This is a genomic window from Novosphingobium sp. 9, assembly GCF_025340265.1.
Lineage (GTDB): Bacteria > Pseudomonadota > Alphaproteobacteria > Sphingomonadales > Sphingomonadaceae > Novosphingobium.
This window is the reverse complement of record NZ_CP022707.1, coordinates 623,499-675,000: the sequence shown is the minus strand read 5'-3', so window position 1 is coordinate 675,000 and position 51,502 is coordinate 623,499. Positions and strand designations below refer to the sequence as shown.

Sequence of the window (51,502 nt, the reverse complement as noted above, 5' to 3'; positions counted from 1 at the left end):
TGCTGGTTGTTGTAGAACGAGTGGATGAGATCGCGCGTGACGACGCCGTGCGGCAGCGGATCGCCCGCAGGGGTCTTCAGAGCGAACGGGGCATTGGGCAACGTCGGCAGATCGTCCGGCCCGATCTGATACTCGGTGTGCTGCACGACCTGCTTGTCCGGAACGAGGCCTTCCCAGATCTTGGGCAGATGCGGCAGCAACGAACCATCGCGATCGCGCTGGGCGGTGCGCTCGGCCGGAACATTGGCCAGCGGTTCGGCAAGCCCCGGAAAGTCGGCGAACAGATTGTTGAAGCTGCGGTTCTCGGCATAGATCACGACAACCGTATCGATCGCCGCAGCGAGCTGGGCGTCCGTGACTGGCCGTGAGGAGCCCTTGGGGCTGGCGACGCGTGCTTCGGCAGATGTACTGCCACTGGCAACGCTGGCCGCGCCCAGAGCCGCCAATCCTCCAAGGAACACACGCCGGTCGGTGCTGAGGGGCTTGCGGTCTTCGGAATCGTTCTGGCTCATCGGGGGCATACTCCTGTCTGGCGCGGCTGCTACGCCCCCTTTGTGACCACACGGCGACGATCGTCAATTGCAACGGCAACGATTCTCGCCAGCGCGTCCGTCTATTTCGCGCCCTCAATCCAGCGCTCCTCAATCCACCGGCACGAGCCGCATCGCCGCACCGCCACCCGGCGCCAGCCAGAGCGGATAGGTATCGCCTTTCGCGATCGTCACGGTGTCATAGGCGATGCGGTGACGTGCATCGGTGAGGTAGGTCGCGCCCGCGCCATCCTTCCACACCGACATGCGGTAACGCTTGCCTGCCGGCAGGAAGTCGAACGTCAAGGTCAGATCGCGCGCGGATGCATCGTTGACGCCGCCGACGAACCATTCCTCGCTATTGCGGTCCTTGCGCGCGAAGATCGCATAGTCGCCCACCTCGCCGGCAATCAGATGGCTCTCCGCCCAGTCGGTCGGCACATGCTCGATAAAGGCCATTTCGCGCGGGTGCGCCTTGAGGTTCTCGATGAAGTCGGCCGCCATCTCGATCGGCGAGTAGATCGCAAGGTAGAGCCCGAGCTGCTTGGCCAGCGTGGACGCGAGCGGCGCATGATCGGCGCCTTCCAGGCTCAGCACGCCGGGCGTGAAGTCCATCGGGCCGGACAGCATCCGGGTATAGACCAGCGTCGGCTCATGATCCGGCCCGTTCGCAAAGGCGCCCCAGGCGTTGTATTCCATACCCCGCGCCCCTTCGCGCGAGACCCAGTTGGGATACGTGCGGCGAAGGCCGGTGTCCTTCACCGGCTCGTGCGCATCGATCGCGATGTGGTGCCGGGCTGCGGCCTCCACCACGGCGAGGTGATGTTCCACCTGACGCTGGCCGTCATGCCATTCCATCCGCAGCGGTCCCGCCGGATCGCCGGCCCTGTCGCTGTCGGCGATGATGCCGCCGCCATCGGCGACATAGCCGGTCTTCACCACTTCGACGCCGTGCTGCTGGTAAAGCGCCATGGCCTCTTCAAGGTGACGTTCGTAGTTGGCGATATTCCCGCCGGTCTCGTGATGACCGATCAGATGGACGCCCTTCTTCGCGCCGTACTTCGTCACGGCATCGAGATCGAAATCGGGTGTGGCCTGGGTGAAGCTGAACTCGTCGCCATGGCCGAACCAGTCGCCATTCCAGCCCCTGTTCCAGCCCTCGACCAGCACCCCACGAAAACCGTGGGCAGCGGCGAAGTCCATGTACTGCTTGGTGCGCGCCGTCGTGGCACCGTGACGCGGGCCTTCGGCCCAGGTCCAGTCGCCGCGGATCATGCCCCACCAGATACCGATATAGCGCACCGGGTGAACCCAGCTGACATCGCCCAGCTTGTTGGGCTCGTTGAGGTTGAGTTCGAGATCGTTCTCGACCAGCCCGGCGGCACTGTCAGCGATGCGGATCGTGCGCCATGGCGTATCGAACGGCAGGTCGCGCACCACCCGTGCGCCGCCCGAACCCGGCGAAAGCGTGGTGCGGAACAGCTGACCATCGGCGCGCTTGAACCAGTATCCCGAATAGTCGACCAGCGCCGCCTCGTGGAAAGCCAGATGCGTGCCGTCATCGAGCCGCATGGTGATCGGGGTGTGTGCGGTGGAGACGGCATCGATCGGGGTCTTCTGATAGACCTGCTCGTAGCGGTTCCACTCGCCCCCCGGAATCCACCACGCCGTGCCCTTGGGCGCGATCGAGAACTCGGTCGTCTCATCGGCGATATGCATGGTCTTCAGGCCGGATTGCTGCGGCATCTCGTAGCGAAAGCCGATACCGTCATCGAACAGGCGGAAGCGAATATTCATCAGCCGTCCGCCCTGCTGCGGCGACTGTTGCAGGCGCACCAGCACTTCGTTGTGATGATCACGCACGAAGCGACGCTCGCCCCAGGGCTGTTCCCAGGTGCTGTCGGCGCTGGCGGTCTGGCTGCCCAGAATCGTGAAGCCGCGAACGAGATTGAGCCCGTCGGTCAGGATGAAGCCCAGCTTCGAGGGCGCGATCAGCAGCTTGCCCTTGCGCGACAGCGACCAGACCGGGCGACTGTCGTTGTCGATCGCGACGGTAAGCACCAGCGAACCATCGGGCGAGGTCGCCGTCACGCTCTTGGCCGGAACAGCACTGGGCGTACCGACTTGCGCCAGAGCAGGCACCGTCGGCACGAATGTCGCCAGCGCAAGGCTGGCGGCGGCCATCAGACCAAACGGCTTCATGTCGGTTCTCCTTCGCGTATCCAGATTGCGCCGAAACGCGGCAGAACGCCGGGTTTCGCGCCGTTGACGGCGGCGAGCACCTGCCCGGCGGTGGTGATAATGTCGGGCCAACCGCTATCGTGACCTGCCAGCTCGAAAACGGTGATCACGCTTTGCCCGGCTTCGCGACGACGCAGGACAAGGCGGCTTTCATCGGCCAGCAGCACCTCGCAGGTTCCGCGACGCAAGGCGGGGGACGCGCTGCGGACGGACAGCAGATCGCGCGTGAGGTTCAGTTGCGATGTGGCATCTACCTCCTGCCCATCGACAGCGCGCGCCAGATTCTGTGCCGAGAGCGGCAACCACGGTGCCCCGGCGCTGAAACCGCCGTTGCGCGCCTCGCCCTGCCACGGCAGCGGCGTGCGTACACCGTCGCGGGACAGCGTTAGCGGCCAGTTCGCAATGGCTTCGGGGTCCTGCAGTTGCTCGAACGGCACCTCGTCCTGCAGAAGGCCCAGCTCCTCGCCCTGAAAGAGGATGGGATTGCCGCGCAGCGACAGCAACAGCATCGCCTTCATCCGCGCGAAAGCCTCGCGATCCTCAGGCATACACCAGCGCGACAGGGCGCGGGGCGCATCGTGGTTCTCGAAGGCCCAGCTCGGCCAGCCAGCCCCCGGCTCGTCACTCCATGCCGCCAGCGCTGCAGCGACCAGAGCCGGTGTCAGCGCCTCTGCATAGAGGAAGTCGAAGCCATAGGCGCTGTCCAGCCGGGCGCGGCCCTTCGTGAAGTGCTGCATCTCGCGCCGGGCATCGCGCCCGCCGACCTCGGCCAGCGAGAACGTATCGGGATAGCTGGCGATCAGCGCCTGCAACCGCTCGATGAAACGGACGATGTCCGGGTGCGACTGATTGTAGGTCTGCAACTGGAAATCGAACGGCCGCGTCCGCACGCTGCCGTCATCGGGGGCAGGCGGATTATCGCGCAGCAGCGGATCGTGCATCGTGAAGTTCAGCGCATCGATGCGAAACCCGGAAACGCCGCGATCCAGCCAGAACCGCGCGACGTTCAGCAGCGCCTCCTGCACCTCGGGCAAATGACAGTTGAGCTGCGGCTGCGCGCTGAGGAAGTTATGCAGGTAATACTGCCCGCGCCGCGCATCCCAGCACCACGAAGGCCCACCGAACACGGATTGCCAGTTGTTCGGCGGCGAGCCATCAGGCTTGGGATCGGCCCAGACGTACCAATCCGCCTTGGCGTTGGTGCGACCGCTGCGGCTTTCCGCGAACCAGGGATGCCGGTCGGAAGTATGGGCATAGACCTGATCGACGATCACTTTCAGGCCAAGATCACGTGCCCGCGCCATCAGCGCATCGAAATCGGCCAGCGTTCCGAAAATCGGATCAACGTCGCAGTAATCGGCGATGTCATAGCCGAAATCGACCATCGGCGAGGTGTAGAACGGCGAAACCCAGATGGCATCCACGCCCAGCCGGGCCACGTGATCGAGGCGATCGGCGATCCCGGCGAGGTCACCGATCCCGTCGCCATTCGCGTCCATGAAGCTGCGAGGATAGATCTGGTAGATCGCCGCGCCACACCACCATTCGCTATTGGTATCTGTCATTGCGAACCTTTCGGGCCGTCCGTTTTCTCAGGGCTTCGCCGCGCAAACCGCGAAGCCGAAGGGCGCTAGCGTCACCTCCAGCGAGCCTGGCGCCGCCACAGTCGTCGCACAGCCTTCTCCCGCCAGAACATCGAACCGGCTCGATCCCGCCTCGACCTGCACCGGTGCCGACAGCGGTTGCGCCGACGTGTTGAAGGCCAGCAGCACTTCGCGTCCTGTCACCGGATCGAAGCGGGAAACGGCGAACAGCCCCGGCGTGTCCGAGGATGCCCGCAGCACTGTGCGGCCATCAGTCAGTGCCGGGGTTGCCCGGCGCAGTCTCGCCAGGCTGGCGATGAAACGATACAGCGGCTGCTGCGGATCGAAATTCGAGGCCGCCGTGCTCGCGGAACTGCCGACCAGCGCTTCTGCATTGTAGAGCGCGACGTGCGAGGGAAACATGTCCTGCCGCGCGCGCTGATCTCCGTCAGTCCCGGCAAAGCCCTGCTCATCGCCATAGTAGATCGTCGGCACACCGCGCAGGGTCAGCAGCATGGCATGCGCCAGCCGATCCCGTGCGAGGATTTCCGCAGGCGAGGCTTTCGGGTTCGCCTTTTCCAGAAACATCGCGATCCGCCCGGCATCGTGATTGCCCAGGAAGGTCGGCAGTTGCATCGCCGCTGCCTTGCCGCCTTCGTAAAGAGCATCGTCTTCGACCATACGGGCGAGATCCTGCGAGCCTGCGCTGCCATCGGTCGCCGAAATCACCGCGTGCATGAAGGCAAAGTCCAGCACGGCAGGCAGTCCGGAATTGCGCGTCCACGAGGCCAGCAGCGCGGGATCGTACCCGTCCGTGGTCACTTCCCCGAAGATATGGAAGTTGGGAATGCCCTTCGCCTTTGCACGGGCCTGCATCGCGGGCACGAACTGGCGCCAGAACGCGGGATTGACGTGCTTGGCGGTGTCGATGCGGAAGCCGTCGATGCCGAAGCGGTCGATCCAGTCTCCATAGATGTCGATCATCCCCGACACCACGCGCGGATTCTCGGTCGCCAGATCGTCGAGACCGACGAAATCGCCGTATTGCGCGCTTTCGCCCTTCCAGTCCGTATTGCCGCGATTGTGATACCAGATCGGGTCGTTCAGCCAGGCGGGCACCTTTACGTGCGCTTCGTCCTTGGGAACGACAGGCGTGTAAGCAAAGGCCGGATCGACGAGTTTCGTCCAGTTTGCCGGATCGGGATTGTCATCTCCTGCGAACCCCGCGTTGATCGGCGCGCCCGAAACGCCGCCCTTGCGGGAGAACGGATAGGCCGCTTTCGAGCGATAGGGATAGCCCTGCGCCGCGCCCTCGCGATACTGGATCACGTCCGCCGTATGGTTGACGATGATGTCCATGTAGACCTTCATGCCCCGCGCGTGGGCAGCATCGACCAGCGCCTTGAAATCGGCATCGGTGCCGAGATGCGGGTCGACATGGGTGAAGTCGGTGATCCAGTAGCCGTGATACCCGGCACTTTCCTGCCCCTTCGGCCCCTGCACCGGCTTGTTCTTGAACACCGGCCCGACCCAGATCGCGCTGGCGCCAAGGTTCTGGATGTAATCCAGCCGCCTGGTCAGGCCCTTGAGATCGCCACCGTGGTAGAAGGCCTTGTCCGAAGGATCGAACCCGGTGTGCAGCCGATCGCCCTTCAGCCCGCCGTGATCGTTCGCGGGATCGCCGTTCTCGAAACGGTCGGGCAGGACGAAGTAGATCACCTCCTGCTCGGGCTTGCGGGCGCGCATGTCCTCGACCGGCCCCGCCTGAGCCGTGCCGACCGCGAGGGACGAGAATGCGGCGGCGAGCAGGAATTGGGCGGGGCGTGAACGATGAAACACGAAATATGTCCTCTGCATCAAGTCTGCGAAGCGGGAGGGCGGCGTGCCGAAAACATGCCCGGCACGCCGCCGCTTTTGCACATCCGGACGGGGAGGATTGATCCGCCCGGTCGTGCCCGTCCGCTCAGGGGAAGCGGACGATCGGGTTCACTCAGAACTTGTAGGTGAAGCCGGCCAGGAACCGGCGGCCATAGCGCTGGTAGTCGATGACCTGACGCGTATCGCCGGGGTTGCTGGTGATGAACGGCGCATCGGTAAGATTCTGGCCCTGAATGTAGAGCGAGAGCCCCTCCAGCGCACTGCCGGGCTGGAAATCGTAGCCGATCTGCGCATCGACGATGGTCTCTGCCGCCGCCCGGCGCCGCACGCGGTTGGCGCCGAAGCCGGAAACCTCGCCGATGAAGGTCGAGCGATAGCGCACCGATCCGCGGGCATTGAAGCCCCACTTCTCGAAGTAGGCGGTGCCGTTGATGACCCATTTCGAATAACCCGGAAGTGCGCTTGACGGTTCACCCGGCTCCGGCGCGATCTTTGACTTGGTGTATGATCCCGAGCCAGTGAAACCGAAGCCCGAAAGCGCGGGCACGAGTTCTTCCAGCGGCAACGTGGCCGCCAGTTCCACGCCGTAGAGCTTGCCGCCGTTGCCGTTGATCGGCACGTTGATCTGCGCCGTCGGCGAAACGCTGATGCCGTCACCCGGGCTGGCGAGCGCCAGCTGGCTGGTCGGGATGGTGATATCCTGATTGTAGACGTAGGTCTTCAGATCCTTCCAGAAGAACTGGGCCGCCAGATACCCCTTTGCGCCGAAGTACTTTTCAAAGGTCAGATCGAGCGCATTGGCGCGCCATGGGCGAAGGTCCGGATTGCCGGAATCGCCCGTCACCTGCGCCACGTCGCCGGTGATGGTGTAGCCGACGCTCAGCGAAGCGCGCATGTCGTCCAAGCGCGGACGAACGATCTCACGGGCCGCACCGAAGCGCACCACAAAGTCGTTGGGGAAGCGCAGAGACAGGTTGAGACTGGGCAGAACGTCCCAGTAATCGGTGCTGGCGTTGCGCTGCTCGGACCCGACGTTGGGCGAACCGTTGGCATTGGTGCCCAGCAGCACGGCGGTGGCCCCGCGCGACTTCTGCTCGGTCCAGTTCGCCTGCACACCGACATTGCCGGTGAACTTCGCCGAGCCCATGTCGGCATCGAAATTCGCCTGCAGGTAGCCCGTCATCACGCGTTCGTTGATGGCGTAGCTTTTGACCACGACATCGCCGTAGGGGTTGGCGACAAGGTTGTAGATGCCCGAATTGATCAGCGCGACCGGATCGTAGCTGATGACCGGGCCAAGGCCGAGGTAGGAAAGCTCGGTCGTACCCTGACGGAACTCGTCCGGCACCGGGACGCTGGTGGTTCCATCGGTGTTCGCCTTGAGCCCCAGGAAATACTCCTGCGGCACCAGAGACTTGGAGCGGTTCGTATAATTCCACCCCGCCTGGATCGAGCTTAGTACGCCGTCCATCTTCTTCTCGACGCCCAACCGGTATTGCCACAGCCGATCGCGGATCATGCGGTTGTTGTAATAGCCGTCCTGCCCGCCAAGGATCGTGGTGCCATCGGTGCCGATCTGGGTGCCGCCCCACCCCTGCGGACTGGTGAGCAGGATCGTGTCGTAATCGCCGTAATCGAGCAGGTGCGTGAAGCTCGCCCCGTCGGACGCGCTGTGGAAGCCGATCGAATCGGTTGCGCCCGAACCCAGACGCCCGGTGCCCGCGTATGTCTCGGCCACCAGTTCGCTGCGGTCTGTGCGCGAATAGCTGATGTCCGCCGTGGCATTCCAGCCGTCATCGCCTTCCCACGCGCCGTTCAGGCCGAAGGAATAGAGCTTGGCGTGGCGCCGGAAGGCATCGTTGCGCACGATGCCCTTCACCTCGTCAAAGGTGCCGTCGGTGATGAGGCCGTCCGAAGCGGTGTAGCCATCGCGCAAGGGGCCGGGCCCCAGTAGAGCGGCAGTTCGATGCCGCGCTTGATCTGGTCGTCCTTGAAGTCCGAATAGAACCCGTCGAGCGTGAAGGTCAGCTGCGGTTCGGGTCGCCACTGCACCGTGCCGTTGACGCCAAGGCGCTTCAACGTGGTGGACGTGACATAGGACTTCGAGCCGCCGATCACCTTGTTGGTCGCATCGACATCGGCATAGCCCCAGGAGTTGAACTCCTGAATCTGGTAGGGCTCGTTCGTATAGCTGGCGCCCAGCGCGACGCCGATGGTGTCGTTTGCGAACTGGTCGACGTACATCGCGTTGACGCGGTAGCCCTTGTCGCGCGAACCGGCATTCAGCTTGCCAAGATCGGCATAGGAGCCGCGCGCGCCCACCGAGACGATGCGCTTGCCCGCATCCAGCGGCCGGATCGTGCGCATGTCCACAGTGCCCGAAAGCCCCTGCCCGATCAGGCTGGCCATCGGCGTCTTGTAGACGTTGACGGCGCTGATCATTTCCGAGGGATACTGGTCGTACTCCACCGCGCGGTTGTCGCCGGTCGAGGTCTGCTCACGCCCGTTTAGCAGCGTGGTCGAGAAATCGGGCGCGAAACCGCGGATCGAAATGGCGTTGGAGCGGCCCGAAACACGCTGCGAGGTCAGACCCGGCAGACGCGCGATCGATTCGGCGATCGAGGCGTCGGGCAGCTTGCCGATATCCTCTGCCGAAACCGATTCGACGATCTGCTGCGCCTGCTTCTTGCGGTTGACCGCGCTTTCCAGACTGGCGCGAAAGCCGGTGACGATGATCGTTCCTTCGGCCGGAGCCTCGTTCTCGACCGGATCGGTCGCGTCCTGCGCCAGAACCGGCGTGGCGAAACCACCCAGCCCTGCGGCGAGAAACGCCGTGGCGATTGCCGTCAACGACGACCCGCGACGCGCGGGCGAATACATGCGAAGCGACATCTCAATCCTCCTCCTCAAGTCCGGTGCCCGGAAGATGCCCTTCCCGAGTCCCGTGGCCTGCCCGGCGATTGTTCGCCGTGGCGTGGTCCTTGCCCTGCGTTTAGACCGCGACGAGGCAATGCATAATATGGCATACGTATGCGCAACATTGGTGCAAACTGGATGCAACATAAAAGCCACGGCGATACGCCCGTTCGGTCCCGTGGCCAGAATGCCATGACCGGCAGTGCGTGACGATCCGGCGAACTGCGTGCAATCTCGTCAACGAACGGCATCGAGGCAACGGGGGGAGAGACAGAAGACACATGGGACGAAAGCCCACCAACCGGCCGACCAGTTTCGATATCGCCTATCGTGCGGGCGTCTCGCAGCCCACCGTCAGCCGGGCGCTGCGCGGCCATCGCTCGGTCAGCGCCGAGACCCGCGCCCGGATCGAGACGATCGCGCGCGAACTGAACTACTCGGTCGACAAGAACGCCTCGTCGCTGCGCTCGCAACGCTCGAACAGCATCGCCCTGCTGTTCTTCGAGGAGCAGACACCCGGCGATTCCAAGATCAACCCGTTCTTCCTCGCCATGCTCTCCTCGATCACCCGGCGCTGCGCCGATCACGGGCTGGACCTGCTGATCTCGTTCCAGAAGATGGAGGACGACTGGCACGTGCGCTATCAGGACAGCCACCGGGCCGACGGGCTGATCCTGCTGGGCTATGGTGACTACACGCTCTATCGCAGCCGCCTGCGCCAGCTGGTCGCACAGGGCACGCAGTTCGTGCGCTGGGGCGCGCTTGGCGAGCAGGCCATCGGCACCACCATCGGCTCGGACAACCATGGCGCAGGGATGCTTGCCGGGCACCACCTGATTGCCAATGGCGCGCGCCGGATCGCCTTCATCGGCCAGGCGGACGAGCACTATCCCGAATTTGCCGAACGCTATCGCGGGCTCTGCGCCGCCATGGTCGAAGCGGGGCTTGAAGCCGACCCGGCGCTGGTCCGTGCGGCGATCAGCCACGAAGACCTCGGCCATGCCGCAACGCGCGACCTGCTGGAGAGCGACGCGCGATTCGACGCGGTGTTCGCCGCCAGCGACCTGATCGCCATCGGCGTGCTGCGCGCGCTGGGGGAAGCCGGGCTTTCCGTCCCCGCCGACGTCCAGCTGATCGGTTTCGACGATCTGCCCGCCGCCTCGATGGCCCGCCCGCCGCTGACCACCGTGATGCAGGACCTGCGAGGCGCAGGCGAGCGGCTCGTCGATGCGCTGGTCGCCCGGATCGAGGGGCGCGAGCCGCCCCCCGTCGCGCTGGAAACGCGACTGGTGGTGCGCGGCTCGACCGGGCGATAGGCCCTAGGCGAGGCCATGCATTCGTATGCGTAAGGCCCCTCGCTTGTGAGAGGCCCGCGTGCATGCGATGCGGGCGGATCGGCCGACGCGGCACAAGTCTTGCGCGGCCTGTGAGAGGATCGTTGCCGCATGCATGACACCCGCCCCGACGACGCGCTGCGCCCGGACCACTGGCGCAAACCCCGGCAAGGCTGGGTAGGGCTGTTCAACATCAGCTTCGGCTTCTTCGGCATCCAGATCGGCTTCGCCTTGCAGAACGCGAACATGAGCCGGGTCTTCCAGTCGCTCGGCTCCTCGATCGAGGATCTGCCCGCACTGTGGATCGCCGCGCCGCTGACGGGGCTGCTGGTGCAACCGATCGTCGGCCACCTCTCGGACCGGACATGGCTGGGCCGCCTCGGGCGGCGGCGTCCCTATTTTCTGGCAGGTGCGCTGCTGGCCGCTGTGGCGCTCGTCGCCATGCCGATGAGTTCCTCGCTGCTGATGGCAGCCACGCTGCTGTGGATGCTGGACGCCAGCCTCAACATATCGATGGAGCCGTTCCGCGCCTTCGTGGGCGATATGCTCGACAGGCGCCAGCACACGGCAGGCTTCGCGGTGCAGACCGCCTTCATCGGCGCGGGCGCCGTGATCGGCTCGCTGTTTCCCTATCTGCTGGATCACTGGGGCATCAGCAATGTGGCGGCGCATGGCACACTGCCCGAAACCGTGCGGCTGAGCTTCCGCGTCGGCGGCGTGGCGCTGCTGGCCGCCGTGCTCTGGACGGTCCTGACCACGCGAGAATATGCCCCGGATGAAATGGCAAGGTTCGGTGAAGCCAGCGGCGCTTCGGACGGATCGGAAACCACCGCCGCCCTCGCCCGGCGTCATCCGCTGGCGGGGCTGACGTGGATCGCCGCAGGCGTGGTGGTGGCGCTGGGCGTGAGGGCATGGGCGCTGGAGAAGGAAGTCTATCTCCTGGCCGCGCTGTTGGCGGGATACGGGCTGTGCGTGACCGTTGCGATCCTGATGGCCCGTGCGGGACGACCTGCCGGAATGCTCGGCTCGATCGTCGGTGACTTTTCCGGCATGCCGCCGATCATGAAGCGGCTGGCGGTGGTGCAGTTCTTCAGCTGGTCTGCGCTGTTCATCATGTGGATCAACACGACGCCGGTGGTCGCAATGATCCAGTTCGGCACCGACGATCCGGCCAGTCCTGTGTATCAGCAGGCAGCCAACTGGGTAGGCGTGCTGTTCTCGGTCTACAACGGCGTCGCCGCGCTGGCAGCACTGGTGCTGCTGCCCTGGCTCTCTGCCCGGATCGGCAAGGCGCGCACCCATGCGCTGTGCCTCACGCTGGGTGCAGCCGGATTCGCCGGGTTCATGCTGGTGCGCGATCCCCATGCGCTGATCGCTTGCGAGATCGGCATCGGCATCGCCTGGGCCTCGATACTCGCCATGCCCTATGCGATGCTGGCCAGCGCCCTGCCGCAGGCGAAGCTGGGCATCTACATGGGGCTGTTCAACGTCTTCGTCGTGCTGCCGCAACTGCTGGTGGCGACCGTGATGGGCTCGATCATGAAGGCACTGTTCCCGGGCCAGCCGGTCTGGACGATGGCCTTTGCGGGCGGGACTCTACTGATCGCCGCGCTGGTCTCGCTACGGGTGCGCGAGAACGCCTGAGAGTCCGTTTGAAAATTCGCGAAAGGCGAATTTTGCGGCACCGGCCCTCTCCCCCACCCTACCACCCGCAGGATACTACCGTTGGGTGGTAGGGTGGGGGAGAGGGCCGGTGCCGCCTCAAAAATGCCCCCGCAGGCATTTTTCAAACAGACTCTGACCTCAGACGCCGAGCAGTCCTGCCACGCGCGCCGCCGCCGGGCGCCAGTCCACACCGCGCCCTTCGAGCCATGCCTCGTCATAGTAGGTACAGCCGTAGCGCTCGCCGCCATCGCACAGCAGCGTCACGATGGAACCGCCCTGCCCGGCCACCGCCATTTCCTCGATCACCTGCGCACAGGCCCACAGGTTCGTGCCGGTCGAGCCGCCGACATGGCGCCCGAGGCGGTCCGACAGCGCCCGCATCGCGCCGATGCTCTGGGCATCCTCCACCGCGATCATGCGATCGACCACGCCCTGCACGAAGCTGGGCTCCACGCGCGGGCGACCGATCCCTCGATGCACGAGGCCTGACCTTCAGGTAGCGCCACTTGTGAACGGTCGGCATAGTGGCGGTGGAAGATAGATTGAACCGGATCGGCCACGCACAGCTGCGTCGCGTGGCGCTGGTAGCGGATGAAGCGCCCGATGGTGGCCGAGGTGCCGCCGGTGCCCGCCCCGCAGACGATCCAGGCCGGCACCGGATGCTCTTCGCGCGCCATCTGCGCGAAGATACTCTCGGCGATATTGTTGTTGCCGCGCCAGTCGGTCGCGCGCTCGGCATAGGTGAACTGGTCGATGTAGTGCCCGCCCGTCTCCGCCGCGAGCCGATGCGCGGTCTCGTAGACGGTGCGCGGATCGGCAACGGTGTGGATCTCGCCACCCTGGAAGCGGATCGCATCGAGCTTGGGCTGCGCGGTCGAGGCTGGCACCACTGCGATGAAGCGCAGGCCGAGCATCCGCGCAAAGTATGCCTCGCTCACCGCCGTCGAGCCCGAAGAGGCCTCGATCACGCAGGTATCGGGGCCGATCCACTCGTTGCACAGGGCATAGAGAAACAGCGAGCGGGCCAGGCGATGCTTGAGGCTGCCGGTCGGGTGCGAGCTTTCGTCCTTCAAGTACAGCGTGATCCCCGGATGGCGCGGCAGGTCCAGCCGGATCAGGTGGGTGTCCGCCGACCGGTTGTAGTCCGCCTCGATCCGCCGCACCGCCTCGGCCAGCCACGCCCGGTGAGAGGCAAGCGGGGTCGAAGCGGCGGCGGTGGTGACGGTCATGAGGTGGCGTATCCCGAAGCGGATGAAAGCGAAGCGGCGCTACTAGCGGGTAAAGTCCATCTTGTCAGGCCTGCAAGATACCGCGCGGCGCCATCGCCGCCGGACCGGGATCGGGTCGTCCATGCAGCAGGTTGCGCCGCAGCCCCACCAGCGCCACCACCGCGCGGCGGCGCTGCTCCACGCCTTCCCAGCGCGAGGCATGGCGCAGGCACGCATCTATGGCGCGCACCACGGCCTGCGGATCGGCCGTTTTGCCCTGCTCCACGAAAGCCCCGATCCGTGCCATCAGCACATCGATGGCACGCTGCGATCCCGGCCTCAGGCCCTGTGCGGTCTCGCGCAGTTCGGCCATGCAGATGCCGGTGCGGATATCGCGCAGAAGCGCCGTCACCACCGGTTCGGGGTCCATCCGCAGGAACGAGAGGCGCGGTGCGAGCACGGCGATGCGATCCAGCATCAGGTATGTCCAGGCCGAAAGCATCTTCGGTTTCGGTGCGCGGGCCCGCTGGGCCAGTTCGCGCCGTCCGGTGCGCAACATCACCTTCACGCTGCGCCTGAGGCCCGGAACGCGGGTCAGGCTCATCGCCAGCAGGCTGACCGCCGTGCCGAAACCCTGCGCCATCGCCGTGTTCAGCACTTGCGGCACGGTCCCGCCGAAATTGTTCGCCAGCATCAGGAAGCCGGGAAAGCTGTTGAACATGCCGATCGCGAACAGCCCCGTGCTGCGACGTGGCGTCAGGGCGCCCATGACCAGAAAGGTCGGTGCCAGCACGCCCGCCAGCGTCACGAAATCGGTCACACGCGGCAGGATCGCACCGACATAGATCACCGCGAGCACCCCGCCCGTGAAGGTGCCGAGCAGAACCTGCCGCATGACAGGGCGCGCATCGTCGAGACTGGAGAACAGCGCGGTCCATACACCTGCGAAGATCACCGCCATCGCCCCATCGGGCCACTCGGTCAGAATCCAGATCGCCGATGTGGTGAGCACCGCCAGAACCGTACCGATCGCACCGCGCAGCGCGATGCCGTGATCGCGATGGGTCAGAACGCGGCCTCCCTCGCTCTGGCCCTCGCCCCGCAGCGACAACCGGCGCCGGCGGTCATACGCGCCATGGTCGAGCGCACCGGCCAGCGTGGTGCAGCGGTGCCAGCCGTCGATCATGATCTCCAGACGGCCGAGAAAGTTCGCCAGCACCGCATCTTCCCAAAGCAGCGGATGCGCGAGCGTGGGCATCAGCGCGCGGGTCCGGCGCCGCAGGGCATCCCAGTCCGCCGGGCTGGTCTGGTGGTCGCCAACCGCCCGCGCCACATCCTGCCGCAGCACATCCACGCTTTCCGGAACCGCTGCGCCCAGCTGGCGCAGTCGGTCCTCCACACCGCCGATGAACGGCAGCAGGCGCGAAAGCTCCAGTTGCAACGCCCTTGTTGCGCGGGCGGTGGGCGAGCGAAAACCACTCTCGAACGAGAGGTGGACGATCAACTGGTGCAGGTCGTGCAGGTCGGTCGCCAGCTTGCGCCGCTCCGCCTCGCTGGCGTTGGAAGCCAGCAGCAGCGCGTCATGAAGCCAGCGGCGCACGTCACCCAGAATCGAATGAACCCGACGCCGGGTATGCGCCAGCGTCGATGTCGGCAGCACGACGATATGGACCAGCGTGCTACAACTGATGCCGAGCAGGATTTCCTGCAGGCGCAGCGCCGCGATCGTGAAGATGTGGCCGGGATCGGCAACCGAAGGAAAGCCGATGATCGCTGCGGTATATCCCGCCAGCGCGAAGGAATAGGATCGCGGGCTGCGGTCGAGCAGGCTGAGATAGCTGCACAGCCCCAGCCACCCGGCCAGCCCCAGACAGAGCAGTTCGGGCGCATTGACCAGTACCGGCACCATCAGCACCGCCACGATCGCGCCGGTGATCGTGCCCACGATACGGAACGCGCTTTTGGACAGCACCGCGCCCGCCAGCGGCTGCGCGGTGATATAGGACGTGATGACCGCCCAATAGGGCCGATCCAGCCCGATCCGCATGGCGATCCACAGCGCCGCCATCGCCGCGACGAAGGCCTTCAGCGCAAAGACCGCCTCGAACAGGTCGGTCCCTTGCGCGAGCGCGGTGATCCTACGATAGATGCGGCTGTCCAATGGTCGAACTCGAATCCAGTCATGTCGACGAGCTGTCGGCGCTGCTTGCCATCGCCGATGCGGGGTCTTTCGTCGCGGCAGGACGCCTGCTGGAGCGGCATCCGACCGTGGTGTCCAAGCGCGTCGCCGCGCTGGAGCGGCGTCTCGGCGTCCGGCTGATCGAGCGTACCACGCGCCGCATCCGCCTGACCGAAGCCGCCTTGCGTCTGGTCGACAAGCTACGGTCCGCCCGCAGGCTGATCGCCGAGGCCCAGCAGGAGGCCAGCGAAGGCGCCGTGCAGCTGCGCGGCAAGCTGCGGCTCGCGTTTCCCGCCGCGATGGGCCGCATGTGGCTGGCTGCGATGCTGCCCGATTTCCTCGCGCGCTATCCCGATCTGGAGGTCGAGGTCGACTATGCCGAGCGTTTCGTCGATCTGGTGGCCGAGGGCTATGATGCGGCGGTGCGGGTCGGCGTGCTGGCCGACAACCGGCTGATCGCACGGCGGCTTTGCGACCACCGCCGTATCCTCTGCGCCTCGCCCGGCTACCTCGAACGCCGGGGCATACCACAGGCGCCCGCCGAAATCGCCGCCCATGCCTGCCTCGGTTTCACGGGCTATGCCTCGTATCCGGAATGGCGCCTGTCTGACGGGAAGCGGCGCGAAACCGTGGAAGTGCGCGGCGCCCTGCGTGCCAACGATACCGCCGCGCTGCTCGAAGCGGCGCGTGCGGATGTCGGCATTCTGGGGGTCGGCGAATGTATCGTCGCCCGCGATCTGGCGGCAGGAACGCTTGTGCGTGTGCTGCCCGAATGGAGCTTCGACACAGAGGCCGGCATCCATATCGTGCGCCCCTCGGCCCGTCTGGCTCCGGCACGAACCACGGCTTTCGCCGAATGGATCATCGAACGGTTCACGCCCGCGCCGCCGTGGGATGCCCGACTTTCCGGCGAAGGCTGAGGACGCGGGGCAAAGGAAGAGAGGCGCAAGGGGGGGCATCGCGACTTTCCAGGGAAAAGCGGGAAAGTCCGCGCCCTTGCGCCCGAATTGCGCCTACGGCAATGCAAACAATTGCAGGACAATCCTGCATCTGTTGCAGCAATGGGGCGTTTTTCTACCCTTCTGCGTCGAGTCCGCTCCAGCGATAGACCGCATAACTGACCAGCCAGCAGACCACGAACACCGCGATAATGACGAAGCCCAGCGTGTTGAACTGGCCCGACAGCGCCGAAGCCCCGGACCAGACACCACCCGTCAGCCCGAACTTTTCCGACAGCAGCGCCGCCGTCTCGATCGAGCCGATCACCAGCGCGATCAGTGCCGAGATCGAGGTAATGACGATATTGTAGTAGAGCTTGCGGATCGGCTTCACGAAGGCCCACTCGTAAGCGCCCAGCATGATGACGCCATCGGCGGTGTCGACCAGCGCCATGCCCACCGCGAACAGCACCGGGAAAACCAGCACCGTACCCAGCGAAATCCCGTCCGCCGCATGCGCGCCGGACAGTCCCAGGATCGCCACTTCGGTTGCAGTGTCGAAGCCGAGGCCGAACAGGAAGCCCAGCGGCGCCATGTGCCAGGCATGGTTCACCAGCCGGAACACCGGGCGCAGGATACGCGCGATCAGCCCGCGTCCCGCAAGCAACATGTCGAGGTCGTCCTCTTCATAGCTGCCGCCGCGTCGCACCTGCTGGAAACGCTGCCAGACGCCGCGCAGGATCGCCAGATTCATGATCGCGATCACGAACAGGAACGTCGCTGAAACGATCGTGGCGATCACCCCGCCCGATTGCCCGACAGCCTTGAAATCCTCGATGGAACTGGCTGCCAATGCGATCGTGGTCGCCGCGATCAGGACGATGGCGGAATGCCCGATCGCGAACCACAGCCCCACCGTGACCGGGCGCTGGGCGTCCTGCATGAGCTTGCGGGTAACGTTGTCGATCGCCGCGATATGATCGGCATCGACGGCGTGGCGCAGGCCCAGACTCCAGGCGAGCAGCGCCGTGCCGAGCATGACCGGGCTGTGATGGAACACGCTGAAAGCCCAGCCCCAGACCAACAGATTGACGCCTGCCAGCACGGCGAACAGCAGCGTGATACGCCCTCGCAGCGAAACGGAAGGAGGATAGGAACTTGCGACCATGGCGAAACGGGAACCTCTGTCGGCGTCAGCGAACCTGACAGGGGCCTGCCGCAAGCGGTCGACGCGAGACATGCCGGACGGACGCCAGCCTGCGTCCGGCCCTGCCCGGCCGATGCGGCCCCTGCCGCACGTTGCGTCGCTCAGACGGAAGCGTTCCGTGCCTTGGCCATCCCCTGGACCCGGGCAAGAGCGACCGGACGCCGGCAGGTCTCCTGGCTCACGGGTCAAGGCTCGATGCAAGGCCTTCCCGAGCCTCGCACGATTTAGCGTCCGACCCAGTGGCTGGCGGCTCGGGGGGTTCTCGCCCGTCCGCGCATATGCATCTCGCTCACCGCTTACAGTTGCAGGGACAGCTGCGGAATGGGGCACGCGAAAGGCGCCCGCACCGCATTCCCTATTAAGCCTCTTGTCGAAGCACCGGCGCGATCCTGTCCAATGCTGACGTTACCGCCAATATCGAACCTGATCGTACCTATGGTGCCGTATCAATCCGTGCAAGCACCTTGCAGCGAAACCGAAAGGTCGCGCGTCACAAAACTGATATTGACTTGCAGAAGCTATTTCACATAGCGGGCCAACGCGCGGGCGTATAAAAACTGTTTGCAAGGGAATGTACGAATGAAGAGGGTTCTGACCGCCTTGGCCACCGGCGTCGCGACGTGCGCGCTGACCGTCACGGCCCATGCCGATGATGCTGCGGCAACAAGCGACACCGCCAAGAAATCCGAAGAATCGATCGTCGTGACGGCTCCTGCCACCCAGGACATCTCTTCGGCCACCGGCCTCCCCCTCACGATCGCCGAAACACCGCAGGCGGTGACGATCGTAAACCAGCAGCAGATCAAGGACTTCTCGCTGCGCAACGTAAACGACCTGCTCGACCAGGTGCCGGGCGTCAATGTGGAGCGGGCAGAAACGGACCGCACGCAATACGATTCGCGCGGCTTCACCATCACCAACTTCCAGGTCGATGGTGTCGGCATGCCTCTGCTCTCGGGCGGCATCGCCTACGGCAGCCTCGACACCGCGCTGTACGATCGCGTCGAAGTGGTACGCGGCGCCAATGGCATGATGACCGGCGTCGGCAACCCCTCCGCCACCGTGAACTATGTGCGCAAGCGCCCTACCGACACCTTCCAGGCCTCCGTCACCGGCTATCTCGGCTCGTTCGACGATCATCGTGTCGAGGCCGACATTTCCGGCCCGCTCAACTCTTCGGGCACACTGCGCGCCCGTGTGGTCGGCGCGCATGAAGACAGCGATTCCTACCTCGATTACTACCACGTAAACCGCAACGTGATCGGCGCCGTAGTCGCGTGGGACGTGACACCGGATCTCACCGCCACTGCCGGTTACAGCCGCCAGCAGAATAACGCCGATGGCGTGATGTGGGGCACATTGCCGATGACTTATTCGGACGGCAGCCAGATCAGCTACAAGCGCTCGGCCTCCACCGCCGCGCCATGGACCTACTGGAACACCCGCAACCAGAGCGCATTCGCCGAACTGAAGTACAATCTCGGCAACGACTGGTCGGTGAAAGGCACCTACACTTTCAACCGCATCCAGTACAAATCCAAGCTGCTCTACGCCTACGGCTACCCCGATCCGGATACCGGCCTCGGCATCTCGGGCATGACCGGGATCTACCCAACGGACTACAAGCAGGACATTTACAACCTAGACGCATCGGGACCGTTCCAGCTGTTCGGACGCCAGCACCAGTTGGCCTTCGGCGTTTCGACCGGTCGCAACAGCGGGCATGAATACGAAGGCTTTTCGGATACCTATCCCGATTATCCGGCGGTATCCGAAATCGGCAACGTCACCATTCCGGAACCGGACGACTATCCTACGCCCGTCCTTCAGGCCCGCACGATCGACCGCATCACCCGCGTCTATGGCGCCATCCACTGGAATATCACGGATCGCCTGACCGCCATCACCGGGGCTTCGGCCACCTGGCTCAAGTCCACCGGCGACAGCTATGGCGTGGATGAAGCGCGCAAGAACAGCAAGGTCACACCTTATGTCGGCGCGCTCTACGACATCACGCACAATGTGAAACTCTATGCCAGCTACACGGGTATCTTCAATCCGCAGAGCGAGGTCAACGCTGGCAACCAGCGCCTTGCGCCTGCGACCGGCAGCAGCATCGAGGCCGGTGTGAAGAGCGAGTGGTTCGGCGGCAAGCTCTATGCCACGGCCGCCCTGTTCCGTGCGCACCAGAAGAATCTGGCCGAAGCAGCCGGCACCTTTGGCGACGATGATGTCGGCCCGGCCGGCGGCACATACTACGTCGGCCAAACCACCACGTCGAAGGGCTTCGAGGTCGAAATCGCCGGCAAGATCACACCGAACTGGACTGTGGGCGGCGGCTATACCGGGTTCACTCTCAAGACTCCCGACGGCGAGCGCGCGTTCACCTATATCCCGAACCGCACGCTCAAGCTCAACACCACCTACACCATCCCGCAGTTGAACGACCTCAAGTTCGGCGCGAACCTGCGCTGGCAGGACGCGACCCACATTGATGACAGCACCGTGCAGGATGCAGAAGGGAACGACGCCGTTGTCCGCCAGGGCCACTATGCCGTACTCGATCTGATGGCCGGGATGACCGTGACCAAGGGCATCAAGGCCCAGATCGTCGTCGATAACGTGACTGACAAGAAGTACCTGAACAGCCTTGCCTGGGGACAGGCCTATTACGCCGCACCGCGCACCGTGATGGGCTCGATCACCTTCAGCTACTGATCCTTCAGTTCTGAAAAATGCGAAAAGGCGGCCCTCCCTAAAGGAAGGCCGCCTTTTTCCATATCTTCTTCAAGCTGTGCTCATGACATGATCGACCGGAACCATCCTCATCCCAAGGAAGTTTCGACAATCACATTACTGAAGGAGATGGCGCACCCGACAGGATTCGAACCTGTGGCCTCTGCCTTCGGAGGGCAGCGCTCTATCCAGCTGAGCTACGGGTGCAGTGCAAGGGCGACTAGCAGAGCCTTTTCAGACTGACCAGAGCCAATCGACTCTTGCACAGAACACATAATTTACACCTTTACCTCTTTTACGGTTGAGCAAGCACCGAGGCGCATCTTCAGCGTCATGAACGCTCCTTCCTTTGGCACCGCGGGCACAACCGGAACCGGCCAGCACCTTCCCCGCCCCTGGCCAGGGCAATTCGGACAAGGAGGTGGTGACTCGCTGACGATGAAATGGTCGGCATTGCACACGGCCGGGCGCGCCGTCGCAAGCATCGCAGGAATCGCCCAGCCCGTGATGACCGCCCACCTTAAACAGGTTCCCGGTCTGCTGCGAGACCTCCAGGGCCCTCGCCGCGAAATCGCGGAGCAGGGTATCTCCGACCTTTGCGCTATCATGGAGCCGGGACTGGCGGCGCTTCTGGCAGCTGTCGCGCGGGGCACGCATCCTGCCGGCGCAGCGCGGTGCCTGTGGCAGGAGTTCTGCACGGCGCGCGACGCCATTGCCGCGCTGGTTCCGAAATCCTCGCTGCGTTGAACGCTGGCAACTCCCAGCATCACACCATCTTGATTGTTCGTCATTTGTTCTAAATAATGGCGACATGGCTGATCGCGATTCGCTTTTCTCTCTTCCCGCCCCCGCTGAAGCGCTGACAGCAGGCGATGTCGCACGGGGAATAGCGCGCCTTTTCGCGCGCAACGACATCTGGTGCCTGCCGGAGATGATGCTGCGCAATGGCCGCCGGGCCGACCTTATGGGCATAGACAGCCGAGGCCAGATCGTGATCGTCGAGATCAAGGTCAGCCGCGCGGACCTGCTGGGTGACGGCAAGTGGACCGACTATCTGGACTTCTGCGACCGGTTCTACTGGGGCCTGCCCCCTTCGCTCGATCGTGCGCCGCTAGACGGTGAGGGTTTTCTGCCCGATCGCTGCGGCGTGATCGTCGCTGATGGCTACGATGCGGAGATCGTCCGTCCCGCTCCGCTGCACCAGCTTGCCGCCACGCGGCGCAAGGTCGAGATGGAGCGCCTCGCGCGGGCCTCGATGCGCCGCATGACCACGCTGCTCGATCCCGAAACCGCTGCATGGGTGCGCGATCAGGGGTAGGCGATCACCCTTCGCGTTCGGCCTCGCCGGAAAACTGCCCGAGTGGCTCGTAGCGACGACGCCCGGTATGCGGGTCGAACCAGACCTCGACGATCTCTCCAGTCTCGCTGTCGACTTCCCGCTCCCCCGTACGCTGCCATGGGCCGGATGCCTCGATCACGTCGCGCGCGGGGCCGCGATAGCGCCCCTCGACCAGCACGCTCAGCGCCAGCACCAGCCCGATCGCGATCAGCGGCCATCCGCCACCGCCCAGCGTGACGCTCATCGCCACGCCGACCAGCGCGATCACCGCCGCAACAGCAAGGATGAACGTGCGCGCAGCGGTGCTCATGACGCGCCTTTCACGCCCGCACGATCTTCACGGCGGTGCCATAGGCAACCACCTCGTTCATCGTCTGGCCGATCGAGCCGGAATCGAAGCGCATCATCACGACAGCATCGGCCCCCATGAGACGCGCGTTCATCACCAGCCGGTCGATGGCATGGCGGCGGGTATCCTCGACCAGCGCGGTATATTCCTTGATTTCGCCGCCGATCACCGAGCGCAGGCCCGCCATGATGTTGCCGCCGAGACCCCTGCTGCGCACGACAACGCCGAAGACCTGCCCGAGGCTCTCCGTGACGACATGGCCCGCGACGGATTCGGTGGTGGTGACGATCATGACGATTTCCTCTCCTGCGTTTGACGGCGCATCATAGCCGGCTCGACGATCCCGCCAAGAGTCCACCGCTTCAACGCCTTATCTCTACCAGAGCAATTATCTTGCGCTGACGGGCAAGTGCGACTATATCGCGCCCTGCGTCTTTGGCGAGCGGATCGTTGTCCGCCGCAGTCCGTGAGCGGCGTGAGGTCCAGCGCGAAGATTTCGCGAAGACCGGCCCGGACGAACATTGACGAGCCAACTGGCTTCCTTCTTCACGCAGGGTCGCATCGTACGAACCCTTGCGACGCGCAGCGCACAGACCCTGCGCCTTGCATCATATCGAAGGCATCTGATGTCCTATTTCTCCGAACTTGGCCTTGCCGAGCCTATTCTCCGTGCGCTCGAAGCCAAGGGCTACACCGATCCCTCGCCGATCCAGCGCAAGTCGATCCCCTCGCTGCTCGAAGGCCGCGACCTGCTGGGCATCGCGCAGACCGGCACCGGCAAGACCGCCGCGTTCTCGCTCCCCTCGCTGCACCGCCTCGCGCAGGATCCCAAGCCCCGCCAGAACGCGGGCTGCCGCATGCTGGTGCTCAGCCCCACGCGTGAGCTGGCGGCGCAGATCGCCGAGAACATGCGCGGCTACGCGAAGTTCCTCAACCTCTCGATCCAGTGCATCTTCGGCGGCGTTCCGGCAGGCAAGCAAGCACGCGCGCTGGAGCGCGGCTGCGATATTCTCGTCGCGACCCCCGGCCGCCTGCTCGACCTGATCGACAGCCGCGCGCTGACGCTGCGCCATGTCGAGATCTTCGTGCTCGACGAAGCCGACCAGATGATGGACCTGGGCTTCATCGTCCCGCTCAAGCGCGTTGCCGCGCTGCTGCCCAAGAACCGCCAGAGCCTGTTCTTCTCGGCCACCATGCCGCAGGCGATCGCCGAGCTGGGCCGTCAGTTCATCAACGATCCGGTCAAGGTCGAAGTCGCGCCGCAGTCGACCACGGCAGAGCGCGTCGAGCAGTATGTCACGCATATCAACCAGGCCGAAAAGCAGGCGCTGCTGACCATTCACCTGCGTGAAGGTCTGGCTCCTGACGCTGCCGAAAAGGCCGCCCATGGCGCCATCGACCGCGCGCTGGTGTTCACCCGCACCAAGCACGGCGCCGACCGCGTCGTGCGCCACCTGACCGCCGCCGGCATCCCCGCCGCCGCGATCCACGGCAACAAGAGCCAGGCCCAGCGCACGGCCGCGCTCGGCGGCTTCCGCCAGGGCACCGTGCGCATCCTCGTCGCGACCGATATCGCCGCGCGCGGCATCGACGTCAGCGGCGTCAGCCACGTCTACAACTTCGAAATCCCGAACGTGCCCGAGCAGTACGTCCACCGCATCGGCCGCACCGCGCGTGCGGGTGCCGACGGCGTGGCCGTCAGCTTCGTCGCGCCGGACGAGAAGCCGTTCCTGCGCGACATCGAGCGTCTGACCCGCGTCAAGCTGGCCCCGCTCGACCTGCCCGAAGACTTCACCGCCAAGGCCTCGCGTCTGCCCGCGCCTTCGCGCAAGGCGCCCGAGCAGCAGCAGGGCAACGGTCGCGGCCACGGCACGCGTTCGGGCGGCGGAAACCGCAGTGACGGTCGCGGGGGCGGCGATCGTCGCAAGTCGGACGGCAACCGCTCGTCGTCGGGCCGCAGCGGTGAAGGTCGCGGCGAAGGTCGTGGAGAGGGCCGCAACGAGCGTCGTGGCGGCGAAGGTCGCAGCCACGAAGGCCGCAGCGACAATCGCCAGCCGCGCCGCGAAGGCGGTGAAGGTGGCGAGCAGAAGCGCAGCTTCCGTCCGCGCGGCGGCAAGACCGTCGGCACGCACAAGGGCTCGGTCCGCCGCGCGAGCTGAGCCTTTCGCGAACATTCGCAACCACGCGCGGGGTGGAATTCCCCGCTGGATCAAGGGGCACGAGGCGCGCATAAGCATGCGCCATGCCTGACAGCCTCGGCCCCGGTCCTCTTGCGGTATTGGCCTCGGTGATCGCCATGACGGCGATCGTCGGGGTTCGGTATCTGCTGACCTCCGGCCTCTTCGCGTGGATCACCGCCCGTGCACGGCCGGGGCTCTATGCCGGGCAGAACCGGCAGATCCGCCGCGAGATCGGCTGGTCACTGCTTTCCGCGCTGATATTCGGCCTGCCCGCAGGCATCGTGGCGTGGGGTTGGCGCCAGCACGGCTGGACGCTGATCTATACCGATCTGCACGACCGGCCCTTGTGGTATCTCCCGCTTTCGCTGGCGATCTACCTGTTTCTCCACGATACCTGGTTCTACTGGACGCACCGCTGGCTGCACCGCCCCAGGGTGTTCCGTCGTGCCCATGCCGTCCACCATGCCAGCCGCCCGCCGACCGCGTGGGCGGCGATGAGCTTTCACCCCATCGAAGCGGCAATCAACGCGGTGATCATCCCCGCGCTGGTCTTCCTCGTGCCGATCCATGTCGCGGTGCTGGGCATGGTCCTGCTGATCATGACGGTGATGGGCATCACCAACCACATGGGTTGGGAGATATTCCCCCAAGCCCTTGTACAATCACGCCTTGGCAAGGGGCTTATCACTGCCAGCCACCACCATCGCCATCACGAGCTCTACCGATGCAACTACGGCCTCTACTTCCGGTTCTGGGATCACCTGTGCGGCACCGACCGGGGGCTTTCGGCGCCCTGATCCTGCTTTCGGGCGCGAGTGCCGCGCTGGCGGTGCCAGTGGTTCCGGCATCGAGCGACGTCACCGTCGCCGTCACTGATCTGCGTTCCGACAAGGGGCACGTACTCGCCTGCCTGACCGCGAAACCGGCGGATTTTCCCGATTGTCGGCACGATCCGCAGGCGCGCAAGCTCACCGTTGCGGCCAGCGAACCGCTGGAGCTGGACTTTGGCGCCGTGCCCGACGGGCTTTATGCCATCTCCCTGATTCACGACGAGAACAGCAACGGCAAGCTCGACACCGCGCTGATGATCCCGCGCGAGGGCTTCGGCTTTTCCCGCGATGCGCCGGTGCGCATGGGCCCACCCCGATTCGCCCGTGCGGCCTTTGAAACGCAAGGAAAAGACACCCGCCTCACCATCCGCATGCGCTATATGCTGTAACGGACAGAGCCGGGGGAGAGCGGGCTTGAGGCGCATTTAAGCGTTATTTTACCCCGCTGCGGCAAGGTGCCTCGCGACTTTCAGTGCCGAGGCCCCTTCGATGGATATTTTGCGCGACCCGTACGACAGCCCGGAGGCGCAAACCCGCTCGCCCGAAACCGGCGAGGACGCATTCACATCGCCGCCTGCCCGTCCGCGTGACGAGCGGCGCATGCAGGTGCGCGCCTACAACCTGTGGGCCAGCCTGCTGAACGGTCGCCAGTTCCCCGCGATCGACGCACTGAACCCGGAAGGCGACCATGGCTTCGGCCCGCGCTCGGTGCTGCTGCGCCTCGATACTGACAGCGCGTCGGACCTGCCGCAGGCCCGCGTCGTGCGAATCGGTGAGGATCTGGCGCGCGAGGCCGGGCTTGCTTCGGGCGCCGTCGATGTAGAGGCGATCCCGCCCCGCTCGCTGCTCTCGCGCATCACCGACCATTACCTGCAGATTCTGGCGAACCGCGCGCCGATCGGCTTCGAGGCCGAGTTCGTCAACGCCGCCGAGGCGACGATCCTCTATCGCGGCATCCTGCTGCCGTTCGCTGCCGGCGATTCGCGGATCGACCATATCTTCGGCGTCATCAACTGGAAGGAGCAGAGCGCAACCGCGAGCACCCCGGACGCAGCGGCCTCACCCGCTCGCACGCAAACGCATGCGCCGCAGCCGCGCCTGCCCGCCGCCTTCGCCGATGCCCTGCCGCTCACCGGCTTTGCGCTGACCGACTGGGCAGACGGCCCCGAAGCGGATGCCGCAGGCGACTTCGCGATGCCCAGCGTCGGCTTCGGCTTCGCGGCGCTGGCCGGCAGCGATCCGGCGGCCGAGCCCTACCCGCTGCCCACCGCCGAGCCGATGGGGCTGGCCGACTGCCTGGCCTCCGCCCGCGATCTGGCCCGCGTCGCCATCGAGGGAGAGCAGCGCTCGCACCGTGCGCTCTACGAGGCACTGGGACAGGCACATGACTTCGCGCTCGCCAGCGAGGATGCGCCTAACGACTATGCCGAACTCCTCGCCGATGCCGGAATTTCCGTGCAGGCCCGTGCGCCGCTGACCGCGCTGGTCAAGCTGGTGTTCGGCGCCGAGTACGACAAGACCCGCGTGACCGAGTTCGCCGCCGTACTCGCCTATGCCCGCCGCCTTGGCCTGACACAGGGTTCGCTCGCCTGCTACCTTGCGCTACAGGCGGGCGGCATCAAGGCGGTGGTACAGGCCGAACGCGCCGCGCGCCGGGCCGACAGCGGTGCGGCGGCAGAGGCGAAGGCAGCGGCGAAAGCGGATGCCGACACGCAGCTTCGCGAAACCCTGAGCGGCGTGGCCGCGCGGCCCCTTTCCACCGCGCTCGACGACCATGCGGGCGAGTTCGCCGTACTGCTCACCCGCCGCCTCGAAAGCGGCGAGATCGTCGTGATGGGTGAGGCAAGCCGCGACGAAGATCTGCTGCGCCGCGCCGCGAAACTGCTGACGCGGTGAAGCGGGCGGCTCAGGGTTGAAGCACTGGTCGAGGAATGCTTAGGCAACAGCCCATGTCCAAGATGGGTGGATTGCGGTCATACGACCGATTCACTTCAACTTTCGTCATTCCCGCGAAGGCGGGAATCCAGTCGGCGCAACGCGTCGAAACCGAGATCGCTGGCGAGATCGCACCACGGCGGATTTCCCTTTTCGATCAGGTGCGGTGCTTGCGCAGGAGGTAATGTTTTGTGCCAGGGCGAGAATGGAGGGATCAGGTCGGCAGGCATCCCTTATCGCAAGGTCGCTACTGGCTTCCCGCCTTCGCGGGAATGACGAGGAAAGGGGCGTTTGCAGAAACGCTCACTTTCCCGCCATCGCACAATTCCTGCCTGCGCCCGTCCCCCTTGCCCCTTGGCAATCCGCCACTTAAGTCCCGGTTCAGGGCTCCGGCGGTTCAAAGGGAGCCCCTGAGGGAGCCCATGCCGAACTTGCTGCCAAACCTGCACCGATCCACGACCCTGCCTCGTCGCCCTGCCCTGTCGGGTGGCTGGAAGCGGGCAGGTGCCGCGCTGGCGGTGCTTTGCGCCTTTGCCGGGAGTGCCGTGCCGGTCGCCGCGCAGACGGTGCTGCGCGATGCCGAGACCGAGGCGTTCCTGCACGATCTCTCCGCGCCGCTGATCAAGGCTTCGGGCCTCGATCCCAATAATGTCGACGTGGTGCTGGTCAACGATCCCGAAGTGAACGCCTTCGTGGCGGGCGGTCAGGTGGTCTATGTCAACTCCGGCCTCGTCAACATGGCGGACAGCGCCGCCGAGGTGCAGGGCGTGATCGCACATGAACTCGGCCACGTCGCAGGCGGCCATGCGATCTATAATCCGGGGGCGAGCGATGCGACGCGCATCTCGATCCTCTCGCTGCTGCTGGGCGCGGCAGCGGCAGCGGCGGGCAGTCCGGCAGCAGGCATGGGCGTGTTCGCGGCGGGCCAGCAGGCAGCGGCGGGCACGTTCCTGTCCTACACCCGCTCGCAGGAGGCTTCTGCGGACGCGGCAGGCGCCAGCTATCTGTCGAAGGCCGGGATCAGCGGGCGCGGTTCGCTGGCGTTCTTCAACAAGCTGCTGAACATGGAATACCGCTACGGCTACAGCCAGAAGGACCAGAGCTCGTTCTGGTCCACCCACCCGCTGACCGCCGACCGTATCCAGACGCTTTCGGACACCTACGAGCACGATCCGGCATGGACCAAGCCCGACGATCCGGCGATGCAGACGCGCTTCCTGCGCATCAAGGCCAAGCTGTTCGGCTATCTGGCGACGCCTGCCGATACGCTGAAGGTCTATCCCGAGACCGACAACTCGATCCCCGCGCTCTATGCCAGAGCCTATGCCTATCACAAGGAATCGCTACTCGACCGGGCGCTGGCCGACGCCGATGCGCTGCTGACGACCGACCCGAAAGATCCCTATTTCCTCGAACTGAAAGGCCAGATCCTGCTGGAGGCCGGGCACCCTGCCGAGGCCATCGATCCGCTGCGACAGGCAACGCAGCTCAGCAACAACCAGCCGCTGATCGCCACGCTGTTCGGCCACGCGATGCTCTCCACCGAAGATCCCGCGCACTATGCGGAAGCACAGCAGGTCTTGAAGGATGCCGTCGCGCGCGACCGCGAGAACCCCTTCGCGTGGTATCAGCTGGGGGTGATCTATGCCCGCAACGGCGACATTCCCCGTGCCCGGCTTGCCAGTGCCGAGCAGCAGTCGCTCACCGGCGAAATGGGCGAGGCGCTGATCAACGCGCAGGCCGCCGAGGCAGGGTTACCGACCGGCTCGCCCGACTGGCTGCACGCGCAGGACATCGAGTTCCAGGCCCGCGCCGAACTGGGCGGAGACAGGAAGAAATAGGGAGGGGAGTTTTTATTCCCCCCGGCGGTGCGCGGCGACGAGCTTGTTGAGCTCCTCCAGCGCGGCGCGGTCCTCGTTGCTGACGAATTCGCAGGCGAGCAGCGTCTTGCCGTTCAGCGCCGGCCCCTGCCGCGCCACCAGCGAGACGAGGCCGAACTCCTTCATCTGCTGCTGATCGTCGGGCAGCACGCGCGAAAAGCCCAGCGAGGAGGCGCCGAGCATGTGCCCTTCCTCCTGCGTCAGGTGATAGCGCTCTGCGAGCTTCGCGGCGACCTCACCATCGATCAGCACGCCGACGGCAGACCCTGCGAAAACCGCGTCCTGCGTGGTGAAGCCATCGCGCGTGACCGGCTTGGGCAGGCGATAGATCGCCGCGCCCATCGTCGAGGTGTCCGGCTTGGCGAACGTCTCGGCAGCATCGTAGAGATCGGTGGCCGATTGCACCGAATAGGGCGGCTGGCACACCGCTGCGGCGAAGAAATCCTCCAGCGCAGGCGCCGCGAGAGCCGGGGCACCTACGCCCGATGCAGCGGCAAATGCCAGAACGGCGAGCGGGAAACGGCGGAAATACATCGACATGACAGAGACTATAGCGCCGGAGCACTGAGGCTCCATGGCTAAATCAGTCTGGCGCAAATCGGCTGGTCGCATGGCCGCGATCCCGTGCTACACACGCCGCGAAGGATGCGCCCCGTTGCGGGCGCCCGATGGATTACGACAAGGGTTTTTCACGTCTCATGGGTACTGCCACCAAGCTCACCGCCGTTTTCGGCTGCCTCGTCCTCGTCGGGATCGGCGGCTGGTCGGCCCGGCATTACGGGCGCGTCGCGGTGGAAGGCGTGGTGCATGACTATATCCTCGATCACCCCGAAATCCTGCCCGAAGCGATGGAGCGCCTGCAGGCCAAGCAGGCCAGCCAGCAGCTGGCAGGCGTGCGCCAGATGGTGGAAACGCCCTTCCCCGGTGCCGTGCTCGGCAACCCGAACGGCAAGGTCACGCTGGTCGAATTCTCCGACTATGCCTGTGGCTACTGCCGCCGCAGCCTGCCCGATCTCGAAGCGCTGATCGCCAAGAACCCGGACCTGAAAGTGGTGATCCGCGAATTGCCGATCATCAGCCCGGCCAGCCCCGATGCCGCCAAGATGGCGCTCGCCGCCGCCGCACAGGGCAAGTTCCGCGCCTTCCACGATGCGATGTTCGCGGCAGGCCAGCTCGATGCCAACACCATCGCCGCCGCCGCGCAGAAGGCCGGGCTCGACATGGACCGCGCCAAGGCCTTCGTCGCCAACCCGGCGCTCCAGCAGGAATTTGCGGCGAACATGGAGATCGCCAACCGCCTTGGCTTCCAGGGTACGCCCAGCTGGATCGCGGGCGACCAGCTGATCGCAGGCGCGGTGCCGATCGACCAGCTGGCACAGGCCGTCGATACCGCGCGCAAGGGTGGCTCGAGCGATGGCGCCAACTTCCAGAGCACGCCCGGCAGCACGCCAGTCGAAAGCACACCCGGCAACAGCGCAAACAGCTGATCACCGCACCTCTGACCCTGTTTGCCCCGCTCACGCCTCTGAAATTTCGGCTTTCGCCGCTTTTCGTCTAGAAATGGCCCCATGAACGTCCTGCCGATCCAGCCCATTCCGTTCTTCGCCGACAAGGACAAGGCGTTCTGGCGCCTTCAGGCGGTCGGCTGGGGCGGAGCGATGCTGCTGCGCGCGCTTTCGCAGATCGCCAACAACCCGCAGCTCTCCATTCTGGTGCTGCTGCTGATCGCGACGATCACCGGGTTCTCGATCTCGCTGGTGCTCTCGGTGATCTACCGCGCGCTGATCGCAAGGCGCCCGGTCGTCACCTGGGGCCTGACCGCGCTGGTGCTGCCCTGTGCCGTGGGCCTGCATGCCTTCATCGACGGCTGGGTGATGTCGCTCTACCGCGCCGACAGCGACGCGTCCTCGACCCAGTTGTTTCTCGGCTACTTCTACCTCGACGCGACACTGCTGGGCGCATGGTCCGCGCTCTATTACGCGATCAACTATTATCTGCGCATCGAGGAGCAGAACGACCAGCTGATCCAGCTGGAGAATCAGGCGACGCAGGCGCAGCTGGCGATGCTGCGCTATCAGCTGAACCCGCACTTCCTGTTCAACACGCTGAACTCGATCTCGACGCTGGTGCTGCTCAAGCAGACCGAGCCCGCCAATGCGATGCTCAGCCGCCTGTCCTCGTTCCTGCGCTACACGCTGGTGAACAAGCCCTCTGCCACCAACACCGTCGCGCAGGAGGTGGAGACGCTCAAGCTCTACCTCGATATCGAGCGCATGCGCTTCGAGGAACGGCTGCGCACTACCTTCACCATCGAGCCCGACACCGAAACGGTGCTGATCCCCTCGCTGCTGCTCCAGCCGCTGGTCGAGAACTCGATCAAGTACGCCGTCTCGCAGCTGGAGATGGGCGCCGAAATCACGATCGCCACGCAGCTGATCGGCAGCACCATGCTGCGCGTGACCGTCTCCGACACCGGGCCGGGATTGCAGACGCCGACCACCGACAACCGGCTCTACGGCATGGGCTACGACGGCAGCGATCCGGTCTCCACCGGCGTCGGCCTTGCCAATATCCGCGATCGCCTGTCGCAGGCCTATGGCGAGAACCACCGTTTCGATACCGTGGAGCCGCCCGAGGGTGGTTTCGCGGTCGTCATCGAGCTTCCGGCCGAGCGCCGGGAAGCAGAGAACGGCGCTTCGGCGACAGCTTCGGGCGATTCATCGCCCGGCGAGCGTCAACCGGCCCTCGCCGCCCGGTGATCAACCTGCCGTTCAGACAAGGGGCAACACAAAAGGCCCTCACCAGCGAGATCGCAAACCATAAAGATCACGAGCCAGTCAGCGCAATTCAGTCAGCACGAAAAATATCGGCAGGGCGGTGCAACATAATCCGCTCCCATACGTTGCTGGCGCCGGAGACCTAACTGAATGACCATCCGCACCATCCTCGTCGACGATGAAAAACTGGCGATCCAGGGGCTGCAGCTCCGTCTGGAAAAGTACCCCGACCTTGAGATCATCGACACCTGTTCGAATGGTCGCGAGGCGATCCGCAAGATCAAGACCGAGAAGCCCGACCTCGTGTTCCTCGATATCCAGATGCCCGGTTTCGACGGCTTTTCCGTCGTGAAAGGCGTGATGGAGATCGAGCCGCCGCTGTTCGTCTTCGTCACCGCCTATCAGGAACACGCCGTGCGCGCCTTCGAGGCGAACGCGGTGAACTACCTGATGAAGCCGGTGGAAGAGGACAAGCTGGACGATACGCTCGCCCGCGTGCGCCAGCGTCTGGCAGAAAAGCGTTCGGCAGACGAGGCCGAGAAGCTCAAGACCGTGCTCGCCGAAGTCGCTCCCGATGCCATCGAGGCGCTGCCCGAGGAAATCGAGGCCGGCGCCGACCGTTACGAGAAGCTCATCAACATCAAGGATCGCGGCCAGATCTTCCGCATCGACGTCGATTCGATCGAGCATATCGAGGCCGCCGGTGACTACATGTGCATCCGCACCGCCGACAATTCGCTGATCCTGCGCGAGACGATGAAGGATCTGGAGCGTCGCCTCGACCCGCGCATGTTCCAGCGCGTCCACCGCTCGACCATCGTCAACCTCAACCAGGTCCGCCAGGTCAAGCCGCACACCAACGGCGAATGCTTCCTGGTGCTCGGCTCGGGCGCGCAGGTGAAAGTCTCGCGCTCCTACCGCGACGTGATCGCCCGCTTCGTCCACTGATACGGGCGGCAATCTGCCGGAATTTCCAGAAAGCCGGGCCTCGCGAGAGGTCCGGCTTTTTTCGTGGCGCCGAAATAACACCCACAATTTCCGAAGCGCCGATGGCCGGCCGAGCAGCGTAATCGCCCAGCTTATGTGACTCCAGAATGTCTTTGCCACTACCCCCTTTCGTCATCCCCGCGAAGGCGGGGATCCAGTGACAGGCTACGACCAGATGAACAAGAAAGCTGGATCCCCGCCTTCGCGGGGATGACGAGGGAATATTCATAGGGATGACAAAGGAATAAGGCGTAAATTCAAACCCGCCTTTCCTTTCCTACCGTCGCGGCAGTGTCAGAAAGAACGTCGCTATCGCCTCGCTCGCGTCGATCTGGCGGCTGGGCGCGCCGGTGATCCTCGGGAAGGCAGGCATCGACGAACCGGGCCAGACGTGGCCGCCACCCTCCACCGTCAGCACCGTTACCCGCGTCCCCGCCATGCAGGCGGTGTAGCGCATCCGTATGACCCGCGTCGGATCGAGCGGCGCGCGCACCGGCAGCGGCTCCGGCGCACCGGGCGCACCGCAACCGTTATGCCGCGCCCAGAACGCAGCCGTATCGGCCACCGATGTCACCAGCCCGCCTTCGCCCCGGCCGCCGAAATCCTTCACCGCGCCGCCGCCATAGGGCATGATCGGGTCGGCATTGCCGTCGATCTGAAGCACGGCGAGCGGCTTTACGGGATGGCAGGCGGCTATGGTCTCCACAGGTAGCGTGCCTGCAACTGCCGCGATTCCAGCGATCCGGCCTGAGAGTTCACACCCCACGCGCTCGGCGAACAACGCCCCGTTGGACGCGCCGGTGGCGTAGACCCTACCCGGATCGATACGATAGTCGCGCTGGAGCCGATCAAGCAGGTCCGAAACGAAGCGAACGTCGTCCTGCGGGTTCTTGATCGTCGAGCGGCCATCGTTCCAGTGGCGATCGATGCCTTCGGGGTAGACGACGATGAAGCGGCGCGCGTCGGCCACAGCTTCAAGCCCGGTCATCTGCTTCATCCTGTCCACGGACATGCCGCCACCGTGGAAGACCAACACCAGCGGAAAGCCGCCCGGCGGTACCGGCCCTTGCGGCACATGGACGGAATAGCTGCGCGCCTGTCCGGCGACCTCGATGGTGCCATCCGGGTCGGCGGCGGATGCGCTCCCGGCCAGCAGGGTGCCACCGGCTAGCGCGGCCAGAGTCAGGGTCAGCGTCAGTCTCTTGCGCATGGGCACGCTCCTCTTTCCTTACGGTAACGCCCGAGAATAGCGGGGATGGCGCATCAGAGATCGCGGGCTTTGTAACGGTTTATGACCGGACAAGTTATGACAGGACCTGCGCCGCGCCTTACGGCCTTCCCCGCACTGCCAGCTTGCGCGCCCGCTCCGCCAACCGATCGAGCGCCTCGGCGTGGATCGCGGGCGCGGCGGCGAGCACGCCGAAGGCGCGCGGATCGCGCTGGTTGAAGTCCAGCTTGCCGCCGAAGGCATCGGTGACGGTCGCGCCCGCCTCGCGCGCAATCAGCGTTGCGGCGGCGATGTCCCATTCGTAGCCCCAGCGCAGGCTGGCGAGCAGGTCCGCCTCGTCGGCCGCCACCATGGCGATGCGCAGCGCAATCGAGTTGGGCGGCTCGATCCGCACGAGGTCGGACTCCTCGGCCATCAGGTCACGCGCCGGAAAGCGCGCGCCGGTGATCTCGCCGCGCGTGCTGGCCCGCAAGGGGGCGCCATTGCGGAAGGCGCCGTGCCCGGCCTCGGCCACCCACATCTCGCCGCCCGACTCGCGGGCCCGGACCGGGGCGTAGAGATAGCCCAGCAACGGGCGGCTCGCGCTCACCAGCGCTACCGAGACCGACCAGCCCGGCCGTCCGGCGATGAAATCGCGCGTTCCGTCGATCGGATCGACCAGCCAGACGAGGCCATTCCCGAGTCGCTCCACCGAGTCGATGGTTTCCTCGGAAAGCCAGCCCGCAGAAGGCAGCAATTGCGTCAATTCGCGCTTGAGGAAGGCGTCCACCGCAAGGTCGGCGCTGCACACCGGACTGCCCGGTGTCTTTTCCCAGGCTTCGAGCGCATGACCGTCGCCCGGCCAGGCGCCCAGCGCGATTCGTCCGGCCTCGCGCACGATGGCATCCAGTCGCTGACGGTCGATCATCGCGTTTTTCCGTTCATTATTGATATTGCGTCTTCATATCAAAACAATCGGGCCGAAATCATGCCCGACTCCCGATTTGCGCAGGAAGCGGGACTTTTCAAGCGCGCCGCGATGTGCTTATGCGGCAGCCAAGACGGGCGCACCATGCACCCGCGCGGGAGCATCGTCACCGACCCGGGCGCCTCCCGTCCGATAACATTTTGGTAGAGTCGAACTTCAGAAGGAAGGCGATCCAGCGATGAACATCCACGAATATCAGGCGAAAGAACTGCTCGCGAAGTACGGCGCACCGATCGCGGCCGGTCACGCAGCGTTCACGGTCGAGGAAGCGGTCGAGGCCGCCAAGAAGCTCCCCGGACCGCTCTATGTCGTGAAGTCGCAGATCCACGCCGGTGGCCGCGGCAAGGGCAAGTTCAAGGAACTCGCTCCCGAAGCCAAGGGCGGTGTCCGCCTGGCCTTCAACCTCGACGAGGTTCGCGCCCACGCTGCCGACATGCTCGGCAACACGCTCGTCACCATCCAGACCGGTGAAGCGGGCAAGCAGGTGAACCGCCTCTACATCACCGACGGTGCCGACATCGCCAAGGAATTCTACCTTGCCCTGCTCGTCGACCGCGCCACCGGTCGCGTCGCATTCGTCGTGTCGACCGAAGGCGGCATGGACATCGAGGAAGTCGCTCACTCGACCCCGAGAAGATCCACACCTTCGCCGTCGATCCGGCCACCGGTTTCCAGCCGCACCACGGCCGCGCCGTCGCTGCCGCCCTCGCCCTGACCGGTGAGCAGGCGAAGCAGGCCGCCAAGGTTGCCTCGTCGCTCTACGCCGCGTTCCTCGACACCGACGCCGCGCAGATCGAGATCAACCCGCTCGCGCTGACCGAGCAAGGCAACCTTCTGGTGCTCGACGCCAAGGTCGGTTTCGACTCGAACGCGATGTTCCGCCACAAGGACATCGCCGAGCTGCGCGACGAGAGCGAGGAAGACCCCGCCGAGATCGAGGCATCGAAGTACGACCTCGCCTACATCAAGCTCGACGGTGACATCGGCTGCATGGTCAACGGCGCCGGCCTTGCCATGGCGACGATGGACATCATCAAGCTGAACGGCATGTTCCCCGCCAACTTCCTCGACGTGGGCGGCGGCGCCACCACCGAGAAGGTGACGGCTGCGTTCAAGATCATTCTCTCGGATCCCGCCGTGAAGGGCATCCTGGTGAACATCTTCGGCGGCATCATGAAGTGCGACATCATCGCGGCGGGCATCGTCGCAGCGGCCAAGGAAGTGAACCTCTCGGTTCCCCTCGTGGTCCGTCTGGAAGGCACCAACGTTCAGGAAGGCAAGGACATCCTCGCCAACTCGGGCCTGCCGATCGTTCCCGCGAACGACCTTGGCGATGCCGCCAAGAAGATCGTTGCCGAGGTCAAGGCCGCGTAAGCCTTACCCCTCGAAAACAAAAGATTGCTGGCGGCGGGGGTTTGCAGACCTCCGCCGTTTGCGTATCTGCGGCAGGTGTCCGCTTTTGCCGCGCCCTTTCCCCATATCATCGTATGCTTCCCGGCCGTTTGCCGGACCGGACTTGACGTATACGTAAAGCTGGGCGATAGGGCGTCAAAAGCATGTTAATTGCACGGTTAAACAACCGTCCCACGCCGAGAGAGGACAGATCCCGATGAAGATCCTCGTGCCCGTGAAGCGGGTGATCGACTACAACGTGAAGCCGCGCGTCAAGGCGGATGGTACGGGTGTTGACCTGGCCAACGTCAAGATGAGCATGAACCCGTTCGACGAGATCGCCGTCGAGGAAGCCATCCGCATCAAGGAAGCGGGCGGCGCTGAGGAGATCGTCGTGGTCTCGATCGGCCCGGCCAAGGCCTCGACCGTGCTGCGCGATGCGCTGGCCATGGGTGCCGACCGCGCGATCCTGATCGAGACCGAAGAGACGGTCGAACCGCTCGCCGTCGCCAAGATTCTCAAAGTCGTCATGGATGAAGAGGCCCCCGGCCTCGTGATCCTGGGCAAGCAGGCGATCGACGACGACGCGAACCAGACCGGCCAGATGCTCGCCGCGCTCTCCGGGCGTCCGCAGGGCACCTTCGCCAGCAAGGTCGTGATCGAGGGCGATCATGTCGCCGTGACCCGCGAAGTCGATGGCGGTCTGGAGACGGTGAAGCTGGCCCTGCCCGCCATCGTCACCACCGACCTGCGGCTGAACGAGCCGCGCTATGCTTCGCTGCCCAACATCATGAAGGCAAAGAAGAAGCCGCTCGACACCAAGACGCCCGCCGACTTCGGCGTCGATATCGCGCCGCGCCTCAAGACCCTGAAGGTCGCCGAGCCGCCGGTGCGCGCCGCCGGCATCAAGGTCGACAGTGTCGATGCGCTCGTCGCCAAGCTCAAGGAACTGGGCGTCGCCTGAGGGCGCGGCTCGGAAAAGGATCTGAGATTATGAAGACGCTCGTCTGGGTCGAACACGACAACGCTTCCGTCAAGGACGCCACACTTTCCACCGTCACCGCCGCTGCGAAGCTGGGTGAGGTTCACCTGCTGGTCGCAGGCGCCGGTTGCCGTGCCGTGGCCGAGGCCGCCGCACAGATCGCCGGGGTCGCCAAGGTCCATCTGGCGGACGACGCGGCCTATGCCCACGCGCTGCCCGAGAACCTCGCGCCGCTGGTGGTGGACCTGATGGGCCATCACGACGCGTTCCTCGCGCCTGCCACCACCACCGGCAAGAACCTCGCGCCGCGCGTCGCCGCGCTGCTCGACGTGATGCAGGTGTCGGACATCCTCTCGGTCGAGGGCGAGAAGACCTTCACCCGTCCGATCTATGCGGGCAATGCCATCGCCACGGTCGAATCGAGCGATGCCAAGCTGGTCGTCACCGTGCGCGCCACCGCCTTCAACAAGGCCGAGGCCACCGGCGGTTCCGCCGCCATCGAGGACGTCTCGGGTGTGAACGATGCAGGCCTGTCCAGCTTCGTCGGCGCCGAGATTGCCGAGCTGGAACGCCCCGAACTGACGAGCGCCAAGGTGATCGTCTCGGGCGGTCGCGCCCTGAAGGACGAGGCCACGTTCGAGCAGATCATCATGCCGCTGGCCGACAAGCTGGGTGCCGCCGTCGGCGCCAGCCGTGCGGCGGTCGATGCGGGTTATGTCCCCAACGATTACCAGGTCGGCCAGACCGGCAAGATCGTCGCCCCCGACGTCTACATCGCCATCGGCATCTCCGGCGCGATCCAGCATCTGGCGGGCATGAAGGATTCGGGCACGATCATCGCCATCAACAAGGACGAGGACGCCCCGATCTTCCAGGTCGCCGACATCGGCCTCGTCGCTGACCTGTTCGACGCGGTGCCGGAACTGACCGGCAAGCTGTGACAGCAAGTTAATAGTGGATCCGAAAACAACCCCCGAAGCGCCTCGCTTCGGGGGTTGTTCTTTTTAAGACCCGTCGTAGCCTTGCATCCGGCCAGTCGTTTCAGGGGGGGCGACCGGCGCGGGGGATGTTTCACGTGAAATCAGCGATTGCGCTTTCGACCGCTTTCAGGATGCCGTGCGCGCTCATGCTGGCAGCCGCTTTGCTGCCCGGCGTGATTCTTCCAGACGCCGCACTTGCAGCCCCCGCTCCGGTAACAATGGCGGCCAGCACGCCATGGAATCTCGACGCCACCGACAGCGGATGCGCGCTGCGGCGTGGTTTTGGCGGCAAGACTCCCGACGTGGTGATGAGCCTGACGCGCTATGAGCCAGGCGACGGCTTCGAGCTGTCAATCAATGGCGATGCGTTCGAATCCGTTCGCCCCGGAGAGACGCTTTCACTGGAATGGACCGGGACCGATGCGATCAGTCCCACGAAATCGGTAATGCCCGCAGTATCCACAACACCCTCCGGCCAGAAAATCGCCGGATTTCTGGCCAGCGTGCAGATGTACCAGACCCTCAAGGGCAGCGATGATGACAGTGACGGGCCGCTGATCCTCGCCCCGGAAGCCTTGCCCCATGTTACCGCGATAACCCTGCGCTGGCGCAATCATGCGGTAACGCTGAAGACCGGCCCGATGGCCAAGCCCTTCGAAGCCATGCGCCAGTGTACGGATGGACTTGTCGAAAGCTGGGGTCTTGACCCCGCCGTGCAGGCCCATCTGTCCCGCGAAGTCCACATGACGAACCTTCGCCAAATCGCCACGAAGATCAACTATCCCAGCGCGATGAACGACCGCGGGAAACAGGGGCGCGTGAACTTCAGGGTCCTGATCGATCCGGACGGCAAGGCGAGCAACTGCAAGATCCTGCGCAGCTATAACGATCCGAAGTTCGATGTTGCGGCCTGTCACGACATCCTCGTCCTGGCCCGCTTCGCCCCGGCGCTCGATGCCTCAGGCAAACCCGTAGCCTCATATTATACGACGACCATCATCTATTCCATTTAAGGTCCGCTCGTAGAGCCACAGCAGACAGCCGTCGTCGAGCCTGTGCTCACCGCGGCGGGTGAAGCCGAGGCGCGTGGCGACGCGATCCGAGGCCAGATTGCCCTGCTCGATCATGCAAGTGATCCGGCGGGAGCCATGGGTCGCGTCGAACCAGTCCATCACGGCCGCCATGACCTCTGTGGCGACGCCTTTGCCCCCATGATCGTGGCGCACGATCCAGCCGGCCTCGGGCACATCGTCCATCCCGGCAAAGCCCCGGAAGGTATGGAAGACGCCGCAGCCCGCGACGATCTCGTCCCGGCCCCGCGCGCGCACCATGAAGGTGCCGTAGCCGTAGAGCGCCCAGCTTCCGGCATTGCGCATCAGCCGCTCGGCCTGCCCCTTGCGATCGGACGCGACCAGCCCGAGGAAACGCTGCGTCTCGGGATGCGCGACAAGCTCCACCAGCCCGTCCAGATCGCCGGGCTGCGGGCGGTACAGATCGAAACGGGTTGTGCGCAGCACCGGATCGGGCCAGGAATCAGGACGAGTCAGAGGAACCTCTCCAGCGTGTGGATCACAAGGCCGAACAGGCCGCCGACCAGCGTGCCGTTGATGCGGATGAACTGCAAGTCGCGCCCCACCGCGCGCTCGATCCGGGTGGTGACGGTCACGGCATCCCAGCGCTTCACCGTCTCGGACACCAGCCGCACGATCTCGCCTCCGTAGCGTGCGGTCACGCCCACGAGCGTGCGGCGGGCGAAGCGGTTGATCTGGCGTTGCAGGCGCGGGTCGCTGCGCAGCGCCTGCCCGACTTCGCCCAGCATGCCGGAGAAGTGATTGCCGAGCGCCGCTTCGGGATCGCGCGCGGCCGAGATCAGGCGCAGGCGCAGCCGGTCCCACAAGGCCTGCCACCACGCCCCCAGCGCCGGGTTCGCCAGCATCTCGCGCTTGGCGTTCTCCACCTTGGCGCGTGTCTCGGGATCGTGCTGGAGGTTCTGCGCCAGTTCACCCAGCATCGCCTCCAGCTTGACCTTGAGCGGATGGTCGCGCTGGACGATCATCTCGGCCATCAGCTTGTACAGCCCGTCGAGCACCGAATTGGCGATCCGCCCGTCGAGCCCGGTCCAGCGCAGCAGGCCACTGGCGCGCTCACGGATCATCTCGCGCACGAGATCCTCGTTGGCCTCCAGCGTGTGCCCGGCCCAGCGGACCGCGCTTTCGATCAGCGGCAGGTGGCGCCCGTCGGCGATCGCGGCGCCGAGCATCTGGCCCATGAGGGGCGCGACCTCGACCTTCTCCAGCTGGTGGGCGAGCCCGGCACGCACCTGCAGTCCCAGCCGCTCGGTATCGAGCGATTCGAGCACATCGGCCAGCAGGTTGCCCGCGCCGGTATGGATACGCCCGGAGGCTCCGCCGCGCGGTGCGGTGAGGAACTCGCCCGCCGCGTTCGCGAGGTTGAAAGCGGTCATCCGCCGCGCGACGACCTGCGGCGTGAGGAAATTCTCGCGCAGGAACCGCGCCATCGAATCGGCGATGCGGTCCTTGTTGGTGGGGATGATCGCGGTATGCGGGATCGGCAGGCCCAGCGGACGGCGGAACAGCGCCGTCACTGCGAACCAGTCCGCCAGACCGCCGACCATCGCCGCTTCGGTAAAGGCGATGGCATAGCCCCAGCCGGGCGCCGTGCCGCCGAACTTGCGCAGCAGCACGAAGGCCACTGCCATCACCACCAGCAGGCATGTCGCCACGATCCGCATGCGCCGTGCCCGGTCGGGGAACGCCTCGATCTGTGTACCCCGGTTCAGTCTTGCCTCATGCAGGCCCGCATCTTGCGGCAAATACTCGCTCCTCGTGCCTTGCTGATCATTCGGCGGGAAGCGCGCCCTGATGCCCCGCGTGATGCGGCTCGAAGGTGAGCAGCCTGCGACGCAGCTTGGGGCCGACCCGCTTCTCGAAACCGTCGGCCAGGCTAAAGGCTGCGGGCACGATGAGCAATGTCAGCAAGGTGGAGAGGATCAGGCCGCCGATCACCGTTACGCCCATCGGCGCGCGCCAGGCGCCATCGCCGCTGAGCGAGAGCGCGGTGGGCACCATCCCTGCGGTCATCGCCACGGTGGTCATGACGATGGGCTGTGCGCGCTTGCGCCCGGCATCGACGATGGCGATGTGCTTGGGCACCCCGCTCGCCATCTCCTCGATCGCGAAGTCGATCAGCAGGATCGAGTTCTTGGCGACGATGCCCAGCAGCATCAGGATGCCGATATAGACCGGCATCGACACCGGCTCCCCGGCGATGGCCAGCGCCAGCAGGCCACCCAGCGGGGCCAGCAGCAGCGAGCTCATGTTCACCAGCGGCGAGACGAAGCGACCATAGAGCAGCACCAGCACCGCGAAGACCAGCAGGATGCCGCTGACCACCGCGATGATGAAGTTCTGGATCATCTCGTTCTGCCACTTGTCCTCGCCGATGGGCGCGTTCGACACGCCGGCGGGAAGCGCCTTCATGATCGGCAGGTTCTGGATCTTCTCCATGATCGGGCCCTTGACCATGCCCTGCCCGAGATCGGCGCCCACGAAGATGCGGCGCGACTGGTTGTAGCGCTCGATCTCGGTCGGTCCGGCGCCGAAGCGGAACTCGGCGACGCGGCTCAAGGGCACCGAGCCACCCAGCGCGGTGGGCACCGGCAGGTTCTCGATAGAGGACAGGTCGCGGCGCGCCGCACGCGGCATGATCACGCGGATCGGCACCTGACGGTCCGACAGCGAGAACTTGGCCGCGTTCTGGTCGATCTCGCCCATCGTCGCGATACGGATCGTCTGGCTGAGCGAGGCGGTGGTGACGCCCAGTTGCGCCGCCAGATCGAGCCGGGGCACGATCACCAGTTCGGGGCGTTGCAGATCGGCGGCGATACGCGGCGCGACCACGCCCTTGATTCCCGCCATCTGCTGCGCCAGCGTCTGCGCGGTCTTCTGGAGCAGCGCAGGATCGCTTCCCGACAGCATGACCGAGATGTCACGCCCGCTACCCGATCCGCCAGACTGGCTCTCGAACGTCACCCGCGCATCGGGAATATCCTGAAGCTGCGGGGTCATGCGCCGCTCGAAATCGGTGCTCGTCGCCTTGCGCTCGCTCGCGGGCTTGAGCGCGACATAGATCGAGGCGTTGCCTTCCTTCGAGGCGGACATCGCGCGTAGCACTTCGGGCTGTTTGTCCAGCAGCGCGGCAACGCGCGTCGCCACCTTGTCGGTCTGCTCGATCGTGGTGCCGGGCACCATCTGGATCGTGACCTGACTGGTGTCGTTGTTGGTGTTGGGCTGGAACTGCTGCGGCAGGACCGCGAACATCGCCACGGTGATCGCCAGCGCGAGCGCGCTGATGCCGAACATCCAGATGCGATGGTCGAGCAGGCGCGCGCCGATGCGCCCGTCTGATAGCGCGACCAGCCGCGCCAGCCCTCATGCGTGCCTGCGATCTTTGCCAGCAGCGCGCCCACGAGCACGGTCAGCAGCAGGCCGACCAGGAAGCCCGCGATGCCGCCGACCAGCAGGCCGATGACAAGCGTCCCCATACCCAGCGCCGGGGCATCGCCGCCCGCCGCCGCGACCTTCTGCGCCGCCTGCATCGAGCCCATCACCATGCCTGCCCAGCCGAGCAGGCCGAACACGAAGGCCCCGGCCAGATAGGGCGCGCGACCGCGCACTTTCGCCAGCCCCGCCTTCATCCGGCGCGAGGCGCGCGTATCGAGCGTCCATTCGAGCAGGCGCGCATAGAGCGTCATCACCCGACCGCCGCCATGTTCGGCATGGCCATGGGATTTCAGGAAGTACGCCGCGACCATCGGCGTGATCATGCGTGCGACGGCAAGGCTCATCAGCACGGCGACCACCACGGTCAGCCCGAAAGCCTTGAAGAACTGGCCCGAGATACCCGGCATCAGGCCGACCGGCAGGAACACCGCGACGATCGAGAAGGTGGTGGCGACCACGGCCAGGCCGATCTCGTCCGCCGCATCGATCGAGGCCTGATAGGCGCTCTTGCCCATGCGCATGTGGCGCACGATGTTCTCGATCTCGACGATGGCATCGTCCACCAGCACGCCCGCAACGAGGCTGAGCGCCAGCAGCGAGAGGAAGTTGAGCGTAAAGCCCATCAGTTCCATGAACCAGAACGTGGGGATCGCCGAAAGCGGGATGGCGATGGCCGAAATCACCGTCGCGCGCCAGTCGCGCAGGAAAAGGAACACGATCACGATCGCCAGCGCCGCACCTTCGACCAGCGCCTCCATCGAGCTGTCGTACTGCCCCTTGGTGTACTGAACCTGCGAGAACAGCTGGGTGATGTGGATACCTGGGTTTTCCTTACGGATTTCGGCCAGCTGCTTTTCCGCCGCATCGTAGACCGACACGTCGGAGGCGCCGATCGCGCGCTCGAATCCGAACGTCACCACTTCGCGCCCATGGACGCGGGCGATGCGAGTCCGCTCGGAATAGCCGTCATAGACGCGGGCGATGTCGGCCAGGCGCACCGAACGACCACCGCCCACGTTGATCCGCAACTGCGACAGGTCGTAGGCGCTATGGGCATTGCCGAGCACGCGCACCGACTGGCGCGAACCGGCGATTTCCGCCTGACCGCCCGCCGCGTCGGTATTGACCGAGCGCAGCACCGCATTGACGTCCTGCGCGGTGACGCCCAGCGCGGCCATCCGCTCGGGATCGACGACGACGCGGATCTCGCGGTCCACACCGCCGCTGCGGGTGACGGCGGCCATGCCCTCAATCGCCAGCAGGCGGCGCGAGATCGTATCGTCGATGAACCAGCTAAGCTGCTCCATCGTCATGTCATCGGCGCTGACCGCATAAATCGCGAGGCTGCCGTTGCCGCCCGCCTCCACTTTCGTCACCTGCGGTTCGAGAATCCCGTCGGGCAGGCTGCCGCGAACCTGATCGACCGCGTTCTTGACCTGATTGGTCGCGACGTCGGGATCGGTGCCGATGGCAAAGCGCACGAAGGTTTGCGACACGCCTTCCGAGGCGGTCGATTCGATTTCCTCCACGCCGCTGATTGAGCGCGCCGCGCCTTCGACCTTCTGGGTGATCTGCGTCTCGATCTCGGTCGGCGCGGCGCCCGGCTGCGATACGACGACCACCACGCCCGGAAACGAGATGTCCGGCATGTTGTTCACGTCCATCCGGTTGAACGCGATGACCCCGGCGATCATCAGGCCCAGGAACAGGACGATGGGGACGATCGGATTGCGGATCGACCAGGCGGAGATGTTGCGCAGACCCATGGCGTCGCTTTCCTGTCTTAGATCGGATCAGGCGCCGGGGCGCGTATCGTCGCGCACCGATTTGGGGCGTACCTTGTCCCCCGGATTGAGGAACCCGCCCGCGCGCAGCACCACCTTCTCGGTGCCGTTCAGCCCTTGCGTGATGGTGATGCCCTGTGCGGTCACGAGTCCGGTACGGATCGCCCGGCGCTGCACCTTGTCCTGCCCATCGACGATGTAGACGAACGAGCCCTTGTCATCGTTCTGGATCGCGCTTTCGGGCAACAGGGGCGCGGACAGGTTGCCGCCGTTGATCACCGCCGTCGCGAAACCGCCCGGACGCAGACCCGGCGCATAGGTCAGCGCGATTCGCGCCTGCCCCTGCCGGCTGTTCGGGTCAATCACCGGCGAGACCTGCCAGACCTCGCCATGATAGCTGCGCGGGGCACCCGCAGGCGTCACGTCCGCAGGCACGCCCACCGCCACCTTGGCAAGATCGGCCTCGTCCAGATTGGCGAGCATTTCCAGCTGGCCATCCTTGGCGATCGAGAACAGTACGCCCGAACCGCCCGAAACGACCTGACCCGGCTCCACCTGACGGCGCAGCACCAGCCCTGCGGCGGGCGCGACGATGTTGAGGCGCGCGGTCTGTGCCTGCAACTGGCCCAGCGTGGCCGAGGCGACCTTCACGCGCGCAGACGCGGCATCGCGAGTCGCCGTCAGCTGATCGACGTCGGCCTTGGAGATGAAGCCGCGATCCACGAGCTTGAGAGCGCGGTCGAGATTGGACTGAGCGATTCGCGCATCGGCCTGCGCCACCTGTACCTGGGCAGACTGGCTGGCGACCTGCTGGCTCTGCACCGAACGGTCGATCACCGCCAGCACCTGCCCCTGCTTCACCCAGTCTCCGGCATCGACGAGCACGGCGCGGACCTGTCCGCCCTCGCCCACCGATCCCACCGGCATTTCGCGGCGCGCGCCCAGCGACCCGGTTGCCTGAATGGCTCCGGCAACGGACGTGCGCCCCGGTTCGACCACCGAGACGACCGGCGTCTGTGCCGCATTCGCGGCGCCTGCGGCCGGGGTCGCAGCATGGTGCATCATCGCCCAGAGTCCGCCACCGACGAGCACCAGCAGAACGGCAGCGCCGATCCACCACCAGCGCTGCGAGCGTGGCCGGTGCATTGGCACGTCCGATTCGTCCTGCAGCTGATCTGCCGCCACAAAGTCCCCCGTCGTCGCGATCTTGCCGTCGTAGTTCATGTGCCACCGCCATGAGCCGCCTGACGCTCATCCGAACAGGGTTCGGGCAAACGGACGCGGCACAAGGGCGAGCCTCGCGCGCGAACCGCCGCACGCATCCCCCGCTTCGCCCTTTATTTCAACGCAGAGACATAAACCGCGCGCGACAGCGAGGCAACGCGCGTCCGTCGCAGGCCCGACCGGCATCGACGAATGTCGTTCGTCGATGCCGCGAAGTGTACGAATTTTAACGGGGTAGCGCGGCGAATAGGGGCGCGAAAACGCGAAAGGCCCGCACGGATGGCGGGCCTTTCGACTCAATGGCATGACCCTGCCGAAGCAGGCGCGGCCAGTGCGATCAGAACTTCTGCTGGCGCTCGTAGAGATCGCGATAGTGCTGGATGCGGGTGACGCGCAGGCCCGGCATTCCGGAACGATCGACCGCACGCTGCCACGAGGCGAACTCCTCCAGCGTCAGTTGATAGCGTTCGCACACTTCATCGATGGTCAGCAGCCCGCCGTTGACGGCTGCCACGACTTCCGCCTTGCGACGGACCACCCAGCGGGTGGTATCGGCCGGCGGCAGGCTGTCGATCGTCAGCGGCTCCCCCAGGGGGCCGATCACCTGCGCGGGACGGATCTTCTGGTTCTCAATCATCTTTACCCTCGTGCGCCGGACATGGGGGGACGGCGCCTAGGTCACTTGTGGATACCCCGGACTTGCCATTGCTTGAAGCATTTAGGTTAACGGACATTGAGTCTTCACCATAAGCAGAGATCGCATGGGCGGCATGCGGCTCGAAGCTGCCCTGCAGACGCGCCAGTGCGCGCGCGTGATGCACGTTCAGAACGGTCCGGATCTCGTGCGGGACGAACAACCGGGCACGCAGGCCAATCCATTCGAAAGGCCCGGCTTCCGGCGTCATCGCGTCCGCCGGATGGCCCTGGTGTCGGGCCTCATGGTCAAAGGCGATCTTCATGATCACTGCCTTTACGCCCCGCTTCCTCAAGAGGAGGTAAAGACCCGCAATAAGTTTTCCGACCATTCGACAAGTTGCCCCCTCTTTGCGGTGAGTGACAGGGGGTCAGGCGATTCTACATTAACCATGTAATTTCATGGGCCTGTTCCTCGGTAAATAGCCTGCGGGATAGCCCTTAGGAGAGCGGAGGTAGGAAAAGACCCGGCAAGGCTGTATGGGGCGCACAAGGACACCTATTGCCATGACCACGACCCAGACGCCCGATCTCACCGCCGCCGCCCTGCTCGACGGTATCGACCCCGCCTCGCTGTTCCAGCTGGAGGGGCCGCTCAGCGCACGCCGCATCGTCGTGGCGATGTCGGGCGGCGTCGACAGTTCGGTTGTCGCGGCGATGGCCGCCGCCACCGGCGCCGAGACGATCGGCATCACGCTCCAGCTCTACGACTACGGCGCGGCGACCGGCCGCAAAGGCGCGTGCTGTGCGGGCGACGATATCCGCGATGCCCGCGCCGTGGCCGACCGGCTCGGCATCGCCCACTATGTCTTCGATCACGAAAGCAGCTTTCGCGAAGAGGTGGTCGAGCGATTCGCCGACGATTACCTGAACGGGCGCACGCCGATCCCCTGCATCCGCTGCAACATGGGGCCGAAATTCACCGACCTGCTGGCGATGGCGCGCGATCTGGGGGCCGACTGCCTCGCCACTGGCCACTACGTGCGCCGCGAGATCGGCCCGGCAGGCTCGGAACTGCACCGCGCCGTCGATACCACGCGCGACCAGAGCTACTTCCTTTACGGCACCACCGAAGCGCAACTCGATTTCCTGCGCTTCCCGCTGGGCGGCCTGCCCAAGACCGAGACGCGCCGACTCGCCTCTGCGGCGGGCCTGCGCAATGCCGACAAGCCCGACAGCCAGGACATCTGCTTCGTGCCCGATGGCGACTATGCCAAGATCGTGCGCTCGGTCCGTCCCGAAGGCGATGCGCCGGGCGAGATCGTCCATGCGCAAAGCGGCGAGGTGCTGGGCACCCATCGCGGCATCATCCACTACACCGTCGGCCAGCGCCGCGGGCTGGAAGTGGGCGGACAGGCAGAGCCGCTCTATGTCACAGGGATCGAGGCCGCGACTCGCCGCGTGCTGGTCGGCCCGCGTCGCCTGCTGGGAGTCGCCGCCGCGCGGATCGTCGAGACCAACCGCATCGGGCCTTTGCCCGCAGGCGTTGCGCTGACTGCCAAGGTCCGCTCGATGGCACGCCCGGTGCCGATCACCCTCGACGGGCCACTAGGCGATGGCGCAGCCACGACGATTCGCTTTGCCGAGCCTGAATACGGCGTCGCACCGGGGCAGGCCGCGGTGCTCTATGCAGGCGAGCGCGTGGTCGGCGGCGGCTGGATCGATTCGACCGAGGCGGTCGAGCTTTAACCGTTACTCTTCCCAGGCCTCCAGCTGGCAGCCGCGATCCGGCGCGAAGGTCGCGCGCTGGGAAGCGAGGAACGGCACCCGCGCCATCACGCTGGAGGCGCCATCATCGGCGGAAAGCCACACGAATGCGGCCACCGGGCCAAGGTTCGCAGCCTTGAGATCGCCCTTGCAGTCCGACAGCTCGCGCCCCGAGACATAGCGGCACACGCAGCCGGTGCGCGCTCCGAAGGCCGTCGCCGCGATGGCATCGTCGCGCAGCGAACCGCGTGCGAGCAGGAAGGCGAAGACCAGCGCCAGCACCAGCAGGATCGCCGTGTTGCGCTTCCACCGTGAAGGCTGGCGGCGGGGAGGAAGCGCCATGGTCGGCGGGCTATCCCCGGTCCGGTAAGTCTCGCCTGTTGCCATCTGAGCGCACCTCGCACATCACACCTCGCGTCATGCCGGTGCGCCGCCCTCCCCTTATCCTGTGCCTTGCCTTGCTGCCAAGCCTTGCCGCCTGTGGACAGAGCGGCGATGCCGGGCCGCCGCCGCCCAGTGCCGAAGCCGAAGCCGCGCTCAAGGGCAACGGGGGCGCCCCGCACGCCGCGCTTGGCCGGGCGATCGACGCGCTGTTCGATGATGGCGCCGTCGGCCACACCGATGCGCTGGTGGTGATGAAGCGCGGCGAAGTGATCGCCGAGCGCTACGCCAGCGGCATCGATGCGAAAACCCGCCTGCCCGGCTGGTCCGCCGGGCAGTGCGTCACTGCACTGATGATCGGCCAGCTGATCAGCGACGGTCGCCTGCGCGCCGACGAATCGCCGCCTATCCCTGACTGGCAGCGCACCGGCGATCCGCGCGGCGAGATCACCTTGCGCCAGCTGCTCCAGATGCGCTCGGGCCTGCGCCATTCTGAAACTGCCGTGCCCGAGCGGCATTCCGACCGTTTCCGCATGCTGTTCCTCGACGGGCGTGACGATATGGCCGCCTATGCCGAGGCGCAGCCGCTGGTCGCGCCGGTCGGCAAACGCTTCAAGCCGTCCTCCGCAACCTCGGTGATTCTCGCCGACCTTGCCGCGCGCGTGCTGGCCGAGCACCCCGACCCCGACAGCCGCCGCCGCGCGGTGAACGACTATCTGCGCGCCCGCGTGCTCGAACCGATCGGCATGGGCTCCACTGTGGTCGGCTACGACCGCGCGGGAACCATGGTCGGCGCCGGGATGATCCACGCCACCGCGCGTGACTGGGCGGACCTTGCCGAGTTCCTGCGCCACACCGGCTCCGTACAGGGCGCACAAGTGCTGCCGCGCCGCTGGGTGGAGTTCATGCTCCTGCCCTCGCCCGCCAATCCCGGCTACGGCGCGGGCGTGTGGCTCAATCGAGCGGGCAGCGACGGCTCCTCGCCGCTGTTTCCCGGCAAGGTCTCGATGAACCTGTTCGGCTGTGTGGGCGAATATGGCCAGTACGTGATCGGCTCGCCCGACCAGTTGCTCACCGTCGTGCGCCTCGGCGAGACCGGCCCGGACAAGGCGCAGGCCCTGCACGACCGGCTGGGCGACCTGATCGCCCTATTCCCGTCGAACTGATTCGAATCAGGCTTCCGGACTGACCCGGATCGGCGGGAGGACGTCCTTCCCGGCATCGCCCACTTCATCGACCAGACCTTCCGGGTCGGGATGGATCAGAATTTCCAGATCGGGAAATTCGGCGTGAAGGCGATCCTCGATGGCGTCCATCACCTTGTGCGCCTCGCGCACGGTCATCTGCGGATCGACCCAGATATGGAACTGCACGAAGTCACGGTTGCCCGAGGTGCGCGTGCGCAGATCGTGGACGCCCGAGACATCGGCATTGGCGGCCAGCACTTCGAGGAAGCGCTGCTTCTTATCCTCGGGCCATTCATGGTCCATCAGCTGTTCGAGCACTTCGGTCGAGGCGCTCCACGCGCCCCACGCCAGCCACGCCGCGATGCCGAGGCCGAACAGCGGATCGGCCAGCGCGAACCCGGCGTACTGATCCAGCACCAGCGCCCCGATCACCGCGATATTGAGCAGCAGGTCCGACTGGTAATGCATGTTGTCGGTACGGATCGCGACGCTGGCGGTGCGGCGGATCACATATTGCTGCCAGGCCAGCAGCGCAAAGGTGACGACGATCGCGATCACCGACACCGCGATGCCGCCTTGCGCCCCTTGCGTGTCGCTGCCTTGCGCGAACTGCTCCAGCGCTCGCGCGGCAATCGCGAAGGCGGAGAGCGAGATCAGCACGATCTGGAACATCGCCGCGATCGCCTCGGCCTTGCCGTGCCCGAAGCGGTGGTTGTGATCGGCAGGCTGCGCTGCGATCCACACGCCTGCCAGTGTCGCCACGCTGGCGATCAGGTCCAGCCCGGTATCGGCGAGACTACCCAGCATCGCCGTGGAGCCGGTGCTCCACGCCGCCCACCCCTTGAACAGCAGCAGCACGCTCGCCGCCGCGATGCTGGCGAAGGCGGCGCTGCGGTTCAGCGCGCCGTTATCGGCAGGCGTACCGCTCACGGATAGAGCAGCGAGCTGGTCCAGCCGCCCGCTTCACCGTCCCGCACGAAGCGGCGACGCTCATGCAGGCGGAAGTCGCGGTCGTGCCAGAACTCGATCGTCTGCGGGACGACGCGATAGCCGGTCCAGTGACGCGGCCGCTCGATCTCGCCTTCTCCGAAGCGTTCGCGCACCGCCTCGTAGCGGGCGAGGAAGGTCTCGCGCGAATCGAGCGGGGCGGACTGGTCGGAAGCGACCGCGCCCAGCTGCGAATCGCGGGCGCGCGAATGGAAATAGGCATCCGCCTCGGCATCGCTGACCGGCGAGAGCGCGCCTTCGATGCGGATCTGGCGGCGCAGGCTCTTCCAGTGGAACAGCAGCGCGACATGCGGGTTCGCGGCGATCTCGCCCCCCTTGCGGCTGTGGCCATTGGTATAGAACACGAAGCCGTCGGGGCCGTGGCCTTTCAGCAGCACCATGCGGACCGAGGGCAGACCGTCCGGCGTTGCCGTCGCCAGCGCCATCGCGTTCGAATCGTTGGGCTCGCTCGCGCGCGCCTCGTCCATCCAGACATCGAACAGCGCGAAGGGATCGCCGTGCGGGATCACTTCGTGAATCTGGCTCTGGTCCGCATCGGTAACGCTCATTTCCTGGTCCTCATCGCTTGGCGGAAGGGGGCTCTTGCCCTGCCTGCCGACCATACCCGAACGCCCTTCGCCTTACGCTTCTATCCAGTCGGCGCAAGGTTACGTGCGTGGCAAGGTGCAGGCAGTGCTTGCCGCAGAGGCAAACCGCACCTAGCTAATCGCCTGTCATGGCAAACGATCCCTATTCCACCCTCGGTGTATCCCGC

Annotated in this window: 39 protein-coding genes, 1 tRNA gene, 4 pseudogenes and 1 riboswitch (2 of these 45 only partly in view); of the genes and pseudogenes, 21 read left to right on the top strand and 23 right to left on the bottom strand. The window is 65.4% G+C overall.

Annotated features, from left to right (window positions below; all coding sequences use genetic code 11):
* The 5 genes and pseudogenes from acpA to CI805_RS03275 all read right to left on the bottom strand — a co-directional run.
* On the bottom strand, positions 1–512 hold the beginning of the coding sequence (gene acpA / locus CI805_RS03295) for an acid phosphatase (RefSeq protein ID WP_260926244.1). Its footprint begins 1,153 nt before the window's first position; 512 of the gene's 1,665 nt are visible here — the first part of the coding sequence; the start codon lies at positions 510–512; the stop codon falls past the left edge of the window.
* Between the two features lie 129 nt (positions 513–641).
* Positions 642–2,732, bottom strand: coding sequence for a glycoside hydrolase family 97 protein (locus CI805_RS03290; protein WP_260926242.1), 2,091 nt, complete (start codon positions 2,730–2,732; stop codon positions 642–644).
* The gene (locus CI805_RS03285) at positions 2,729–4,336 is read right to left on the bottom strand and encodes an alpha-amylase family glycosyl hydrolase (protein WP_260926240.1); all 1,608 of its coding nucleotides are present in this window, start codon (positions 4,334–4,336) and stop codon (positions 2,729–2,731) included. Before CI805_RS03285 ends, CI805_RS03290 begins: the two co-directional genes overlap by 4 nt.
* Positions 4,337–4,363: 27 nt before the next feature.
* The gene (locus CI805_RS03280) at positions 4,364–6,100 is read right to left on the bottom strand and encodes an alpha-amylase family glycosyl hydrolase (RefSeq protein ID WP_260927758.1); all 1,737 of its coding nucleotides are present in this window, start codon (positions 6,098–6,100) and stop codon (positions 4,364–4,366) included.
* Between the two features lie 244 nt (positions 6,101–6,344).
* A pseudogene (locus CI805_RS03275) lies at positions 6,345–9,124 on the bottom strand (TonB-dependent receptor).
* 305 nt (positions 9,125–9,429) lie between these two features.
* Between CI805_RS03275 and CI805_RS03270 the strand changes: the two are divergent.
* Positions 9,430–10,464 (top strand): LacI family DNA-binding transcriptional regulator, encoded by a 1,035-nt coding sequence (locus CI805_RS03270; RefSeq protein ID WP_260926238.1) that lies wholly within the window; start codon positions 9,430–9,432, stop codon positions 10,462–10,464.
* A 129-nt stretch (positions 10,465–10,593) separates the two neighbouring features.
* Positions 10,594–12,126 (top strand): MFS transporter, encoded by a 1,533-nt coding sequence (locus CI805_RS03265; protein WP_260926236.1) that lies wholly within the window; start codon positions 10,594–10,596, stop codon positions 12,124–12,126.
* A 159-nt stretch (positions 12,127–12,285) separates the two neighbouring features.
* Here the strand turns inward: CI805_RS03265 and CI805_RS03260 are convergent.
* Together CI805_RS03260 and CI805_RS03255 are read right to left on the bottom strand one after the other, a co-directional pair.
* Positions 12,286–13,376: pseudogene (locus CI805_RS03260) on the bottom strand (PLP-dependent cysteine synthase family protein).
* 64 nt (positions 13,377–13,440) lie between these two features.
* Positions 13,441–15,516: an FUSC family protein gene (locus tag CI805_RS03255; RefSeq protein ID WP_260926234.1), complete on the bottom strand. Its 2,076-nt coding sequence runs from the start codon at positions 15,514–15,516 to the stop codon at positions 13,441–13,443.
* Here CI805_RS03255 and CI805_RS03250 point away from each other — a divergent pair.
* A complete protein-coding gene (locus tag CI805_RS03250) occupies positions 15,516–16,454 on the top strand; it encodes a LysR family transcriptional regulator (protein WP_260926232.1) in 939 nt (312 codons plus the stop codon). The genes CI805_RS03255 and CI805_RS03250 overlap by 1 nt on opposite strands.
* Before the next feature lie 154 nt (positions 16,455–16,608).
* On the opposite strand, the gene CI805_RS03245 is transcribed toward CI805_RS03250, so the two are convergent.
* Entirely contained in the window at positions 16,609–17,640 is a 1,032-nt protein-coding gene (locus CI805_RS03245; protein ID WP_260926230.1) for a HoxN/HupN/NixA family nickel/cobalt transporter, read from the bottom strand.
* Positions 17,641–17,824: 184 nt separating this feature from the next.
* Positions 17,825–18,077, bottom strand: a riboswitch (cobalamin riboswitch).
* A gap of 181 nt (positions 18,078–18,258) precedes the next feature.
* On the opposite strand from CI805_RS03245, the gene CI805_RS03240 reads away from it, so the two are divergent.
* Positions 18,259–20,397: a TonB-dependent siderophore receptor gene (locus tag CI805_RS03240; protein ID WP_260926228.1), complete on the top strand. Its 2,139-nt coding sequence runs from the start codon at positions 18,259–18,261 to the stop codon at positions 20,395–20,397.
* Between the two features lie 148 nt (positions 20,398–20,545).
* Here the strand turns inward: CI805_RS03240 and CI805_RS03235 are convergent.
* Positions 20,546–20,622, bottom strand: a tRNA-Arg gene (locus CI805_RS03235).
* Positions 20,623–20,919: 297 nt separating this feature from the next.
* Here CI805_RS03235 and CI805_RS03230 point away from each other — a divergent pair.
* A complete protein-coding gene (locus tag CI805_RS03230) occupies positions 20,920–21,162 on the top strand; it encodes a hypothetical protein (RefSeq protein WP_260926226.1) in 243 nt (80 codons plus the stop codon).
* Between the two features lie 64 nt (positions 21,163–21,226).
* Positions 21,227–21,733 (top strand): MmcB family DNA repair protein, encoded by a 507-nt coding sequence (locus CI805_RS03225; RefSeq protein ID WP_260926224.1) that lies wholly within the window; start codon positions 21,227–21,229, stop codon positions 21,731–21,733.
* Positions 21,734–21,737: 4 nt separating this feature from the next.
* Here the strand turns inward: CI805_RS03225 and CI805_RS03220 are convergent, their stop codons facing one another.
* Both CI805_RS03220 and CI805_RS03215 read right to left on the bottom strand, forming a co-directional pair.
* Positions 21,738–22,064: a hypothetical protein gene (locus CI805_RS03220; protein WP_260926223.1), complete on the bottom strand. Its 327-nt coding sequence runs from the start codon at positions 22,062–22,064 to the stop codon at positions 21,738–21,740.
* A gap of 10 nt (positions 22,065–22,074) precedes the next feature.
* Entirely contained in the window at positions 22,075–22,395 is a 321-nt protein-coding gene (locus CI805_RS03215) for a YbjQ family protein (protein ID WP_260926221.1), read from the bottom strand.
* Between the two features lie 334 nt (positions 22,396–22,729).
* On the opposite strand from CI805_RS03215, the gene CI805_RS03210 reads away from it, so the two are divergent.
* The 5 genes from CI805_RS03210 to CI805_RS03190 all read left to right on the top strand — a co-directional run bounded on the left by CI805_RS03210 (position 22,730) and on the right by CI805_RS03190 (position 28,889).
* Entirely contained in the window at positions 22,730–24,262 is a 1,533-nt protein-coding gene (locus tag CI805_RS03210; RefSeq protein WP_260926219.1) for a DEAD/DEAH box helicase, read from the top strand.
* A gap of 83 nt (positions 24,263–24,345) precedes the next feature.
* On the top strand, positions 24,346–25,080 hold the full coding sequence (locus CI805_RS03205) for a sterol desaturase family protein (RefSeq protein WP_260926217.1): 735 nt from the start codon (positions 24,346–24,348) through the stop codon (positions 25,078–25,080).
* Complete coding sequence (locus tag CI805_RS03200) at positions 25,047–25,502, top strand: DUF2141 domain-containing protein (protein WP_313958515.1); 456 nt, start codon at positions 25,047–25,049, stop codon at positions 25,500–25,502. The genes CI805_RS03205 and CI805_RS03200 overlap by 34 nt, the downstream gene beginning before the upstream one ends.
* A gap of 100 nt (positions 25,503–25,602) precedes the next feature.
* Positions 25,603–27,009, top strand: a complete 1,407-nt coding sequence (locus CI805_RS03195) for a hypothetical protein (protein ID WP_260926215.1) — start codon at positions 25,603–25,605, stop codon at positions 27,007–27,009.
* Between the two features lie 461 nt (positions 27,010–27,470).
* Positions 27,471–28,889, top strand: coding sequence for a M48 family metalloprotease (locus CI805_RS03190; RefSeq protein ID WP_260926213.1), 1,419 nt, complete (start codon positions 27,471–27,473; stop codon positions 28,887–28,889).
* A 12-nt stretch (positions 28,890–28,901) separates the two neighbouring features.
* Here the strand turns inward: CI805_RS03190 and CI805_RS03185 are convergent, their stop codons facing one another.
* A complete protein-coding gene (locus CI805_RS03185; RefSeq protein WP_260926211.1) occupies positions 28,902–29,468 on the bottom strand; it encodes a hypothetical protein in 567 nt (188 codons plus the stop codon).
* A gap of 158 nt (positions 29,469–29,626) precedes the next feature.
* On the opposite strand from CI805_RS03185, the gene CI805_RS03180 reads away from it, so the two are divergent.
* The 3 genes from CI805_RS03180 to CI805_RS03170 all read left to right on the top strand — a co-directional run bounded on the left by CI805_RS03180 (position 29,627) and on the right by CI805_RS03170 (position 32,653).
* Positions 29,627–30,415 (top strand): DsbA family protein, encoded by a 789-nt coding sequence (locus CI805_RS03180; RefSeq protein WP_260926209.1) that lies wholly within the window; start codon positions 29,627–29,629, stop codon positions 30,413–30,415.
* An 81-nt stretch (positions 30,416–30,496) separates the two neighbouring features.
* Positions 30,497–31,687, top strand: a complete 1,191-nt coding sequence (locus CI805_RS03175; RefSeq protein WP_260926208.1) for a sensor histidine kinase — start codon at positions 30,497–30,499, stop codon at positions 31,685–31,687.
* Between the two features lie 168 nt (positions 31,688–31,855).
* The gene (locus CI805_RS03170; RefSeq protein WP_260926206.1) at positions 31,856–32,653 is read left to right on the top strand and encodes a LytR/AlgR family response regulator transcription factor; all 798 of its coding nucleotides are present in this window, start codon (positions 31,856–31,858) and stop codon (positions 32,651–32,653) included.
* 316 nt (positions 32,654–32,969) lie between these two features.
* On the opposite strand, the gene CI805_RS03165 is transcribed toward CI805_RS03170, so the two are convergent.
* Both CI805_RS03165 and CI805_RS03160 read right to left on the bottom strand, forming a co-directional pair.
* Positions 32,970–33,902, bottom strand: coding sequence for an alpha/beta hydrolase family esterase (locus CI805_RS03165; protein ID WP_260926197.1), 933 nt, complete (start codon positions 33,900–33,902; stop codon positions 32,970–32,972).
* A 118-nt stretch (positions 33,903–34,020) separates the two neighbouring features.
* Entirely contained in the window at positions 34,021–34,827 is an 807-nt protein-coding gene (locus tag CI805_RS03160; RefSeq protein ID WP_260926196.1) for a 3'(2'),5'-bisphosphate nucleotidase CysQ, read from the bottom strand.
* A gap of 238 nt (positions 34,828–35,065) precedes the next feature.
* Between CI805_RS03160 and sucC the strand changes: the two are divergent.
* The 4 genes and pseudogenes from sucC to CI805_RS03140 all read left to right on the top strand — a co-directional run bounded on the left by sucC (position 35,066) and on the right by CI805_RS03140 (position 39,254).
* Positions 35,066–36,261 (top strand): annotated as a pseudogene (gene sucC / locus CI805_RS03155) (ADP-forming succinate--CoA ligase subunit beta).
* A gap of 235 nt (positions 36,262–36,496) precedes the next feature.
* On the top strand, positions 36,497–37,243 hold the full coding sequence (locus CI805_RS03150) for an electron transfer flavoprotein subunit beta/FixA family protein (protein WP_260926195.1): 747 nt from the start codon (positions 36,497–36,499) through the stop codon (positions 37,241–37,243).
* Between the two features lie 29 nt (positions 37,244–37,272).
* Entirely contained in the window at positions 37,273–38,202 is a 930-nt protein-coding gene (locus CI805_RS03145; protein ID WP_260926194.1) for an electron transfer flavoprotein subunit alpha/FixB family protein, read from the top strand.
* A gap of 185 nt (positions 38,203–38,387) precedes the next feature.
* Complete coding sequence (locus CI805_RS03140) at positions 38,388–39,254, top strand: energy transducer TonB (RefSeq protein WP_260926193.1); 867 nt, start codon at positions 38,388–38,390, stop codon at positions 39,252–39,254.
* Here CI805_RS03140 and CI805_RS03135 read toward each other — a convergent pair.
* The 6 genes and pseudogenes from CI805_RS03135 to CI805_RS03110 form a co-directional block, all read right to left on the bottom strand.
* Entirely contained in the window at positions 39,219–39,758 is a 540-nt protein-coding gene (locus tag CI805_RS03135; RefSeq protein ID WP_260926190.1) for a GNAT family N-acetyltransferase, read from the bottom strand. The genes CI805_RS03140 and CI805_RS03135 overlap by 36 nt on opposite strands.
* Before the next feature lie 26 nt (positions 39,759–39,784).
* Complete coding sequence (locus CI805_RS03130) at positions 39,785–40,993, bottom strand: DUF445 domain-containing protein (protein ID WP_260927744.1); 1,209 nt, start codon at positions 40,991–40,993, stop codon at positions 39,785–39,787.
* Between the two features lie 106 nt (positions 40,994–41,099).
* Positions 41,100–44,530: pseudogene (locus CI805_RS03125) on the bottom strand (efflux RND transporter permease subunit).
* Between the two features lie 27 nt (positions 44,531–44,557).
* Positions 44,558–45,772: an efflux RND transporter periplasmic adaptor subunit gene (locus CI805_RS03120; protein ID WP_260926189.1), complete on the bottom strand. Its 1,215-nt coding sequence runs from the start codon at positions 45,770–45,772 to the stop codon at positions 44,558–44,560.
* Positions 45,773–46,109: 337 nt separating this feature from the next.
* Positions 46,110–46,409 carry a DUF1153 domain-containing protein gene (locus CI805_RS03115; protein WP_260926188.1) on the bottom strand — a complete coding sequence of 100 codons (300 nt, stop codon included), beginning with the start codon at positions 46,407–46,409 and terminating at the stop codon, positions 46,110–46,112.
* A complete protein-coding gene (locus CI805_RS03110) occupies positions 46,402–46,731 on the bottom strand; it encodes a hypothetical protein (RefSeq protein WP_260926187.1) in 330 nt (109 codons plus the stop codon). The genes CI805_RS03115 and CI805_RS03110 overlap by 8 nt, the downstream gene beginning before the upstream one ends.
* A 241-nt stretch (positions 46,732–46,972) precedes the next feature.
* Here CI805_RS03110 and mnmA point away from each other — a divergent pair, with 241 nt between their 5' ends.
* A complete protein-coding gene (mnmA, locus tag CI805_RS03105; protein ID WP_260926185.1) occupies positions 46,973–48,154 on the top strand; it encodes a tRNA 2-thiouridine(34) synthase MnmA in 1,182 nt (393 codons plus the stop codon).
* Positions 48,155–48,157: 3 nt separating this feature from the next.
* Here mnmA and CI805_RS03100 read toward each other — a convergent pair whose 3' ends face one another.
* On the bottom strand, positions 48,158–48,514 hold the full coding sequence (locus CI805_RS03100; RefSeq protein ID WP_260926184.1) for a hypothetical protein: 357 nt from the start codon (positions 48,512–48,514) through the stop codon (positions 48,158–48,160).
* A 77-nt stretch (positions 48,515–48,591) separates the two neighbouring features.
* Here CI805_RS03100 and CI805_RS03095 point away from each other — a divergent pair, with 77 nt between their 5' ends.
* Positions 48,592–49,719 carry a serine hydrolase domain-containing protein gene (locus CI805_RS03095; RefSeq protein ID WP_260926183.1) on the top strand — a complete coding sequence of 376 codons (1,128 nt, stop codon included), beginning with the start codon at positions 48,592–48,594 and terminating at the stop codon, positions 49,717–49,719.
* 6 nt (positions 49,720–49,725) lie between these two features.
* Here the strand turns inward: CI805_RS03095 and CI805_RS03090 are convergent, their stop codons facing one another.
* Both CI805_RS03090 and pdxH read right to left on the bottom strand, forming a co-directional pair.
* Positions 49,726–50,670 carry a cation diffusion facilitator family transporter gene (locus CI805_RS03090; RefSeq protein ID WP_260926182.1) on the bottom strand — a complete coding sequence of 315 codons (945 nt, stop codon included), beginning with the start codon at positions 50,668–50,670 and terminating at the stop codon, positions 49,726–49,728.
* Positions 50,667–51,296, bottom strand: coding sequence for a pyridoxamine 5'-phosphate oxidase (gene pdxH / locus CI805_RS03085; protein WP_260926181.1), 630 nt, complete (start codon positions 51,294–51,296; stop codon positions 50,667–50,669). The genes CI805_RS03090 and pdxH overlap by 4 nt, the downstream gene beginning before the upstream one ends.
* Positions 51,297–51,463: 167 nt before the next feature.
* Between pdxH and CI805_RS03080 the strand changes: the two genes are divergently transcribed.
* On the top strand, positions 51,464–51,502 hold the beginning of the coding sequence (locus tag CI805_RS03080; protein ID WP_260926180.1) for a DnaJ C-terminal domain-containing protein. Its footprint extends 909 nt past the window's final position; the window shows 39 of its 948 coding nt (coding positions 1–39); it begins with the start codon at positions 51,464–51,466; the stop codon falls past the right edge of the window.

Bases quoted from the DNA above. Each gene is read 5' to 3' on its own strand.
- CI805_RS03290 (WP_260926242.1), bottom strand. From the start codon at position 2,732: ATGAAGCCGTTTGGTCTGATGGCCGCCGCCAGCCTTGCGCTGGCGACA.
- CI805_RS03285 (WP_260926240.1), bottom strand. From the start codon at position 4,336: ATGACAGATACCAATAGCGAATGGTGGTGTGGCGCGGCGATCTACCAG.
- CI805_RS03280 (WP_260927758.1), bottom strand. From the start codon at position 6,100: ATGCGCGCCCGCAAGCCCGAGCAGGAGGTGATCTACTTCGTCCTGCCC.
- CI805_RS03270 (WP_260926238.1), top strand. From the start codon at position 9,430: ATGGGACGAAAGCCCACCAACCGGCCGACCAGTTTCGATATCGCCTAT.
- CI805_RS03265 (WP_260926236.1), top strand. From the start codon at position 10,594: ATGCATGACACCCGCCCCGACGACGCGCTGCGCCCGGACCACTGGCGC.
- CI805_RS03250 (WP_260926232.1), top strand. From the start codon at position 15,516: ATGGTCGAACTCGAATCCAGTCATGTCGACGAGCTGTCGGCGCTGCTT.
- CI805_RS03245 (WP_260926230.1), bottom strand. From the start codon at position 17,640: ATGGTCGCAAGTTCCTATCCTCCTTCCGTTTCGCTGCGAGGGCGTATC.
- CI805_RS03240 (WP_260926228.1), top strand. From the start codon at position 18,259: ATGAAGAGGGTTCTGACCGCCTTGGCCACCGGCGTCGCGACGTGCGCG.
- CI805_RS03225 (WP_260926224.1), top strand. From the start codon at position 21,227: ATGGCTGATCGCGATTCGCTTTTCTCTCTTCCCGCCCCCGCTGAAGCG.
- CI805_RS03220 (WP_260926223.1), bottom strand. From the start codon at position 22,064: ATGAGCACCGCTGCGCGCACGTTCATCCTTGCTGTTGCGGCGGTGATC.
- CI805_RS03215 (WP_260926221.1), bottom strand. From the start codon at position 22,395: ATGATCGTCACCACCACCGAATCCGTCGCGGGCCATGTCGTCACGGAG.
- CI805_RS03210 (WP_260926219.1), top strand. From the start codon at position 22,730: ATGTCCTATTTCTCCGAACTTGGCCTTGCCGAGCCTATTCTCCGTGCG.
- CI805_RS03205 (WP_260926217.1), top strand. From the start codon at position 24,346: ATGCCTGACAGCCTCGGCCCCGGTCCTCTTGCGGTATTGGCCTCGGTG.
- CI805_RS03195 (WP_260926215.1), top strand. From the start codon at position 25,603: ATGGATATTTTGCGCGACCCGTACGACAGCCCGGAGGCGCAAACCCGC.
- CI805_RS03190 (WP_260926213.1), top strand. From the start codon at position 27,471: ATGCCGAACTTGCTGCCAAACCTGCACCGATCCACGACCCTGCCTCGT.
- CI805_RS03185 (WP_260926211.1), bottom strand. From the start codon at position 29,468: ATGTCGATGTATTTCCGCCGTTTCCCGCTCGCCGTTCTGGCATTTGCC.
- CI805_RS03180 (WP_260926209.1), top strand. From the start codon at position 29,627: ATGGGTACTGCCACCAAGCTCACCGCCGTTTTCGGCTGCCTCGTCCTC.
- CI805_RS03175 (WP_260926208.1), top strand. From the start codon at position 30,497: ATGAACGTCCTGCCGATCCAGCCCATTCCGTTCTTCGCCGACAAGGAC.
- CI805_RS03170 (WP_260926206.1), top strand. From the start codon at position 31,856: ATGACCATCCGCACCATCCTCGTCGACGATGAAAAACTGGCGATCCAG.
- CI805_RS03165 (WP_260926197.1), bottom strand. From the start codon at position 33,902: ATGCGCAAGAGACTGACGCTGACCCTGACTCTGGCCGCGCTAGCCGGT.
- CI805_RS03160 (WP_260926196.1), bottom strand. From the start codon at position 34,827: ATGATCGACCGTCAGCGACTGGATGCCATCGTGCGCGAGGCCGGACGA.
- CI805_RS03150 (WP_260926195.1), top strand. From the start codon at position 36,497: ATGAAGATCCTCGTGCCCGTGAAGCGGGTGATCGACTACAACGTGAAG.
- CI805_RS03145 (WP_260926194.1), top strand. From the start codon at position 37,273: ATGAAGACGCTCGTCTGGGTCGAACACGACAACGCTTCCGTCAAGGAC.
- CI805_RS03140 (WP_260926193.1), top strand. From the start codon at position 38,388: ATGCTGGCAGCCGCTTTGCTGCCCGGCGTGATTCTTCCAGACGCCGCA.
- CI805_RS03130 (WP_260927744.1), bottom strand. From the start codon at position 40,993: ATGCGGATCGTGGCGACATGCCTGCTGGTGGTGATGGCAGTGGCCTTC.
- CI805_RS03120 (WP_260926189.1), bottom strand. From the start codon at position 45,772: ATGAACTACGACGGCAAGATCGCGACGACGGGGGACTTTGTGGCGGCA.
- CI805_RS03115 (WP_260926188.1), bottom strand. From the start codon at position 46,409: ATGATTGAGAACCAGAAGATCCGTCCCGCGCAGGTGATCGGCCCCCTG.
- CI805_RS03110 (WP_260926187.1), bottom strand. From the start codon at position 46,731: ATGAAGATCGCCTTTGACCATGAGGCCCGACACCAGGGCCATCCGGCG.
- mnmA (WP_260926185.1), top strand. From the start codon at position 46,973: ATGACCACGACCCAGACGCCCGATCTCACCGCCGCCGCCCTGCTCGAC.
- CI805_RS03100 (WP_260926184.1), bottom strand. From the start codon at position 48,514: ATGGCGCTTCCTCCCCGCCGCCAGCCTTCACGGTGGAAGCGCAACACG.
- CI805_RS03095 (WP_260926183.1), top strand. From the start codon at position 48,592: ATGCCGGTGCGCCGCCCTCCCCTTATCCTGTGCCTTGCCTTGCTGCCA.
- pdxH (WP_260926181.1), bottom strand. From the start codon at position 51,296: ATGAGCGTTACCGATGCGGACCAGAGCCAGATTCACGAAGTGATCCCG.